Annotated in this window: 59 protein-coding genes (2 of these 59 running past the window's edge); 22 read left to right on the top strand and 37 right to left on the bottom strand. The window is 73.3% G+C overall.

Annotated features, from left to right (window positions below; translation table 11 throughout):
• The 4 genes from ACFVU3_RS12840 to ACFVU3_RS12825 form a co-directional block, all read right to left on the bottom strand.
• Positions 1 to 1,414: the 5' portion of an AI-2E family transporter gene (locus ACFVU3_RS12840; protein ID WP_390065909.1), read on the bottom strand. The gene continues 23 nt to the left of window position 1, outside the view; the window shows 1,414 of its 1,437 coding nt (coding positions 1–1,414); its start codon is at positions 1,412 to 1,414; the stop codon falls past the left edge of the window.
• 100 nt (positions 1,415 to 1,514) lie between these two features.
• Positions 1,515 to 2,237, bottom strand: a complete 723-nt coding sequence (locus ACFVU3_RS12835) for a transglycosylase SLT domain-containing protein (RefSeq protein WP_390065908.1) — start codon at positions 2,235 to 2,237, stop codon at positions 1,515 to 1,517.
• 400 nt (positions 2,238 to 2,637) lie between these two features.
• A complete protein-coding gene (locus tag ACFVU3_RS12830; protein WP_390065907.1) occupies positions 2,638 to 3,963 on the bottom strand; it encodes a PhoH family protein in 1,326 nt (441 codons plus the stop codon).
• A 307-nt stretch (positions 3,964 to 4,270) separates the two neighbouring features.
• Complete coding sequence (locus ACFVU3_RS12825) at positions 4,271 to 5,032, bottom strand: isoprenyl transferase (RefSeq protein ID WP_390065906.1); 762 nt, start codon at positions 5,030 to 5,032, stop codon at positions 4,271 to 4,273.
• 129 nt (positions 5,033 to 5,161) lie between these two features.
• Between ACFVU3_RS12825 and mgrA the strand changes: the two genes are divergently transcribed.
• Complete coding sequence (mgrA, locus tag ACFVU3_RS12820) at positions 5,162 to 6,199, top strand: L-glyceraldehyde 3-phosphate reductase (protein ID WP_390065905.1); 1,038 nt, start codon at positions 5,162 to 5,164, stop codon at positions 6,197 to 6,199.
• 350 nt (positions 6,200 to 6,549) lie between these two features.
• Here the strand turns inward: mgrA and ACFVU3_RS12815 are convergent, their stop codons facing one another.
• Positions 6,550 to 7,287 carry a prepilin peptidase gene (locus ACFVU3_RS12815; RefSeq protein ID WP_390065904.1) on the bottom strand — a complete coding sequence of 246 codons (738 nt, stop codon included), beginning with the start codon at positions 7,285 to 7,287 and terminating at the stop codon, positions 6,550 to 6,552.
• Between the two features lie 29 nt (positions 7,288 to 7,316).
• Between ACFVU3_RS12815 and ACFVU3_RS12810 the strand changes: the two genes are divergently transcribed.
• Entirely contained in the window at positions 7,317 to 7,724 is a 408-nt protein-coding gene (locus ACFVU3_RS12810; protein WP_390065903.1) for a DUF192 domain-containing protein, read from the top strand.
• On the opposite strand, the gene ACFVU3_RS12805 is transcribed toward ACFVU3_RS12810, so the two are convergent.
• From ACFVU3_RS12805 to ACFVU3_RS12790, 4 genes are all read right to left on the bottom strand, one after another.
• Complete coding sequence (locus ACFVU3_RS12805) at positions 7,685 to 8,785, bottom strand: mannosyltransferase family protein (RefSeq protein WP_390065902.1); 1,101 nt, start codon at positions 8,783 to 8,785, stop codon at positions 7,685 to 7,687. The two genes, ACFVU3_RS12810 and ACFVU3_RS12805, sit on opposite strands and share 40 nt — an antisense overlap.
• Positions 8,786 to 8,907: 122 nt before the next feature.
• A complete protein-coding gene (locus ACFVU3_RS12800; protein WP_390065901.1) occupies positions 8,908 to 9,366 on the bottom strand; it encodes a hypothetical protein in 459 nt (152 codons plus the stop codon).
• Between the two features lie 214 nt (positions 9,367 to 9,580).
• Entirely contained in the window at positions 9,581 to 9,979 is a 399-nt protein-coding gene (locus ACFVU3_RS12795; protein WP_390065900.1) for a hypothetical protein, read from the bottom strand.
• Positions 9,980 to 10,128: 149 nt separating this feature from the next.
• Positions 10,129 to 10,521, bottom strand: coding sequence for a hypothetical protein (locus tag ACFVU3_RS12790; RefSeq protein WP_390065899.1), 393 nt, complete (start codon positions 10,519 to 10,521; stop codon positions 10,129 to 10,131).
• Between the two features lie 154 nt (positions 10,522 to 10,675).
• On the opposite strand from ACFVU3_RS12790, the gene ACFVU3_RS12785 reads away from it, so the two are divergent.
• The 3 genes from ACFVU3_RS12785 to ACFVU3_RS12775 all read left to right on the top strand — a co-directional run bounded on the left by ACFVU3_RS12785 (position 10,676) and on the right by ACFVU3_RS12775 (position 12,631).
• The gene (locus tag ACFVU3_RS12785; protein ID WP_390065898.1) at positions 10,676 to 11,575 is read left to right on the top strand and encodes a hypothetical protein; all 900 of its coding nucleotides are present in this window, start codon (positions 10,676 to 10,678) and stop codon (positions 11,573 to 11,575) included.
• 172 nt (positions 11,576 to 11,747) lie between these two features.
• A complete protein-coding gene (locus ACFVU3_RS12780; RefSeq protein WP_390065897.1) occupies positions 11,748 to 12,284 on the top strand; it encodes a DUF6232 family protein in 537 nt (178 codons plus the stop codon).
• Between the two features lie 2 nt (positions 12,285 to 12,286).
• Positions 12,287 to 12,631, top strand: coding sequence for a hypothetical protein (locus tag ACFVU3_RS12775; RefSeq protein ID WP_390065896.1), 345 nt, complete (start codon positions 12,287 to 12,289; stop codon positions 12,629 to 12,631).
• 74 nt (positions 12,632 to 12,705) lie between these two features.
• Here the strand turns inward: ACFVU3_RS12775 and ACFVU3_RS12770 are convergent, their stop codons facing one another.
• From ACFVU3_RS12770 to ACFVU3_RS12715, 12 genes are all read right to left on the bottom strand, one after another.
• Positions 12,706 to 13,335: an OmpA family protein gene (locus ACFVU3_RS12770; RefSeq protein WP_390065895.1), complete on the bottom strand. Its 630-nt coding sequence runs from the start codon at positions 13,333 to 13,335 to the stop codon at positions 12,706 to 12,708.
• A gap of 9 nt (positions 13,336 to 13,344) precedes the next feature.
• Positions 13,345 to 13,917 carry a hypothetical protein gene (locus tag ACFVU3_RS12765; RefSeq protein ID WP_390065894.1) on the bottom strand — a complete coding sequence of 191 codons (573 nt, stop codon included), beginning with the start codon at positions 13,915 to 13,917 and terminating at the stop codon, positions 13,345 to 13,347.
• A 14-nt stretch (positions 13,918 to 13,931) separates the two neighbouring features.
• Positions 13,932 to 14,591: a pilus assembly protein TadG-related protein gene (locus ACFVU3_RS12760; protein ID WP_390065893.1), complete on the bottom strand. Its 660-nt coding sequence runs from the start codon at positions 14,589 to 14,591 to the stop codon at positions 13,932 to 13,934.
• Positions 14,592 to 14,593: 2 nt separating this feature from the next.
• Positions 14,594 to 14,791, bottom strand: coding sequence for a Flp family type IVb pilin (locus ACFVU3_RS12755; protein ID WP_390065892.1), 198 nt, complete (start codon positions 14,789 to 14,791; stop codon positions 14,594 to 14,596).
• A 183-nt stretch (positions 14,792 to 14,974) separates the two neighbouring features.
• Positions 14,975 to 15,865 (bottom strand): DUF5936 domain-containing protein, encoded by an 891-nt coding sequence (locus ACFVU3_RS12750; RefSeq protein ID WP_390065891.1) that lies wholly within the window; start codon positions 15,863 to 15,865, stop codon positions 14,975 to 14,977.
• Positions 15,866 to 15,880: 15 nt separating this feature from the next.
• Positions 15,881 to 16,840 carry a type II secretion system F family protein gene (locus ACFVU3_RS12745; RefSeq protein ID WP_390065890.1) on the bottom strand — a complete coding sequence of 320 codons (960 nt, stop codon included), beginning with the start codon at positions 16,838 to 16,840 and terminating at the stop codon, positions 15,881 to 15,883.
• A gap of 29 nt (positions 16,841 to 16,869) precedes the next feature.
• Positions 16,870 to 18,225 carry a CpaF family protein gene (locus ACFVU3_RS12740; protein WP_390065889.1) on the bottom strand — a complete coding sequence of 452 codons (1,356 nt, stop codon included), beginning with the start codon at positions 18,223 to 18,225 and terminating at the stop codon, positions 16,870 to 16,872.
• Entirely contained in the window at positions 18,222 to 18,695 is a 474-nt protein-coding gene (locus ACFVU3_RS12735; RefSeq protein ID WP_390065888.1) for a TadE/TadG family type IV pilus assembly protein, read from the bottom strand. Before ACFVU3_RS12735 ends, ACFVU3_RS12740 begins: the two co-directional genes overlap by 4 nt.
• Positions 18,692 to 19,033 (bottom strand): TadE/TadG family type IV pilus assembly protein, encoded by a 342-nt coding sequence (locus tag ACFVU3_RS12730; protein ID WP_390065887.1) that lies wholly within the window; start codon positions 19,031 to 19,033, stop codon positions 18,692 to 18,694. Before ACFVU3_RS12730 ends, ACFVU3_RS12735 begins: the two co-directional genes overlap by 4 nt.
• A gap of 39 nt (positions 19,034 to 19,072) precedes the next feature.
• Complete coding sequence (locus ACFVU3_RS12725; RefSeq protein WP_390065886.1) at positions 19,073 to 20,332, bottom strand: CpaE family protein; 1,260 nt, start codon at positions 20,330 to 20,332, stop codon at positions 19,073 to 19,075.
• A 9-nt stretch (positions 20,333 to 20,341) separates the two neighbouring features.
• Entirely contained in the window at positions 20,342 to 21,058 is a 717-nt protein-coding gene (gene cpaB / locus ACFVU3_RS12720) for a Flp pilus assembly protein CpaB (protein ID WP_390065885.1), read from the bottom strand.
• 45 nt (positions 21,059 to 21,103) lie between these two features.
• Positions 21,104 to 21,958 (bottom strand): hypothetical protein, encoded by an 855-nt coding sequence (locus tag ACFVU3_RS12715; RefSeq protein ID WP_390065884.1) that lies wholly within the window; start codon positions 21,956 to 21,958, stop codon positions 21,104 to 21,106.
• A 332-nt stretch (positions 21,959 to 22,290) separates the two neighbouring features.
• Here ACFVU3_RS12715 and ACFVU3_RS12710 point away from each other — a divergent pair, with 332 nt between their 5' ends.
• The gene (locus ACFVU3_RS12710) at positions 22,291 to 24,027 is read left to right on the top strand and encodes a chitinase (protein ID WP_390065883.1); all 1,737 of its coding nucleotides are present in this window, start codon (positions 22,291 to 22,293) and stop codon (positions 24,025 to 24,027) included.
• Positions 24,028 to 24,223: 196 nt separating this feature from the next.
• The gene (locus ACFVU3_RS12705) at positions 24,224 to 25,567 is read left to right on the top strand and encodes a M14 family metallopeptidase (protein ID WP_390065882.1); all 1,344 of its coding nucleotides are present in this window, start codon (positions 24,224 to 24,226) and stop codon (positions 25,565 to 25,567) included.
• 27 nt (positions 25,568 to 25,594) lie between these two features.
• Here ACFVU3_RS12705 and ACFVU3_RS12700 read toward each other — a convergent pair whose 3' ends face one another.
• Genes ACFVU3_RS12700 through ACFVU3_RS12685 form a run of 4 tightly spaced genes read right to left on the bottom strand, consistent with a single transcriptional unit; the run spans position 25,595 to position 28,431 of the window.
• Complete coding sequence (locus ACFVU3_RS12700; RefSeq protein WP_390065881.1) at positions 25,595 to 26,200, bottom strand: hypothetical protein; 606 nt, start codon at positions 26,198 to 26,200, stop codon at positions 25,595 to 25,597.
• A gap of 43 nt (positions 26,201 to 26,243) precedes the next feature.
• Positions 26,244 to 26,666: a RidA family protein gene (locus ACFVU3_RS12695; RefSeq protein ID WP_390065880.1), complete on the bottom strand. Its 423-nt coding sequence runs from the start codon at positions 26,664 to 26,666 to the stop codon at positions 26,244 to 26,246.
• A complete protein-coding gene (locus tag ACFVU3_RS12690) occupies positions 26,663 to 27,436 on the bottom strand; it encodes an IclR family transcriptional regulator (RefSeq protein WP_390065879.1) in 774 nt (257 codons plus the stop codon). Before ACFVU3_RS12690 ends, ACFVU3_RS12695 begins: the two co-directional genes overlap by 4 nt.
• Positions 27,433 to 28,431, bottom strand: a complete 999-nt coding sequence (locus ACFVU3_RS12685; RefSeq protein WP_390066008.1) for a sugar kinase — start codon at positions 28,429 to 28,431, stop codon at positions 27,433 to 27,435. The genes ACFVU3_RS12690 and ACFVU3_RS12685 overlap by 4 nt, the downstream gene beginning before the upstream one ends.
• A gap of 194 nt (positions 28,432 to 28,625) precedes the next feature.
• Between ACFVU3_RS12685 and ACFVU3_RS12680 the strand changes: the two genes are divergently transcribed.
• Positions 28,626 to 29,894, top strand: coding sequence for an amino acid deaminase (locus ACFVU3_RS12680; RefSeq protein ID WP_390065878.1), 1,269 nt, complete (start codon positions 28,626 to 28,628; stop codon positions 29,892 to 29,894).
• 13 nt (positions 29,895 to 29,907) lie between these two features.
• Entirely contained in the window at positions 29,908 to 31,506 is a 1,599-nt protein-coding gene (locus tag ACFVU3_RS12675) for an amidohydrolase family protein (protein WP_390065877.1), read from the top strand.
• On the opposite strand, the gene mptB is transcribed toward ACFVU3_RS12675, so the two are convergent.
• Both mptB and ACFVU3_RS12665 read right to left on the bottom strand, forming a co-directional pair.
• On the bottom strand, positions 31,503 to 32,966 hold the full coding sequence (mptB, locus tag ACFVU3_RS12670) for a polyprenol phosphomannose-dependent alpha 1,6 mannosyltransferase MptB (RefSeq protein ID WP_390065876.1): 1,464 nt from the start codon (positions 32,964 to 32,966) through the stop codon (positions 31,503 to 31,505). The genes ACFVU3_RS12675 and mptB overlap by 4 nt on opposite strands.
• 46 nt (positions 32,967 to 33,012) lie before the next feature.
• Complete coding sequence (locus tag ACFVU3_RS12665) at positions 33,013 to 33,447, bottom strand: hypothetical protein (RefSeq protein WP_390065875.1); 435 nt, start codon at positions 33,445 to 33,447, stop codon at positions 33,013 to 33,015.
• A 110-nt stretch (positions 33,448 to 33,557) separates the two neighbouring features.
• On the opposite strand from ACFVU3_RS12665, the gene ACFVU3_RS12660 reads away from it, so the two are divergent.
• The 6 genes from ACFVU3_RS12660 (at position 33,558) to ACFVU3_RS12635 (ending at position 39,917) form a co-directional block, all read left to right on the top strand.
• A complete protein-coding gene (locus ACFVU3_RS12660) occupies positions 33,558 to 34,769 on the top strand; it encodes a pyridoxal phosphate-dependent aminotransferase (protein ID WP_390065874.1) in 1,212 nt (403 codons plus the stop codon).
• Positions 34,770 to 34,850: 81 nt separating this feature from the next.
• Complete coding sequence (locus ACFVU3_RS12655) at positions 34,851 to 35,240, top strand: hypothetical protein (protein ID WP_390065873.1); 390 nt, start codon at positions 34,851 to 34,853, stop codon at positions 35,238 to 35,240.
• Positions 35,241 to 35,370: 130 nt separating this feature from the next.
• A complete protein-coding gene (locus ACFVU3_RS12650) occupies positions 35,371 to 36,495 on the top strand; it encodes a hypothetical protein (protein ID WP_390065872.1) in 1,125 nt (374 codons plus the stop codon).
• Positions 36,492 to 37,745: a toxic anion resistance protein gene (locus ACFVU3_RS12645; protein ID WP_390065871.1), complete on the top strand. Its 1,254-nt coding sequence runs from the start codon at positions 36,492 to 36,494 to the stop codon at positions 37,743 to 37,745. The genes ACFVU3_RS12650 and ACFVU3_RS12645 overlap by 4 nt, the downstream gene beginning before the upstream one ends.
• Entirely contained in the window at positions 37,742 to 39,340 is a 1,599-nt protein-coding gene (locus tag ACFVU3_RS12640) for a substrate-binding domain-containing protein (RefSeq protein WP_390065870.1), read from the top strand. The genes ACFVU3_RS12645 and ACFVU3_RS12640 overlap by 4 nt, the downstream gene beginning before the upstream one ends.
• Complete coding sequence (locus ACFVU3_RS12635) at positions 39,327 to 39,917, top strand: hypothetical protein (protein ID WP_390065869.1); 591 nt, start codon at positions 39,327 to 39,329, stop codon at positions 39,915 to 39,917. The genes ACFVU3_RS12640 and ACFVU3_RS12635 overlap by 14 nt, the downstream gene beginning before the upstream one ends.
• 137 nt (positions 39,918 to 40,054) lie before the next feature.
• On the opposite strand, the gene ACFVU3_RS12630 is transcribed toward ACFVU3_RS12635, so the two are convergent.
• Positions 40,055 to 41,872 carry a phosphoenolpyruvate carboxykinase (GTP) gene (locus tag ACFVU3_RS12630; RefSeq protein ID WP_390065868.1) on the bottom strand — a complete coding sequence of 606 codons (1,818 nt, stop codon included), beginning with the start codon at positions 41,870 to 41,872 and terminating at the stop codon, positions 40,055 to 40,057.
• Between the two features lie 197 nt (positions 41,873 to 42,069).
• Between ACFVU3_RS12630 and ACFVU3_RS12625 the strand changes: the two genes are divergently transcribed.
• Together ACFVU3_RS12625 and ACFVU3_RS12620 are read left to right on the top strand one after the other, a co-directional pair.
• Positions 42,070 to 42,768 carry a hemolysin III family protein gene (locus ACFVU3_RS12625; RefSeq protein ID WP_390065867.1) on the top strand — a complete coding sequence of 233 codons (699 nt, stop codon included), beginning with the start codon at positions 42,070 to 42,072 and terminating at the stop codon, positions 42,766 to 42,768.
• Between the two features lie 17 nt (positions 42,769 to 42,785).
• A complete protein-coding gene (locus tag ACFVU3_RS12620) occupies positions 42,786 to 43,382 on the top strand; it encodes a TetR family transcriptional regulator (protein ID WP_390065866.1) in 597 nt (198 codons plus the stop codon).
• On the opposite strand, the gene ACFVU3_RS12615 is transcribed toward ACFVU3_RS12620, so the two are convergent.
• Genes ACFVU3_RS12615 through ACFVU3_RS12605 form a run of 3 tightly spaced genes read right to left on the bottom strand, consistent with a single transcriptional unit; the run spans position 43,348 to position 45,546 of the window.
• The gene (locus ACFVU3_RS12615; RefSeq protein WP_390065865.1) at positions 43,348 to 44,364 is read right to left on the bottom strand and encodes a glycoside hydrolase family 26 protein; all 1,017 of its coding nucleotides are present in this window, start codon (positions 44,362 to 44,364) and stop codon (positions 43,348 to 43,350) included. The two genes, ACFVU3_RS12620 and ACFVU3_RS12615, sit on opposite strands and share 35 nt — an antisense overlap.
• A 1-nt stretch (position 44,365) precedes the next feature.
• A complete protein-coding gene (locus ACFVU3_RS12610) occupies positions 44,366 to 45,025 on the bottom strand; it encodes a vitamin K epoxide reductase family protein (protein WP_390065864.1) in 660 nt (219 codons plus the stop codon).
• Between the two features lie 17 nt (positions 45,026 to 45,042).
• Positions 45,043 to 45,546, bottom strand: coding sequence for a DUF5949 family protein (locus tag ACFVU3_RS12605; RefSeq protein ID WP_390065863.1), 504 nt, complete (start codon positions 45,544 to 45,546; stop codon positions 45,043 to 45,045).
• Between the two features lie 150 nt (positions 45,547 to 45,696).
• On the opposite strand from ACFVU3_RS12605, the gene ACFVU3_RS12600 reads away from it, so the two are divergent.
• Complete coding sequence (locus ACFVU3_RS12600) at positions 45,697 to 46,098, top strand: tyrosinase family oxidase copper chaperone (protein ID WP_390065862.1); 402 nt, start codon at positions 45,697 to 45,699, stop codon at positions 46,096 to 46,098.
• Positions 46,082 to 46,948, top strand: coding sequence for a tyrosinase family protein (locus ACFVU3_RS12595; protein ID WP_390065861.1), 867 nt, complete (start codon positions 46,082 to 46,084; stop codon positions 46,946 to 46,948). The genes ACFVU3_RS12600 and ACFVU3_RS12595 overlap by 17 nt, the downstream gene beginning before the upstream one ends.
• 85 nt (positions 46,949 to 47,033) lie before the next feature.
• Here the strand turns inward: ACFVU3_RS12595 and ACFVU3_RS12590 are convergent, their stop codons facing one another.
• The 6 genes from ACFVU3_RS12590 to ACFVU3_RS12565 form a co-directional block, all read right to left on the bottom strand.
• Positions 47,034 to 47,312, bottom strand: coding sequence for a chaplin (locus ACFVU3_RS12590; RefSeq protein ID WP_376462743.1), 279 nt, complete (start codon positions 47,310 to 47,312; stop codon positions 47,034 to 47,036).
• Positions 47,313 to 47,645: 333 nt separating this feature from the next.
• On the bottom strand, positions 47,646 to 48,158 hold the full coding sequence (locus ACFVU3_RS12585) for a hypothetical protein (RefSeq protein WP_390065860.1): 513 nt from the start codon (positions 48,156 to 48,158) through the stop codon (positions 47,646 to 47,648).
• Between the two features lie 122 nt (positions 48,159 to 48,280).
• Positions 48,281 to 49,120, bottom strand: a complete 840-nt coding sequence (locus tag ACFVU3_RS12580) for a hypothetical protein (protein ID WP_390065859.1) — start codon at positions 49,118 to 49,120, stop codon at positions 48,281 to 48,283.
• A gap of 161 nt (positions 49,121 to 49,281) precedes the next feature.
• Complete coding sequence (locus tag ACFVU3_RS12575) at positions 49,282 to 49,554, bottom strand: hypothetical protein (protein WP_390065858.1); 273 nt, start codon at positions 49,552 to 49,554, stop codon at positions 49,282 to 49,284.
• Between the two features lie 242 nt (positions 49,555 to 49,796).
• Positions 49,797 to 50,537, bottom strand: a complete 741-nt coding sequence (locus ACFVU3_RS12570) for a hypothetical protein (RefSeq protein ID WP_390065857.1) — start codon at positions 50,535 to 50,537, stop codon at positions 49,797 to 49,799.
• 274 nt (positions 50,538 to 50,811) lie between these two features.
• A complete protein-coding gene (locus ACFVU3_RS12565) occupies positions 50,812 to 51,051 on the bottom strand; it encodes a chaplin (protein WP_390065856.1) in 240 nt (79 codons plus the stop codon).
• Between the two features lie 379 nt (positions 51,052 to 51,430).
• Between ACFVU3_RS12565 and ACFVU3_RS12560 the strand changes: the two genes are divergently transcribed.
• The 3 genes in view from ACFVU3_RS12560 to ACFVU3_RS12550 are tightly spaced (at most 1 nt apart) and all read left to right on the top strand, a layout consistent with a single transcriptional unit that may run on beyond the window.
• The gene (locus ACFVU3_RS12560) at positions 51,431 to 52,492 is read left to right on the top strand and encodes a DUF3344 domain-containing protein (protein WP_390065855.1); all 1,062 of its coding nucleotides are present in this window, start codon (positions 51,431 to 51,433) and stop codon (positions 52,490 to 52,492) included.
• A 1-nt stretch (position 52,493) separates the two neighbouring features.
• Positions 52,494 to 53,627: a glycosyltransferase gene (locus tag ACFVU3_RS12555; RefSeq protein WP_390065854.1), complete on the top strand. Its 1,134-nt coding sequence runs from the start codon at positions 52,494 to 52,496 to the stop codon at positions 53,625 to 53,627.
• Positions 53,624 to 54,324 carry the 5' end (the start) of a sugar transferase gene (locus tag ACFVU3_RS12550; protein WP_390065853.1) on the top strand. Its footprint extends 754 nt past the window's final position, so the window shows 701 of its 1,455 coding nt (coding positions 1–701); its start codon is at positions 53,624 to 53,626; its stop codon lies off the right edge, out of view. Before ACFVU3_RS12555 ends, ACFVU3_RS12550 begins: the two co-directional genes overlap by 4 nt.

Here is a 54,324-nt window from a genome sequence, read left to right as displayed (position 1 = left end):
GCGATCCGGGCGCCGGGGTCGGCGCCACCTCGTAGGCGGTCGCGCCCCGCGGCTCGGGGGAGGTGAGCAGCGCCGGTTCCTGGCTCCACGCCTTGAGGTAGCCGACGACGGTGTTGGAGACCGCGACGAGCGGGACGGCGACGACGGCGCCGCCGATGCCGGCGGTCAGACCGCCCGCGGCGACCGCGAGGACCACGGCGAGCGGGTGGACGCGGACGGCCCGGCCGAGGATGAACGGCTGGAGGACGTGGCCCTCGATCTGCTGCACGGCGAGGACCACGACGAGCACCATGAGCGCGGTGAAGACGCCGTTGGTGACGAGCGCGACCAGCACCGCGAGGGCGCCGGAGATGACGGCGCCGACGAGCGGGATGAAGGCGAAGAGGAAGATGAAGACGGCGAGCGGGACCGCCATCGGCACGTCGAGGAAGTACAGGCCGAGGCCGATGAAGACCGCGTCGATGAGGGCGACCAGGACGGTGCCGCGCACATAGGCGGTGAGGGTGCGCCAGGCGCGCGGACCCGCGCCGGCGACCCCGGGCCGGGCCTGCGCCGGGACGAGCTTGAGCGTCCACTCCCAGACCTTCTTCCCGTCGTAGAGCAGGAAGAGGGTGGAGAACATGGCGAGCAGGATGCCGGTCATGGTCTCGACGATGACCGTGACGCCCTGGAGGCCGGCGGAGGTGATCTGCTCGGCGTTGGCGCCGATGGTGTCGCTGAGGTTCTTGGCGATGTCGTTGATCTGGCGCTCGGTGACGTGGAAGGGGCTGTCCAGGAGCCAGCGCTTCAGCTCCTCGATGCCGTCCCTGACCCGGTCGGTGAGGTTGTCGATGTTGTCCATCACCTGCCACACCACGAACCAGCCGACCAGCCCCATCACGACGAAGCCGGAGATGGCGGTGATGGCGGTGGCGAGCCCGCGCGGCACGCCCATGGTCCGCAACCGGGCGACAGTCGGCTGGAGCAGCGCGGTCACCAGGAGCGCGGCGACGAAGGCGAGGACGACGAGCTGGACGGAGCTGATGACCCGCATCAGCACCCAGACGGTGCCGGCGAGGACGAGGAGACGCCAGCCGGCCTCGCCGGCGACCCGCAGGCCCCACGGGATGGCGGAGACCGGGTCGGGCCGGGCGGGGACGGCGGGGGCGTAGGCCGGCGGCGCGGGGACGGTACGGCCCTCGGCGACGGCGACCGCCCCGGCGTCGGACGCGGCGGCGGAGCCGTCGGACGGCTCGGCGGCCGGCACCCCGGCCCGCGGCGCCGCGTCCGGAGCGGGCGTCGCCCTCGGCCGCTCGTAGGGCGGTCCGGCCTCCTCCCCGGGCCGGTCGGCCTCGGCGCGCCGGGCGTCCAGTTCGCTTCCGATGCGGCTGATGCCCTCGCCCAGTCGGCGCAGCCATCCTGGCAGTCTCGACATCTCGTTCCTCTTCCCCCCGTTCGGTCCCTGGCAACCTACACGCAGGGAGCCCCGCACCGTAGGACGGTGCGGGGCTCCCCGGGGTTGAGCGAGTGCCGGTCTAGTACCAGCGGTTGGCCTGCCAGAACGACCAGGCGCCACAGGGGCTGCCGTAGCGGCCGTTCATGTAGCTGAGACCCCACTTGATCTGGGTGGCGGGGTTGGTCTGCCAGTCGGCGCCGGCCGAGGACATCTTGGTGCCCGGCAGCGCCTGGACGAGACCGTAGGCGCCCGAGGACGGGTTCTGCGCCCGGTAGTTCCAGCCGGACTCGTGGTCCACGATGTTGCTGAAGCACTGGAACTGCGAGGCCGGGATCATCTGGCGGGCGATCGCCTTGACCTCGGAGATGGAGTACGAGCCCTGCGCGGAGAAGCTGGACGCGTCGCGGACGGCCTCGCGGCTGGCGCGCTCGGCCTTCTCGCGGGCCTCCTGCTCCTCGCGCTCCTTCTTCTCCTGCTCGGCCTTCTCGTCGGCGGCCTTCTTCTTCGCCTCGGCGTCCTCGGCGGCCTTGAAGCGGGCGGCCTCCTCGGCGTTCTTGCGCACGGTGGCGTCCGCGGCGGCGGCCTGGACGTCGGCCTGCTCCGCGAGGGAGGCGACCTGTACCTGCGCCTGCGCGCCCGCGGGAATGTCCGCGAGCAGCGTGCTGTCGGCCGCGGCGGCCTCGAAGTTGTCGTCCGAAGTGGCCTGCGCGGCGTTGCCCGTGGCAACTCCGACGACGGCGCCGACGGTGGTGACCGCAGTGGCAGACGCCACCGCGAATCCCCGGACCGAGATCCGGCTCACACGGTTTCCTTCCAGCATCGCCCGCAGCGGTGACCACGCGGGCGAAATCGTGCCCCTGGCGCTGGTCTTCGTCGTACCGGGTCACAGAAGACACGGGCCCGTGGTGCTGTGGGCGGCATACGGCGACGGTTGTGGAGTTGTGCGGTGCTGTTGTGCGGGGCTTCGAACGGGCGAAGGTGCACGGGTGCCGTATGCGGGGCCTGACGGAAGCAAGACTTTGCCGGACGCGGACACCGCAAGGCAATTCCGTGTTGCGTGTGAAAGCTCACACCCCTGCGGGCGCAGGTGTTTTGACGGATGTTGCGGACATGGGGGCGCCGTCCGGCTAAGCTCCTGCGCTTCGCCGGACGGCGCCAACTCCCGTACGGGAGTCAATGGGTACGAATCGGGCACCCGTGTCCTACAGGTGGTTGTCCTCCAGCATCTCGGTGACCAGGGCCGCGATCTGGGACCGCTCCGAGCGGGTCAGGGTGACGTGCGCGAAGAGCGGATGCCCCTTCAGCTTCTCGACCACGGCGACGACTCCGTCGTACCGCCCCACCCGCAGGTTGTCCCGCTGGGCCACGTCGTGGGTGAGGACCACCCGCGAATTCGCGCCGATACGGGACAGAACGGTCAGCAGGACGTTCCGCTCCAGGGACTGGGCCTCGTCGACGATGACGAAGGCGTCATGGAGCGAGCGGCCCCGGATGTGGGTGAGCGGAAGGACCTCCAGCATCCCCCGGGACAGCACCTCCTCGATCACCTCGCGGCCCGCGACCGACGAGAGCGTGTCGAAGACCGCCTGCGCCCAGGGGCTCATCTTCTCCGACTCGCTGCCCGGCAGATAGCCGAGGTCCTGGCCGCCGACCGCGTACAGCGGACGGAAGACCATCACCTTCTGGTGCTGCCGGCGCTCCAGGACGGCCTCCAGACCCGCGCAGAGCGCGAGCGCCGACTTGCCCGTGCCGGCCCGGCCGCCCATCGAGATGATCCCGACCTCCGGGTCGAGGAGCAGGTCGAGTGCGATCCGCTGCTCGGCGCTGCGGCCCCGGATCCCGAACGCCTCCCGGTCGCCGCGGACCAGCCGCACGTTCCCGTCGGCGCCGACGCGGCCGAGCGCCTTGCCGCGCTCCGACTGGAGCACCAGGCCGGTGTGCACGGGCAGCTCGGACGCCTCCGGCACGTACAGCCGCTCCTGGTCGTACAGGAGGTCGATCTGCTCGGCGGAGAGGCTCAGCTCGGACATCCCGGTCCACCCGTTGGCGTCCGTGATGGCCAGTTCGGCCCGGTACTCCTCGGCGAGCAGGCCCACCGAGGACGCCTTGATGCGCAGCGGCAGGTCCTTGGAGACGACCGTGACGTCGTACCCCTCGGCCTGGAGGTTGCGCGCCACGGCGAGGATCCGGGAATCGTTGTCGCCCAGCCGGTAGCCGGCCGGCAGGACGCCGGGGTCGGAGTGGTTGAGCTCGACCCGCAGCGTGCCGCCGAGATCCCCGATGGGCAGGGGGGCGTCCAGGCGTCCGTACCGGACCCGGAAGTCGTCCAGCAGGCGCAGGGCCTGGCGGGCGAAGTAGCCGAGTTCGGGGTGGTGCCTCTTCGCCTCCAGCTCGGTCACCACCACGATGGGGAGCACGACCTCGTGCTCCTCGAAGCGGGACATCGCCTTGGGATCGGCGAGCAGGACGCTGGTGTCGAGAACATAGGTGCGCCGATCGGAAAGGCGGCGCTTCGTGCTGGTCACCACGGAAGGACAGACCCCCTCTGAAGACCCGAATGAGGCCGGGGTGCGACGGAATCACCGTTGTCGCGGCGGAATGGGACCGGGATCGGACCGCCCAGCGCGGGCCGAACACCGGCCCTCCGCTTCTCCCGTACGTGTCCCGCACGGTCGTCCTGGTGCAAGGGGCCTCCCGGGTGGCGGTCTCCGTGCCGCTCACTTCACCAGGCTTATGCCCTCGAACACTCCCCGCCATGCCAGGGCATATGACGGCGTGTTCATGAACGTCCGGTGACTCCCCCGGGCTCGCCCGTCGAGAGGGGTGGAAGGGGGCTCAGGAGCCGTAGCGCCGGTGCCGGGCGGCGTAGTCGCGCAGCGCCCGCAGGAAGTCGACCTTGCGGAAGGCCGGCCAGTGGACCTCGCAGAAGTAGTACTCGGAGTGGGCGCTCTGCCACAGCATGAATCCGGACAGGCGCTGCTCCCCGCTGGTGCGGATCACCAGGTCCGGGTCGGGCTGCCCGCGCGTGTACAGGTGCTCCGAGATGAGGTCGATGGAGACGGTCTCCGCCAGCTCCTCGAAGCTGGTGCCGCGCTCGGCGTGGTCCAGGAGGAGGGAGCGGACCGCGTCCGCGATCTCCTGCCGGCCGCCGTAGCCGACGGCGACGTTCACCAGTATCCCGGCGTTGCCCCGGGTGGACTCCTCGGCCTCCTTGAGGACCGTCTGGGTCCGGGCCGGCAGCAGATCCATGGTGCCGACGTGGTGCACCCGCCAGCGCCCGTCGGAGGCGAGCGCCTTCACCGCGTCCTCGATGATCCCGAGCAGCGGGACGAGCTGCTCCTCGGGGCGGTTCAGGTTGTCCGTGGAGAGCATCCAGAGGGTGACGACCTCGACGTCGGTCTCGGCGCACCAGCCGAGGAGCTCCCGGATCTTGTCCGCGCCCGCCTTGTGTCCCTGCTCGGGGGTGCCGCCGGACGCCTTGGCCCAGCGCCGGTTGCCGTCGAGGATGACCCCGATGTGCTTGGGCACCTGAGCGTGGTCGAGACGGCCTTCCACCCGGCGCGCGTAGAGCCCGTACACCAGGTCGCGCAGGTTCACTGTTCTTTACCCCTCCATGGGCGGGCGGTTCGCAAGCCGCCACCCTACTGCGGTCGGATGAAGGGTCCCAGTCCGGGCGTGTCACAACTCCGTACGGGACTGTCACAAGTCCGTGATAAGCAGAGATACGTGACTGAATCCCCCCTCTACCGCGCCGCCGCGGAGCGCTACGACTCCATGGAGTACCGCCGCTCGGGCCGCAGCGGGCTCAAGCTCCCCGCCGTCTCCCTCGGCCTCTGGCACAACTTCGGCGACGACCGCACGCTGGACTCGCAGCGGGCGCTCCTCCGCCGCGCCTTCGACCTCGGCGTCACCCACTTCGACCTGGCGAACAACTACGGCCCGCCGCCCGGCTCGGCCGAGCTGAACTTCGGCAAGATCTTCGCGCAGGACTTCGCGCCCTACCGGGACGAGCTGATCGTCTCGACCAAGGCCGGGTACGAGATGCACCCCGGCCCGTACGGCGAGTGGGGCTCCCGCAAGTACCTGCTGTCGTCGCTCGACGCCTCCCTGAACCGGATGGGCCTCGACTACGTCGACATCTTCTACTCGCACCGCTTCGACCCGGAGACCCCGCTGGAGGAGACCATGGGGGCGCTCGCCTCCGCGGTCCAGCAGGGCAAGGCGCTGTACGTCGGCGTCTCCTCGTACAACGCGGAGCAGACCGCCGAGGCCGCGCGGCTGCTGAAGGAGATGGGCGTCCCGGCCCTGATCCACCAGCCCTCGTACTCGATGATCAACCGCTGGACCGAGGACGACCGGCTGCTCGACACCCTGGAGACCGCCGGCATGGGCTGCATCTCCTTCGTGCCGCTGGCCCAGGGCCTGCTCACCGGCAAGTACCTGAAGGGCGTCCCGGAGGGCTCCCGCGCCACCCAGGGCAAGTCCCTCGACCCGAACCTGCTCTCCGACGAGGTGCTGCGACGGCTGCGCGGCCTCGCGGAGATCGCCGGGCGGCGCGGGCAGTCGCTGGCCCAGCTGGCGCTGAAGTGGGTGCTGCGCGATCCGCGGATGACCTCGGCCCTGATCGGCGCGTCGAGCGTCGGGCAGCTGGAGGAGAACGTGGCGGCGCTGGCCTCCGCGCCGCTGACGGAGGCGGAGCTGAAGGAGATCGACCACTTCGCCGTCGACACCGAGGGCACCAACATCTGGGCCCGCCGGGGCTGACGCCCGCCGGGTCCGGGGACCCGGGAAAGAAAAAACGGGCCGGTCCGTGGGGGGGATACGGACCGGCCCGAGGGGGGGGTTCCACCATAACCCTTCGTTAGTCGGGCTGCGCGCCACCTGCGCCGAACGAAGCCGCCGGATTTCCCCGGATCCCAGGCGCCCCAAGGGGTCCGGGCCCCTGTGGCGGGTTTGCGCCCCGGCGTGGCGGCGGACTTCCGTCCCTCCGACGGGGGAACGCCCCGGCCCCGCGCCACGTTGACGCCCGGGCTGGTGGACGCGGGTGGAGTGGCGCTCCGCGACGGTCCGGTGGCGCTGCGGAGCCGCGCGGACGGCGGAGCGGACCCGGCCCCTCAGGGCACGCCGGTGAAGGCGCCGAGGGCCAGCCCCAGGAGGGCGCCGGAGAGCATGAACGGGCCGAACGGGATGGCGGAGGAACGGCCCGCCCGGCCGAGAAGGACGCGCCCGAAGCCGTATCCCGCGCCGAGCAGGAAGCCCAGGAAGGCGCCGGTGAAGAGCACGCCCCAGCCGTACCAGCCGAGGGCGGCGCCCAGCGGCAGGGCCAGTTTCACGTCGCCGAAGCCGAGGCCCTGCGGGCTGATCAGGTGCAGCGCCAGATAGCCGCCGCCGAGCGCGAGGGCGCCGAGCAGGGCGTGGGTCCAGGACCCGGCGTCGTACGGGAGGAGCTCGGCGGCCCCCAGCAGCAGCGGCACGGCCAGCGCGAGCGGCAGGGTCAGCCCGTCCGGCAGCCGCTGCACCCGGACGTCGACGCAGGCGAGCAGCACCCCGAAGGGCGCGGCGAGCAGCCAGACGGCGAGCTCCGGCCGGGGCCCGCCGGTGGCGGCGGCCAGCAGCGCGCAGACCGCCGCGGTCAGCACCGGCACCGCGAACGGCGCCGGCGTGGTCGCGCACCCGGCCCGGCCGGGCCCGCCGAGCCATCCGCGGCCCGGTCCGGCGAGCCGGTGCCCCGCCGGGCACAGCTCCCGCCAGGGCTCCTCGGGCTCCACGGACAGCCGGTACGCGGCCCGGGGCACGAGCAGCCCCACGGCGGCACCCCAGAGGGCGGCGAGAACGATCAGCGAGGCGTACACGGCCCGACCTTAGGTCTAAGGTCGGGCGCATGGGGCGGAGTTGGCGGGACGGGACGGCGGCGCTGACGGTGCCGGGGGGCGCGGTGGTCCCGCTGGAGATCGCCGCCTCGTACCGGGCGCGGCGGCGCGGGCTGCTCGGGCGGGACGGCGTCGCCGGGGCGATGCTCCTCACCCCGGCGAGCAGCGTCCACACCTTCGGCATGCGCTTCCCGATCGACGTCGCCCACCTCGACCGGGACCTGCGGGTCCTCGCGGTCGTCACCATGCCCCCGGGCCGGCTCGGGGCGCTCCGGCTCCGCGCCCGGCACGTGGTGGAGGCGGAGGCGGGCGCGATGGCGGGATGGGGGCTGCGGCCGGGGGTGCGGGTGACGGTCGCGCCGGAGCCCGGCGGGGACGGTCAGGGCGGGCCCGGGCCGAGGAGGGTGAAGGCGCCGTAGACCGCGGAGGCCAGGGCGAGGACGGCGAGGACCGTGGCGGCGGTGCCGGTGCGCAGCCGGGCGAGCGCGGCGGCGGGCGGCAGCAGCAGGCCGAAGGCGGGCATCATCAGGCGCGGCCGGGAGCCGAAGTACGCGGCACCGACGAGCGACACCACGACGACGCCCACCGTGTAGACGAGCAGCGGCAGCGGCTGGCGCTGCCGGACGCAGAGCGCCACCAGCCACGCCAGGAGCGCGAGCGCCGCGCACAGGCCGAGCGCCGCGGGCCACGGCAGGGAGACGATGAAGCGGGCGAGGGCGACGCCGCCGTCGATGGAGTTCCCCCACGCGGCCTGCACGTCGAAGTAGGCGGTGGCGCTCGACTCGCGCACCCCGACGTACACGACGTACCCGAGCCAGCCGAGCGGCGCGAGCAGCACCCCGGCGACCGTCCGCCACGGCAGCCGCCGGTCGCTGACCAGCGCCACGAGCGCGGTGACGCCGAGGGCGGCGATCAGCGCGGCGGCCGTGGGACGGGTGAGTCCGGCGAGCGCGCAGAGCAGTCCGGCGAGGATCCAGCGGCCGCGCAGCACCGCGTACAGCGACCAGGCGGCACACGCGGTGAACAGCGTCTCGGTGTACGCCATCGACTGCACGAACGCGGTCGGGTACACCCCCCACAGCACGGCCAGCAGGACCCCGGCGCGCGCCGAGACGACGTGCTCGCCGCAGCGGAAGAGGCCCCAGGCGGCGGCGACCGACGCGGTCCAGGAGACCAGCAGCCCGGCGCCGGCGGCGTCGAGCGGCAGGACGGCGGCCAGGCCCCGTTCGAGGGCCGGGAGGAGCGGGAAGAACGCCAGGTCGGCGTGGACGTCCCCGTTCGGGAGCGTGACCTGGTACCCGTATCCGTGCTCGGCGATCCGCACGTACCAGACCGCGTCCCAGCGCCCGCTCAGCCGGTGGAACCCGTCCTTGCCGGTCGCGGCGGCGGCGACGGCGAGGACGGCGAGCCCGAGGATCCGGGTGGCGGCGTACCCGCCGAGGGCGAGCAGGATCGGGGAACGGCTGGTCGGCGGGGACATGCGCCCGATTATCCCGAGGCGCCCCGGGCCGCCCCGGGCCGCCCCGCGCGGGCCGCGGAGGGGTGCCCTCGGCCGGCGCGGAGGGGCACCCTCGGCCGGCGCGGAGGGGCGGCCTCGGCCGGCTACGCGAGGAGGCGGGAGACCGTGACGGCGGCCGCGGCAAGCAGCAGCGCGACGGCGACCAGTTGCCAGGTGCGGCGCCGGGAGCGCAGCCGGACGACCCGGGGCGCGGCGCGCCCCGGGATCACGACGTACACCCGGTGGGGGTGGGCGTCGTGCGTGACGCGGGCCAGCGACAGGTGGCGGACGCCGACGCGGCGGCCGACCTCGCCGTCGTGGACCCCGAGCCGGGGCTTCAGCCAGGCGGCGACCTCCTCGTCGGCGTCCTCGCCCGCCACCGGGACGACCTCCTCGCCGACGAGGTCCACGCGGCCCCAGGCGTCGAGCTCGTTCGTCCACCCGAACGCCCGGGCGGGCAGGGCCGAGGTCTCCTTGATCTCGTCCACGACCGGCTCGCGGGAGATGACCCCCTCGGTCCACTCCACGTATCTGCCGGTGCCGCCGCAGAACGTGTGGCTCACCGTGCCGGCCCCCTCGCAGTCGGGGCAGGAGCGGGACCCGGTCCCGCCGCACACCGCGCACTTCTTCCGCCCGGCTCCCCGGCACTTCGCGCACGCCGCGTCCTCGGCCCCGCACATCCGGCAGCGGACCCGGGCCGCCGTCTCCCCCTCCGGCCGGTCGGCCGGCACCCGGGCGCGCTTGCCGGTGCCTTCGCAGCCGAGGCAGCACGGGCCCTCACCGCACGCCCCGCAGGGCACGGAGGGGCGGGCACGTCACGTCCCCGGCGCCCCGGCAGCGCGCGCAGTGCTGCCGACCGTTGGTGCAGACGGCGCAGGCCCGGGGGTCCACCGAACCGCGCCGCACCAGCAGCAGGGTGGAGCGGGCGCCGGGGTCGGCGGGGGCGGGCAGCGGGTACCGGTCGATGTCGTCGTACTCGGGCCGGCCGGACAGGTCCTTGCCGCCCCGGTGGAAGCCGGGCCGCTCCTCGCGGGTCTCGACGCAGCGGACTATCTCCCCGTCGACGAGCAGGTGCCGGGTGATGCGGGCGCCCTGCGCGGGGAAGGCCGCGCCGTCTCCCGCCGCGGCCCCGAGGCTGCGCCGCACCGCCGCCAGGACGTCGTCTTCGCTCAGCACGCCTCGACCTCCCGGGGACCCTCGCACGACCCCGGGACGCTACCCCGCCGGCGGGCGTCCGAAGCGCTTCCCGGAGCGGTTCCCGGAGTCCCGCCCGGAGCGGTTCCCGGAGTCCCGCCCGGAGCGGTTCCCGGAGTCCCGCCCGGACCTCAGCCGCGGGGGCGCATGCGCACGAACCGGGCCGCCATGACGGGACCGAGCTGCCGGACGATGCCGTGGCCGGGCTCGTGCGGGGACGGCAGGTCGCCGAGGAAGGAGGTCACGATCACCTCGTCGACGACGGTGTCGCCGCGACCGCACTGCTCCTCCAGGAAGTCGAGGGTGCGGCGCCAGTCGGGCTCCGGCTCCCCCGCGTCGGCGAGCGCGAGGAAGGAGCGGACGGTCCCCTGGACGACGTCCCAGAAGAAGACGTGCGGCAGGACCCCGCCCTGCCGGAAGACATGACTCTCGTACGCGCCGCGGAAGGCGGGCACGCGCACGACGAGATCGTGGACGAGCTGCACGCCGGTCGTGCCGGCGGTCTGAGGACTGGAGTGCGGCATCGGCGGCCCTGCCCCGGAACGTTGTGGTGTTTCGGTCCAGAATGCTCCTGCCCCGAGGTCCTGTCCCGACACTTTTGCGTTTTCCTGGGGACAACTTTCAGCGGGTTTTCCACAGGGGGTGCGAAGTGTCGCCCTTCCGTGGAACCTTGCGCGTATGTACGAGTTGGCGATCCTCGCCCGGGGCGGGGTGCTCCTCACGGTCTGGGCGCTCGCGGCGGGCTGGCCGCCGGGCCGCCTCGCCACGCGCCTGCGGCAGGACGGCTGGCAGCGGATCTGCCGGGGCGCGTGGGCGGCGCCCGGCAAGGAGACGGACTGGCACGTCCGGGAGACCGCCCTCCAGCTGCTCCGCCCGCGGCGGGTGTGCGGCCACGGGACGGCCGCGCGCCTCCACCGCATCGAGGTCCTGGCGCCCCCGCCGGCACCGCCCGGCACCCGGGCGTCGCTGCCGCCGGAGGACGTCTGCCTGCGCCGCGGCCTGCGGGCGACGACGGCCGCGCGGACGGTCGCGGACCTGATACGGGCGAGCGGCAGCAGGGAGCAGGCGGTCGCGACGGCGGACTCGGCCCTGTCCCGCCGGGTGGTCGAGGGCGTGCGGAGGGACCCGCCGGTCCGCTACGAGGAACTGGCCGCGCAGCTGTCCGTCCGCCGCCCCGGAGCCCCGCGCGCCCGCGCCTGGCTCCCGCTGGCCAACCCGGCCGCGGGCTCCCCGGCCGAGACCGTGGCCCGGCTGCGGATGGCCGACGCGTCCCTCCTCCCCGAGTGCCAGCCCGCGCTGCGGACGCCCCGGGGCCAGGTCCTCCACCCGGACTTCCTCTTCCGGGCGGCGGGCCTCGCGGTGGAGGTCGAGGGGTACGCGTACCACGGCACGCGCCGGGCGCACGAACGCGACATCGCCCGCTTCAACGCGCTCCAGTCCTGCCCGGAGGTCCGCCGCGTCCTCCGCTTCACCGCCCGGGAGGTCTTCACCCGCCCGGACCGGATGACGGCGACGGTACGAGCGGCGCTGACGGAACTCGGCGGGACGGACCTCCGCGGGACGGGCCTCCGCGGGTGAGGGGGCCGGGACCCGGAGGGGAGGCGCGCCCGGGAAACGCGCCCGCGCGCACGCCGGTGGGACGGATCCGACTACCCGTCAATCCCCGTTCTCCGGACCGCCTTTGAGCCACATGCGATCCGACGCTGCTCCGCTAGAGTGAAGCACTGGTTTCCTGGGGAAGGGGAAGCGCATGGCACGTCACAGCCCGGTCGAGGTGCAGATCCACACCGGGTCTTTATGGGTCGGCGGTGACGCCTATCCCCTGCGGAACATCTCCCACGTGGGACAGCGCCGCCTCGTACCCGTGAAGAAGAAGATCACCAAGGACCTGATCGTCGGCATCGCCCGGATCTGGTTCGTCGGCGTCTTCGGCATGGTCGCCGCGGGAGCCATCCAGAACGACGTCCTGTACCTGCTCGTCCTCGCCCTCATGGGCTTCATGATCTGGCGGCTCGTCGTCAAGGTGCGGCAGCCCGACCTCCCCGTGCTCTTCGGCCTGATCGTGAACACGGCCGGCACCCAGCGGGACACGGTGTGGAGCACCGAGAAGGGCGAGATCGACCACCTGGTCGTGGAGATCACCAAGGCGATCGGCAAGCCCGACGAGGCCCATCAGACCTTCTACGTCCAGCACGCCGTCCACCACGGCGACATCATCCAGCAGTACGGCGCCAACAGCATCGGACAGGCCAACCACTTCGGCCACGGCAACATCCAGGCAGGGTGACGATGAGCAGCGACCAGATCCACCAGTACGGCGCCGGCAGCATCGGCAAGGCGAGCCACACCGGTTCCGGCGACATCGTGGCCGGCGGCAAGACGGTGGGCGCCGCCGCCACCCCGTCGACGGCCCTCGACGACCTCCTCGCGGCCATCGAAGGACTCCGCACCCACCTGGACGAGACGCGCCGCGCGGAGCTCGACGCGGCCGCGGCGGACCTCGACGCCGACGCCACGCGCGCCGAACTGGAGGGACCGCTCACCCGCATCGCCGGCATCGCGGCGCTCGTGGGCGCGGTGGGCGGACCGGTCGTGGCCGCCGTCCAGGCCCTGCTGGCCGCACTCGGCGCCTGAGCGCTGCGCCCTCGCACCACGCCCGAAGGGCCGCCCGCCGTTCGCCGGCGGGCGGCCCTTCGGCCGTTTCGCGCTCAGGGAGCGGCGGCGGGCGGAACCGTGCGCGGGAACGAGATCTCCACGCGCCGGTTCTTCTTCCGGCCCTCCTCGGTGCGGTTGTCGGCGATCGGGTAGTCCTCGCTGTACCCGCGGATGTCGTACGCGGTCCCCGGCTCCAGCTCCCGCGCGAGCACCTGCTGCACGGCGACGGCCCGCTCCTTGGACAGCTTCAGCCCGTGCTCGTACGTCCCCAGGTTGTCCGTGAACCCGAACACCCGCACCCGCCCGGACCCCTGCGTCCGCACCTCCCCCGCGATGGCGCGGATCCGCGCGGTGGCGGCCGGGCTGAGCCTGGCGCTGTTCTTCGCGAACAGCACCTCGGCCTGGAGCGCGAACGTCACGTCCACGTTCGTGTCCTCGCGCCGCTGCTCGCCGCCCTCCTCCTCGACAATCTGCTTGATGTCGAGCACCTTGGCGGGCGCGAGCGTCGCACCGTCGGGCAGCATCAGCCCCGGCGAGCCGGAATCGATGGCGGGCGGCGGCGAGGAGCTCGTGCTCCCCGGCGGATCGTCCGCGAAAGCGGTCCCCCCGCCCACCGGCCACACCGTGATGACCACGACCGCGAGCGCGGCCAGTCTGCGTCGTCGTCCTGTCGTCGTTGTCATGACGTCGCCTCAGGAGAGCTTGAGCGTGGCGGGTTCGAAGGTGGGCAACTGGAACGAGACCTCGGTGGTGGACGCGGGGGGTGCAGGGAACTGCATGAACACATCAATAGACTTCCCTGCAGGAAGGATGCTCAGTCCCGTTGTGGCCAAGGGGCGGCCGTCCGTGTCGCGCAGAACGTAGTAGCGCTTCTTGGCCAAGCCGTCGACCAAAGTCGCACCGCCGAGCGACGTACCGTGCTTCAAGACCTCCGTCTCATTGCCTCTCACCGCATCAGGGACGGCACGCCCTTTCGCTGCAGTGTTCTTCAGAGTTCCCTTGATCGTGAGGAATCCACCCGCATCGCGCTCAGCGGAACCGATAGCCAGCTCGAATCCGTCCTGCCCCTTCGTAACAACCAGTGGCTCCGTCGGTTCCTCAGTCTCCTGCTCCGCCTGCGTAGGAGCAGGCTGCTGAGAAGACGAGGTTGCCGTGGCCGGCTTGCTTGATGCCTTGGGTTCGCCGTCGGTGCCGCAACCAGCAACGAGCAACGACGCTGAGACCGCGAGAGCGATGAACCCCCCTCTCGCGTGTGAGACATTCATGAAATGCGCTTCCTTTACTCGTCGTCACCGGCCAGTCGAACGCGATAGAGGACATCGACTCCAGGAAGCACAGGGTCCTCCGGGTCGACCTCCCAAGCCTCACCCCCACAGGTGAGCCCCGAGATCGGTTCAGGTTCTTCCTCCTCGGGCTCCGCTGGTGGCGTGTTGGACGGATCCGGCTCCATGCTCGGGTCCGGGCTCGGTTCAGAAGGATTGAACGTGCACAGTGGTTCGAGCACTGCAGAGGCCGACGCTTTGGCACGCCGCTCGGCAGTATCCGGAACTATCGACTCCCCGACGCTCTCCTTACTCTGCACGGCTACGGTGAATCCGAACTCCAGCGGCACGCAATCCTCGAACAGAAGCTCGGCACCATTGGCGGCGGCGAAACCGATCGCACGCTGACACGCCCGCTCCGGTTCATATCCCTCACCCTGGACGAACTGTTGCCACTGTGTCGGATCAGCGATCGCATCGAGCCAACCCTCCCGGAGCTGGTCCCGGGCGTCCTGAGCGGCCCCGAGGGCGGCCGCGTCGGCGGCGGTTTGAGCGCCGTTACGCAGGACTGCGGCCTGTCCGACGGCAAAGTAGACAAAGGCGAGAAAGAGCAATCCGGCGATCACCGCGACGTAAGCGGGAAATGCTTGACCCGACTCTCGCCCTCCGCACCGCACCGCTACCCGGTCAGATCCGCGATCTTGTTCTTGATGGCCGTCAGAATCGTCGTGCCGATGTCCGTACCCGTGATCGCGATGACGATCGCCACCACCACCACAATGATCCCCAGGTACTCCACCGCCGTCTGCCCCCGGTCGCCCCGGGACTGCAGGATGAGTCTGGTCCTGGTCAGGGCTTTCAGCAGCGCGTCGTTCATCGTGGTCCCCTCCGCGGTCTGACGCTTGCGCAGTCGCACGGTACGCCCGTGGTCCCTGTGGTGCACAGGGTCCCTGGCGTCGTTCGTCAGATCGGGTCATGGGCGGGACCTTGTACTCCGGCAGGTTATGGCCTGGGGTGGTGGGTCCGTGGGGAGTTGGGGGAAGTCGCATCGGGGGCCGCCTCATTCGCCGGCGATCGAGCCGAGGTCCGTGCCGGTGCCGAGGAAGAGGCCCGCGCCGAGGAGGATCATCGTGGCCGGGACCATCAGGGTCGTGATGACCATCGTCGCCTTGGGGACCGCCTTCGCGGCCTTGCGCCGCGCGTTCTGCGCGTCCGTGCGGCGCATGTCCTCGGCGATCTGGATCAGCGTGTCGACGATGGGCGCGCCCAGCTCCTCGCCCTGCTGGAGCGCGGTCACGAACTGGGCGACCTGCTCGGAGTCGTTGCGGCGGCGGAGTTCGTCGAACGCCTGGCGGCGGGTGACGCCCATGTCCATCTGGCGGAGGGTGATGCGGAGTTCGTCGGACCAGGGGCCGGAGTACTTGTCCGCGACCCGCTCCAGGGCCTGGCGGAAGCCGAGGCCGGCGGAGACGACGACCGCGAGGACGTCGAGGAAGTCGGGGAGGGTGCGTTCGATCTGGTCCTTGCGGATGCGGACCGCCGACCAGATGCCGACCTCCGTCCAGAAGGCGCCGAAGGCGAAGAGCAGGGCCGCGGTGACGTACGAGCCCTTGGTGAGCATGAGCAGGCCGCCGAGGCCGCCGAGGAAGCCGTAGACGGCCCGCCGCGCCCCGTACCGGTCGATGGTGAGGCCGCCGGGGTTGCCGGCGAGGTCGATGCGGCGGCGGACGGCGCCGACGCGCTTCGGGCCCATCCAGCGGAGGACCGTGGGGGACCAGCGCATGCCGAGGCGGTCGACGGCGGAGTCGACCGCGCCGGTGCGGGTGGCGCCGACCTCCAGGGCGAGGCGGAGGTCGTCGGGGAGCTTGGCGTCCGCGCGGTAGAGGCGCAGGCCGTAGGCGAAGCCGGCGACCGCGAGGCCGGCGAGGAGGGCGAGGGCGAGTTCGAGCATCGGTGGCACCGGCCCCTACACGTCGATCTTCGAGAAGCGGCGGATGACGGCGAAGCCGAGGACGTACAGCGCGCAGGCCACGACGACCGCGCCCTGGCCGAGGGGTGAGCCGGTCATGCGGTCGAGGGCGCCCGGCTGCATGTTGTCGATGAGGAGGAGCGAGCCGAAGCCGATGACCGGGACCGCGTACGCCGTCATGCTCACCTGGGAGAGCTGGGTGCGGACCTCGCGCCGGGTCTCCTTGCGCTGTTCCAGCGTCTCGGTGAGGTTGCGGAGGGAGGAGACGACGGTGCCGCCGGCCCGGTTGGCGAGGACGAGGGTGGTGACGAGGACGACGAGTTCGCGGGAGGGCAGCCGTTCGGCGAGTTCGGCGAGGGCGTCGTCGAGGGAGGTGCCGACGGCCAGCTGCTGGGCCACCTTCTCCAGTTCGTCGCCGGCCGGGGACTCCATCTCGTCCGCCGCGAGGCTGATCGCCATGCGGAGGGCGAGTCCGGCCTGGGTGGCGTTGGCCAGGATGCGGGAGAGTTCGGGGAGCTGGTTGATGAAGCGTTCGATGCGCTTCTGCCGCTGCCAGCCGAGGTAGCCGAGGGCGACCCATATCCCGAGCAGGCCGCAGATCGGGCCGAAGAACGGCGAGAGGGCCGCCTGGCCGATGGTCCAGAGGACGGTCACCGAGGCCGCCAGGGCGACCGTGAACTCGCCCGGGGTCATGTCCAGTCCGGTCGCGGCGATCCGGCGTTCCAGGTTGCGTCCGAGGGCCGTGGCGCGGACCCGCCGGTCCAGGGCGGCGAAGCGGCGCCGGCGGCGGCCGGTCGCCTCGGGGGCGGCGGTCTCGTCGAGGCGGGCGACGAGCGCCGCGTGGCGCCGCGCCCCGTTCGCGTACACCTGGACGCCGGCGACGCCGAGGACGCAGGCGAGCAGCGCCGCTCCGGTCGTCAGCCAGAACGGGTCGGTCAGCGGGGTCGGCGAGGTCATCGAGGCCCTCCCAGGTCCATCAGGGCCTCCTAGGTCGCTTCGCGGGTGGCGAGGTGGGTGTCGTCGGCGGCCACGCCGAACGCGGGCGGTATGGGCTGGCCGGCCATGTAGAGGCGTTCGGCGACGCGGCGCGGGAGCGGGTGGTGGACGTACCGGCCGTGCACGCGCCCGTCGGCGGAGAGCGGTTCGGCCCGGAAGTGGCAGACGGTGGCGAGGAGGAAGCGTTCGCGGCCGTGCGAGGCGAGGATCGCGATCTCGGTGACGCGCCGGGTGCCGTCGGGGTGCCGGGTGAGCTGCACGAGGACGTCGACGGCGCTGTTGATCTGGTCGCGCAGGGCCTCGAAGGGGACCTTGACCTCGGACATCGACGCCAGGGTCTGGAGGCGCATGAGGGCGTCCTCGGCCGCGTTGGCGTGGACGGTGGCGAGGGAGCCGTCGTGGCCGGTGGACATGGCCTGGAGCATGTCGAGGGTCTCTCCGCCGCGGACCTCGCCGACGATGATCCGGTCGGGGCGCATGCGGAGCGAGTTGCGGACGAGGTCGCGGATGGTGACCTGGCCGCGGCCCTCGATGTTCGGCGGGCGCGCTTCGAGGCGGATGACGTGGGACTGCTGGAGCTGGAGCTCGGCCGAGTCCTCGATGGTGATGATCCGCTCGCCCTCGGGGACCAGGCCGGAGAGGGCGTTGAGGAGGGTCGTCTTGCCGGTGCCGGTGGCGCCGGAGACGATGATGTTGAACTTCGCCTGGACGAGGCCGGAGAGGAGCAGCAGCATCTGCTCGTCGAGCGAGCCGAGGCCGATCATCTCGTGGAGGGTGTAGGCGCGGGGGAAGCGGCGGATGGTGAGCGTGGCGCCGGTGAGGGAGAGCGGCGGGATGATCACGTTGACGCGTTCGCCGGAGGGCAGGCGGGCGTCGACCATCGGATTCGACTCGTCCACGCGCCGGTTGACGGTGGAGACGATCCGCTCGATGGTCTGCATGAGCTGTTCGTGGGAGGCGAAGCGGAGCGGGAGGAGTTCCACCCGGCCGCCGCGCTCGATGTAGATCTGGTCGGGGCCGTTGACCATGATCTCGGTGATGGAGGCGTCTTCGAGGAGCGGTTCGAGGACGCCGAGCCCGAGGGCCTCGTCGACGACCCGGCGGATGAGCCGGGTGCGTTCGGCGGTGGAGAGGACGGGGCCCTCGCGGCTGATGATGTGCCCGAGGACGCGTTCGAGCCGGGCGCGGCGTTCGGTCGCCGCGAGCGCGGACATCTCGGTGAGGTCGATCTCCTCCAGGAGCTTGGCCCGGAAGGACGCGACGAGATGGCCGTCCTCCCGGCCCCCGCCGGGCCCGAGGGCGCGCGGGTCGTCGCCGGAGTGGTGGATGCGGGCGCGCAGGCTCATGGCAGGTCGTCCTCCTCCGGGGACTCGGACAGGGGCATGGTGGCGGTGCGGACGACCGGGTCGAAGGTCCAGAAGGGGACGACCTGGGGGATGCGGACGGTGACGGTCGCGGTGTACTCGCCGCCTCCGCCGCCGTGGGTGAGACGGGGATCGATCCAGCCGGACACGGCCGCGTCCGCCGCCGCCTGGGGGTCGATCGGGTCCTCCCCCGGCGGTACGTCCCTGGTCGCGGCCCTGGCGGCCGCCCGCGCCGCCGTCCCCGCCTGCTGCGCCGCGTACGCGGCCAGGCCGAGCTGGAGTCCGGCGAGGCCGACCAGCAGCAGGATGGGCAGGAAGCCGAGGTACTCGATGGCCGCCTGGCCCCGGTCCCGACGGCGAGGCCGCGATGCGGTACGGCTCCGAGGGGCGTCGCCCGGCAGGCCCGTCCCGCCCGGCCGGGCACCGCGCCGCCACACCCGCTTCCGGTTCACGGCGTCGTCACCGGCCCCTCGTGGACCGCGCCGGCCGTCGCCTCGACCCCGTCGAAGGAGCCCAGGCCGGGGAAGAGGAGGGGGACCGGGACCTTCACGGTCACGGTGACCATGCCGCCGGACGGGCCGCCCGGGCACGTCACCTCGGCCCCCGACCAGGCCCCGTCGAGGTGCCGGCGGGCGGCGCCGTCGCAGTCGCCGTCCACGGCGGCGGCCCGCGCCGCCTCGTCCGCCGCGTTCCCCGCCAGGGTGAAGGTGTACCCGACCAGCACCACCTGCCAGAGCAGGGCGAGGGTCAGCAGGACGACCGGGACCATGCCGGTGAACTCCACCGCCACCTGTCCCCTGTCGCCCCTCCCCCGCTGCCGGCCCATGGGTCAGCGCCCTCCGCCGCGCCGCCGCAGCCCCAGCGAGCCCCGGTCGCCGGCGCGGGCGAGCTGCTTGCCGGGGGCGGGGGTGGCCGGGGGGCCGGTGAGGCCGAGTTCGCCGGCGAGGGCCCACAGGGCCTGCTTGACGGTGGAGCGGGCGTCGAGTTCGTGGAGGCGGCCGGCGTCGACGACGGCCTGGAGCTCCTTGTAGGCGGCGGGGACGGTGACGCCGGCGATGCGGGTGCCGGTGATCTTCTGGACGAGCGCGGGCTGGATCTCGGTGGAGCGGGAGTGCCGGTTGACGACGGAGACGGTGGTCTCGGCCTTGCGGACCTGGAGCCGCTCCCACATGCGGACGGTCCGCTTGGCGGCGCGGACGGCGATGACGTCGGGGGTGGTGACGAGGAGGGCGGTGTCGGCCGTCTCGACGGCGGCGGCGTTGGCGCTGTCGAGGCGGGAGCCGCAGTCGACGACGACGACGTCGTGCCGGGCGCGCAGGGCGCTGACGATCTGGCGGGCGGCGCGGTCGGTGACCTCCTCGCCGCGTTCGCCCTCGGCGGGGGCGAGGAGGAGGGAGAGGCCGGTCTCGTGGACGTACACGGCGTCCTGGAGGACGCGGGGCGAGATGTCGGCGATGGCGGCGAGGTCGGCGGCGGAGCGGCGGAACTGCACGTCGAGGTAGGAGGCGATGTCGCCGCTCTGGAGGTCGAGGTCGACGAGGGCGACGGTGCGGCCGGCGGCGCGGGCGGCGAGGGCGAGCTGGACGGCGGTGAGGGTGGTGCCGACGCCGCCCTTGGCGCCGCTGACGGTGACGACGGTGCCGCCGGGTCCGGCGACGAGTTCGGCGGCGCCGCCGCCGAGGTGGCGGCGGAAGCCGGCGGACCACTGGGCGGCGGCCTGGACGCGGCCGGCCAGTTCGTCGTAGCCGAGCGGGAGGGTGACGAGGCCGCGGGCTCCGGCGTCCATGGCGGCGGAGAGCAGGCCGGGGCCGGTGTCGGCGGTGATGAGGACGACGCCGACGGCGGGGAAGCGGAGGGCGACCTCGCGGACGAGGTCGAGGGCGGGGACGGGGCCGATCCGCTCGTGGACGAGGACGACCTCGGGGAGGGCGTCGAGGGATTCGGCGGCGAGCCGGGCGAGGGCGTCGACGAGCTGGGTGGAGTCGGGGACGGGCGGGGCGGGCTCGGCGTCGGGGAGCTGGCCGAGGAGGGTGGCGACGGCCCGGGCCGCGTCGGGGTCTCCGACGGCCGGCAGGATCCTGGTGGGCATGGCCGGGCCTCACTTGTCCTTGTCGAGCGTGTAGGTGCGGTCGCCGGGGGCGGGCCGGCCGGGCGCGCCGTCGGCGGAGGGGGCGACGAGGGCGAGGCGTACGTGCTCCGCGAAGGACTCGGCGTAGGCGACGCGCTGGGTGTCCTGGGCGGAGAGGGCGAAGGTGATGGGGACGGCCTCGGTGGCGCGGGTGGCGCGGGAGGCCCCGGTCGCGTCGATGGCGGTCAGCCTGCCGACGTCGATGACGCGGGCGGCGGCGACGAGGAGCCGGGACTGGCTGGGCTCGCCCTTCTTGTCGCCGGCGAAGGTGGCGTAGATGTTGACGGTGGCGCCGGGGTCGATCTTGCCGGCGACGCCGGTGGCGGCGTCGATCATGATCGCGATCTCCTGCTCGCCGGGGCGGAGTTCGGGCCGGGGGACGATCATGTCCCGCTGGAGGAGCGAGCCCTTCCTGAGGGTGGTGACGGCGATCTTTCCGTCGATCTGGGCGAGGTCGGTGACGGCGGTGCCGGAGAGCCAGCGCTCCGGCATGGTGATCTTCTCGAAGTCGCTCGCCCTGAGCCGCTCGTAGGGCTTGATGTCGCCCTTCACCCGGTACGCGGTGGTCTCCGGCCCGACCTTCGCGTTCACGTCGCTGATGACCGCGAGGACGCCGGCGAAGGCACCGAGGGCGCAGAGGACGGAGAGCAGCAGCAGGATGACGCCGCGGCGCTGGCGGGAGTTCATGGCCGGTCTTCCTGGGTCGGGGGCGTGGGCGGGTTCATCGGGTCGTCACCGGGCCGGTCCGGCCTGGGCCGGGAGGGCGGCGTCGAGGGGGGCGGCGCAGAAGCCGCAGCGGTCGCCGATGAGCTCCATGCCGCACCAGCGGCAGGTCTCGCGGCGCACCGAGGCGACGAGCTGGTGGAGGACGGGCAGGTCGGGGAGGTACGCGGCGAACTCGACGAGCTTGGGGGTGCCCCACCAGGCGGGTGATCCGGCGGGCAGGGCGGTCTCCTCGACGGGGCCAGCGACGGACCAGCGGGGGGCGAGGGCGGTGGTGGGCCACTCGGTGGCGAGCTGGCCGCGGGCGATCAGCAGCCGGGTGGTGAACTCGGGTCCGGCGAAGTCGGATTCGTCGGCGCCGACGCGGACGATCCGGGGGGTGGGTCCGGCGAGGACGGCGAAGTTGGCGCCGGGGAGCCAGCTCTTGAGGTGGGAGCCGAGGGTGACGGGGACGCGGTCGAGGCGGGAGACGGAGCCGAGGACGGCGCCGGCGTAGATGTAGTGGGCGAGGAGCCGGGCGGCGGAGGCGAGGACGCCGGGGCTGAAGTCGCAGGCGGAGAGCTGGCGGAGCTGGCGGACGAGGACGGCGGTGCCGAGCGGCGGGAGGTCGGTCCTGACCAGGGCGATCCGGTCGCTCTCCAGGAGGCCGCGGACGGTGTGGAGGCGGTGGGCGACGGCGGGCGGCGCGCCGGAGGGGCAGACGACGAGGACGTGGCCGAAGCGGTCGACGAGGCGCCGGAGTTCGGTGACGGAGTCGTCGAGGGTGCGGGCCGCGGGGTCGGCGAGGACGGCGGCGTTGGGGGTCCCGGGGTCGGTGGGCGGCAGCACGAGGTCGGCGCCGGTGACCGCGATCGCTGTCGGCACGTGAGCCCCCCGCCTTCCCGTCCCCCTCCGGCTTCCCGGCCTCCGTCGGCCTCCTGGCCTCGGGAGCCCCGGGGGCCGCACATCACGACTGTTCTGCACCTTATCCACGCGGACCGGGGTGGTGAACACACAATCCGTCAACTCCCGCCCCCTTTCCTGTCACCGGATTCCGGGGCTCCGCCCGGTGGCGGTCTTCGTCAGAGGTCTTGACAACCCAATTGGTCTGGACCAACTTGGTGCGACGACGGCGGTGGCCACCTCCCGATCCCCTGACCGCAGTTCCCCGTACGACGACGTACGGCACCTCCAGCCCCCGACTCCCCCACCGGAGGATGCACGTGGACCGCACCACCTCCCGCCCCGCCGGCCGCCCGGCCGCGCGCCGGCTGCTCGGCAGCGCCCTCGCGCTCGCCGTCGGATCCGGCCTCGCCCTGGTCGGCGGCGCCGGCACCGCGCTGGCCGCCGACGTCAACAACGCCCGGAACGCGGGCTTCGAGAACGGCCTCGCCAACTGGTCCTGCTCGGCCGGCAGCGGCACCGCCGTCGCCACCCCGGCCCGCACCGGGGCCGGCGCCCTCAAGGCGCTCCCCGCCGGCCTCGACAACGCCAAGTGCGTGCAGACCGTCACCGTGAAGCCCAACTCCACCTACACGCTGAGCGCCTGGGTCCAGGGCGGGTACGCCTACCTCGGCGCGAGCGGCACCGGGACCGGCACCGGCACGGTCTCCACCTGGACGCCCGACTCCCCGTCCTGGAAGCAGCTCACCACCACCTTCACCACCGGCGCCTCGACCACCTCGGTCGAGATCTTCACCCACGGGTGGTACGGCACCGCCGCCTACTTCGTGGACGACGTGAGCGTCTTCGGGCCCGACGGGGGCGGCGGCCAGGACCCCGACCCGGTCGTCCCCGCCACCCCGGCCGGCCTCGCCGCCGGCACGCCCACCACCAGCGCGGTCCCGCTGAGCTGGGGCGCGGTCTCCGGCGCCACCGGCTACAAGGTGTACAGGGACGGCGCGCTCGCGGCGACCGTGAGCGGCACCTCGACCACGGTCACCGGCCTCGCCGCCGACACCGCGTACTCCTTCCAGGTCGCGGCCACCAACACGGCGGGCGAGTCCGCCAAGTCGGCCGCGGTGAGCGCCCGTACGGCGAAGACCGGCGGTGGCGGCGGGGACAATCCGGCCGTCCCGAAGCACGCGGTGACCGGCTACTGGCAGAACTTCGACAACGGCGCCACGAAGCAGAAGCTGCGCGACGTCCAGGCGGCGTACGACATCATCGCCGTCTCCTTCGCGGACTCGACGACCACGCCCGGCCAGATCGTCTTCAACCTCGACCCGGCCGTCGGCTACACCTCGGTCGCCGACTTCAAGGCCGACATCGCGGCCAAGAAGGCGGCCGGCAAGTCGGTGATCATCTCGGTCGGCGGCGAGAAGGGCAACGTCACGATCAACAGTGACGCCAGCGCCACCGCCTTCGCGAACAGCGCCTACGCCCTGTTCCAGGAGTACGGCTTCAACGGGATCGACATCGACCTCGAACACGGCATCAACTCCACGTACCTGACCAAGGCGCTGCGCCAGCTGTCCGCCCTGGCGGGTCCGAAGATGGTCCTGACGATGGCCCCGCAGACCATCGACATGCAGTCCACGGGCACGGAGTACTTCAAGACCGCGCTCGCCGTGAAGGACATCCTCACGGTCGTCAACACCCAGTACTACAACAGCGGTTCGATGCTGGGCTGCGACGGCAAGGTGTACAGCCAGGGCTCGGTGGACTTCCTCACCGCGCTCGCCTGCATCCAGATCCAGGGCGGTCTCGACCCGTCCCAGGTCGGCCTGGGCGTCCCCGCCTCCACCCGGGGCGCGGGCAGCGGCTACGTCGCCCCGTCGGTCGTGAACAGCGCGATCGACTGCCTGACGAAGCTGACCGGCTGCGGCACCTTCAAGCCCGCCCAGGCGTGGCCGACCCTGCGGGGCGCGATGACCTGGTCGACCAACTGGGACGCGACGGCCGGCAACGCCTGGTCGAACGCGGTCGGCCCGCACGTCCACGGCCTGCCGTAACCCTTCCGGACCCTTCCCGCGAGGCGCCGCCGGTCTTCCGGCGGCGCCTCGCCGCGTCCGCGGGGCCCGTCGCCTAGCGTGAGCCGATCATGGCCGAACCCCCTCTCTTGACCCGTCCATGACATGGGCTCACCATGTGCCCCGGACACCCGCACCTGTTGTCGCACTCCCCCACACTCCCCACCCAGGAGACACCATGCGACGTCCCCGACGCGGCAGAAGGTCCGCCACCCTCGCGGCCCTCGTGGCGCTCGCCCTCGCGGCGCCCCTCTCCGCCCTCTCCTCACCCGCCGGCGCCGACGCGCCGACCGTCACCCGCGGCGGCGAGGAGGTGATCCGGCAGTACGAGATCGCCGGACCCTCCACCCCCGCCGCCCGCACCGCGCTCACCGCCACCGGAGTCTCGATCGACGAGGTGGACGCCCGCTCGGTCGTGGTCAGCGCCGACGGACGGCAGCTGGAGCGGCTCAAGGCCCTCGGCTACGAGGCGGTCGCCCTCCCGGCCCCGCCGGACCGGGGCGAGCCCGCCCGCTCCGCCCTCGGCCCGCTCGACTTCCCCTCGGCCGACGCCAAGTACCACAACCACGCCGAGATGACCGCGGAGATCGACCAGCGGCTCGCCGCGTACCCGTCGATCATGAGCAAGCGGGTCATCGGCAAGAGCTACCAGGGCCGCGACATCGTCGCCATCAAGATCAGCGACAACGTGGCCGTGGACGAGAACGAGCCGGAAGTCCTCTTCACCCACCACCAGCACGCCCGCGAGCACCTCACCGTCGAGATGGCGCTCTACCTGCTGCGCGAGCTGGGCGCCGGATACGGCTCCGACTCCCGGGTCACCAACGCGGTGAACGGCCGCGAGATCTGGATCGTGCCGGACCTCAACCCGGACGGCGGCGAGTACGACATCGCCTCCGGCTCCTACCGCAGCTGGCGCAAGAACCGCCAGCCCAACTCAGGCTCCTCGTACATCGGCACCGACATGAACCGGAACTGGGACTACAAGTGGGGCTGCTGCGGCGGCTCCTCCGGCACGAAGAGCTCGGAGACCTACCGGGGCACCGCCCCCGAGTCGGCCCCCGAGGTGAAGGTCGTCGCCGACTTCGTCCGCTCCCGGGTCGTGGGCGGCAAGCAGCAGATCAGGGCCGGCGTCGACTTCCACACGTACAGCGAGCTGGTGCTGTGGCCGTTCGGCTGGACCAGCGCGGACACCGCCCCCGGCATGACCCAGGACGACCGGGACGCCTTCGCCGCGGTCGGCAGGAGCATGGCGGCGAGCAACGGCTACACCCCCGAGCAGTCCAGCGACCTCTACATCACGGACGGGTCGATCGACGACTACCTCTGGGGCGCGCACAAGATCTTCGGGTACACCTTCGAGATGTACCCGACATCGTCCTGGAACGGCGGTTTCTACCCGCCCGACGAGGTGATCGAGCGCGAGACGAGCCGCAACCGCGACGCCGTGCTCCAGCTCCTGGAGAACGCGGACTGCATGTACCGCTCGATCGGCAAGCAGGCGCAGTACTGCACGAGCTGACCGGGCGTCACGCGGCGCGGCCGGGCGTCAGGACGTCTCGTCGAAGTAGGCGTCCAGCACCTCGTCCAGCTCCGCCTCCCAGGCGGAGACACGGCCCCTGTCCGGCGCCAGGATCTCGATCGGGTACCAGCGCCGGTCGGGGGTGTGCACGGTGACGGTGAACCGCTTGCCGAAGCGTCCCTTCGCGCTCTCGACGGCGGCGAGCTCGTCCCAGCGGAACTCGCACGCCTCCTCGTCGTAGCTCAGCCGCACGCCCTCGGCGTCGGCGACGATCCGCCCCCGCCGGTCGGCGGCCTCGAAGACGGGGCCGTCGCCCGGCTCCGGCCGGGACGCCGTCTCCTCTCCGGGCGCGTCCTCGGAGGCGCCGGCGGCGTCCTCGGAGGCGTCCTCCGAGGCGCCGTCGGAGACGTCCCCCGAGACGTCCTCGGAGGCGTCGTCAGGGGCGTCCTTCACCGCGTCCTGGACGGCGTCCCCGGGGACCGCGTCCTGGACGGCGTCCCCGGGGACGCCCTTGAAGGCGCCCTTGGGCACGTCCTTGGGCGGGGCCACCACTCCCGTGAGACCGGGGACGAATCCCGGGTCGGCCGAAGCGGCGCGCAGGGGCTGCTGTATGGGTCCGTTGCTCTGCTCCACGGCGGCAGTATGGCCGACGCCCCTGTGAGCGGGGCAAGCGGGCTCAGCCGAGGACGGCGAGCGCGTCGATCTCGATGAGGAGTCCCGCGGGCAGGCCGACGTAGACGGTGGTGCGGGCGGCGGGGGGCGCCGTGAGCTCCTGCTCCTCGAAGTACTGGTTGTAGAGCGCGTTCATCTCGGCGAAGTGGTCCACGTCCGTGAGGTAGACGCGCATCATCATCACGTCGTCCCAGCTCGCGCCGCCCTCCTCCAGGATCGCCTTGACGTTGGCGAAGGTCTGGAGGGTCTGCTCGCGCAGCGTCGGGCCGGCCGGCGTCGGCGACTGCCCCTCGACGGCCGGCAGGAAGCCGACCTGGCCGGCGACCTGGAGGATGTTGCCCTTGCGGACGCCGTGCGAGAACTTCGCGGGCGGGGCGGTGTGGGTGGCCGGGGTGATCGCGGTCTTCTCGGTCGTACGGTCGCTCATGCGGGGTTTTCCTCGGTTTCCTTCGGTGGGGTGGTGCCGGAGTAGTCGTGGCTGATCGCCTCCGCCGTGCGGCGCACCAGCGGCAGCAGGGCGAGCAGTTCGTCGGCGGTGACGACGACGTTGGGCGCCGAGACGGACATGGCCGCGACGACCCGGCCGTCGGCGCCGCGGATCGGCGCGGCGACGCAGTTGATGGACTCCTCGTGGCCGCCGAGGTCGGTGGCCCAGCCCTGCTCGCGCACGGCCGCCAGCTCCTGGAGGAAGGCGGCGGCGTCGGGGGTCGAACGGGGCGTGTAGCGGGGGTAGTCGAGCTTGGCGGCGAGCGCGCGCCGCTCGGGCTCGGGCAGGTCGGCGAGGAGGAGCTTGGCGACGGCGGCGACGGTGAGGGCGACGGGCTTGCCGATCCGCGAGTACATGCGGACGGGGTAGCGGCTCTCGACCTTGTCGATGTACAGGACCTCGCCGTCCTCGTGGACCGCGAGGTGGACGGTGTGGCCGGTGCGCTCGTTGAGGGCCGCGAGGTGGGGGTGGGCGATCTCGCGGACGTCGAGGTTCTCGACGGCCTCCTGGGCGAGGGCGAAGAGGCGGGCGCCGAGGCGGTAGCGCTGGTCCTGCTGCCGGTAGACGAGGCCGTGCTCGTGGAGGGTGCGCAGCAGCCGCAGGGCGGTGGACTTGTGCACGCCGAGGCGGTCGGCGACCTGGCCCAGGTCGGCGGGGCCCTGCGCGAGCAGCGGCAGGATGCTGAGCGCCCGGTCGACGGTCTGGCTCATCGGGTACGTACCTCCTCGTCGGCCTCCGTGCCGGCGGACGTCCACCCGGGGCCGAGGTGCAGTCCCCCCCAGGCGCCGGCGTCGAGCGCGGCGAGGCGGTCGGCGTGGTCGCGCCGGGGCGGTGCGGCGAGGTCGCCGGGGACGGTGAGGGCGGCCGCGGCGGCGAGGTGGCCGTGGCGGAGGCGGTCGCGCGCGGCGAGTCCGCGGAGAGTGGCGGAGAGGTACCCGGCGGCGAAGCCGTCGCCGGCCCCGACGGAGGCCAGGACGTCGACGCGGGGCGCCGGGACGGCGGTGACGACGTCGCCGCCGCCGTCCCGGGGCCGTTCGAAGGCGACCGCCGGGCCCTCGCCGCCCTTGACGACCAGGACCGCCGGCTCCGGCAGGAGGGCGCGGATCGCGGCGGGGTCGGCGGTGCCCCAGAGCCGGTCGGCCTCGTCGGCGCCGACGAGGACGAGGTCGGCGCGGGCGGCGAGCCGCCGCAGGACCTCGGGGGCGGCGCCGTCGCGCCAGAGCGCGGGCCGGTGGTTGACGTCGAAGGAGACGAGCGGGCGGCCCGGGCGGGGCTCGGTCAGCTCGTGCAGCAGCGCCCGGCAGCCGGGCGAGAGCGCGGCGGTGATGCCGGTGAGGTGGAGGACGCGGCCGTCGGCGACGGTGTCGTAGGGGACGACGGCCGGGTCCATCGCGGAGGCGGCGGAGCCGGACCGGTAGTAGACGACCTCGTGGGCGTCGGTGGCGCGGTCGGCGTCGGTGCGGAAGTAGACGCCGGTGGGGCGGTGCGGGTCGCGGCGGACGGAGCCGACGTCGACTCCGTACGCTGCGATGGTGTCGAGCAGGTGGTCGCCGAAGCCGTCGGTGCCGACCCGGCCGACCCAGCGGGTGCGGTGGCCGGCGGCGGCGAGGGCGCAGGCGACGTTGGACTCGGCGCCGCCGATGGCGCGGGTGAAGGCGGGGACGTCGGCGAGACGGCCGGGTCGGGTGGGCAGGAAGGTCACCATGGACTCGCCCACGCAGACGACCTCGGGGGGTGGTCCGGCCACGGTCACGGCCACGGTCACGCTCCTGCGGGTCTGCGGGCTGCGGTTCATCGGGCTCCGGGTCCATTGACCCGGCCTCGGCCCGGATGTTAGACAGCGGTGAGCGATATACGCAATGGGCGTTGCACACAATGCAACACCCTGGAGGAGGGATCATGCCGACCGACCTGTCGGACGAGCGCGTCGACCACCGCTTCAAGGGCCTGCCGCCGGACGCGGACGGTCTGACCGTCGGCGAGCTGGCCGCCCAGCGCCGCTCCCTCTTCACCGGCGGCTTCACCACCCCGGTCCTCGCGCTCTCCGCGGAGTCCGTCGAGCACAACCTGCGCGCCCTGGAGGAGTACGCCGAGCGCCACGGCCTCGCCTTCGCCCCGCACGGCAAGACCTCGATGGCGCCGGTCCTCTTCCACCGCCAGATCGAGCACGGCGCCTGGGGCATCACCGCCGCCGTGCCCCACCAGGTCCGGGTCTACCGCGCCCACGGCATCGACCGGATCTTCCTCGCGAACGAGGTCGTCGACCCGGTGGCGCTGCGCTGGCTCTCCGCCGAGCTGGACGCGCACCCGGACTTCCGGCTCGTCTGCTACGCCGACTCGGTGCGCGGCGTCGAGCTGATGGACGAGGCGCTGCGCGCGGCCGGGGCCCGCCGGCCGCTGGACGTGGTGGTCGAGCTGGGCGCCGGCGAGGGGGCCCGTACCGGCGCCCGGACGGAGGCGGAGTGCACGGCCGTCGCCGACGCGATCGGCGCGGCCGGCACCCTCCGGCTGGTCGGCGTCGCCGGCTACGAGGCCGAGGTGCCGGGCGCCGACGCGGAGTCGGTCCGCGGCTGGCTGCGCCGGCTCACCGGGCTGGCCGCCGCCTTCGACAAGGACGGCCGGTTCGCGCCGGAGCTGGGCGAGATCGTGGTGAGCGCGGGCGGCAGCTCCTGGTTCGACGCGGTCGCCGACGTCTTCGCGGAGATCCCCGCCCTCTCCCTGCCGGTCCTGAAGCTGCTCCGCTCGGGCGCGTACGTCTCGCACGACGACGGCCAGTACCGGGAGAAGACCCCGTTCAACCGGATCCCGGAGGAGGGCGCCCTCCAGCCGGCGTTCCGCCTCTGGTCGCAGGTGGTGTCGCGGCCGTCCGCCGGGCAGGCGTTCACCAACGCGGGCAAGCGGGACGCGGCGTACGACCTCCACCTGCCGGAGGCGCAGGTGGTGCGGGACGCCCGGAGCGGCGAGATCCGCCCGGCCGACGGGATCACCGTCACCGGCCTGTCCGACCAGCACGCCTGGCTGCGCACCGAGGACGGTGCCGGTGTGGAGGTCGGCGACTGGGTGGGGATGGGCCTGTCCCACCCGTGCACCTCCTTCGACAAGTGGCAGCTGATCCCGCTGGTCGAGGCGGACGGCACGGTCGTCGACTACGTCCGCACCTTCTTCTGACAGGGGGCCGGGGATGTGGGATCTCGTCCTGCGGGACGCCGAGGTGGTCGACGGTTCCGGCGCCCCCTCCTACCGGGCCGACGTGGCCCTGGCCGGGGGCCGGATCGTCTCGATCGTGAAGGAGGCCGCGGCGGCGGGCTGCCAGCGGCCCTCCGCCCGCCGCTCCGTGGACGCGGAGGGCCTGGTCCTCTCCCCCGGCTTCGTCGACATGCACGCCCACAGCGACCTCGCGCTGCTCCGCGACCCGGACCACAGCGCGAAGGCCGCGCAGGGCGTGACCCTGGAGGTGCTGGGCCAGGACGGCCTGTCGTACGCGCCGGTGGACGACCGCACCCGGGAGGAGGTCCGGCGGGCGATCACCGGCTGGAACGGCGACGGCTCCGACCTGGACCTGGACTGGCGGACGGTCGGCGGCTACCTGGACCGGCTCGACACCGCGCACGGCGGCGAGGGCATCGCGGTGAACGCCGCCTACCTGGTCCCGCAGGGCACCGTCCGGATGTACGCGATGGGCTGGGCCGACCGGCCCGCGACCCCCGCCGAGCTCGACCGGATGCGCCGGCTCGTCGCCGAGGGCCTGGAGCAGGGCGCGGTCGGCATGTCCTCCGGCCTGACCTACACCCCCGGCATGTACGCCCCCGACGCCGAGCTCACCGAGCTGTGCCGGGTGGTGGCGGAGTACGGCGGCTACTACTGCCCGCACCACCGCAGTTACGGGGCGGGGGCGCTGCGCGCGTACGAGGAGATGATCGAGCTGACCCGGGAGGCGGGCTGCGCGCTCCACCTCGCCCACGCCACCCTGAACTTCGGGGAGAACGAGGGCCGGGCGCCGGAGCTGCTGGCGCTGCTGGACCGGGCGCTGGACGCGGGCCGCGACATCAGCCTCGACACGTACCCGTACACCCCCGGCTGCACGACGCTGCTCGCCCTGCTGCCGTCCTGGGCGCAGGAGGGCGGCCCCGGGGCGGTCCTGGGGCGGCTCGCGGACGCGACGGCGGCGGAGCGGATCCGGCACGACCTGGAGGTGACCGGCTCGGACGGCTGCCACGGGGTCCCGGCCGACTGGGCGACGATCGAGATCTCCGGCGTCGCGGACCCGTCCCTCGCGCCCTGGGTGGGCCGCCGGCTCGCCTCCTGGGCGGAGGCGCGCGAGCTGCTCCTCGCCGACCGTCTCGGCTCGACGATCCTCCAGCACGTCGGCCACGAGGAGAACGTCCGGGCGATCATGCGCCACCGGGTGCACACCGGCGGCTCGGACGGCATCCTCCAGGGCGCCAAGCCGCATCCGCGCGCCTACGGCACCTTCCCCGAGTACCTGGGCCGCTACGTGCGCGAGGAGGGCGTGCTCTCCCTGGAGGAGTGCGTGGCCCATCTGACCTCGCGCCCGGCGGCCCGGCTGCGCCTGCCCGACCGGGGCCTGGTGCGGGAGGGGTACGTGGCGGACCTGGTGCTCTTCGATCCGGCGACGGTCGCGGCGGGCGCCACGTACGACGCCCCGCGCACGCTCCCCACCGGCATCCCGCACGTGCTCGTCGACGGCCGCTTCGTCATCGAGGACGGGCGCCGCACGGACGTCCTGGCGGGCCGGGCGATCCGGCGGACGCCGGTCTAGGCATCTTCCTCCGGAGCCCGGCGAGGTCCGGAAGGGGCGGCCTCGGCCGCCTCTGCCGGGCCGGGCACGGGGGCGGACGTGGAGGCGGACGGCCAACGGTCTCGCCGGAGCCACAGGAGGCCGAGGGCGAGGACGAGGCCGCCGGCGACGAAGCCGTACCAGGGGGTGTGGCCGGCGGGCTGGGTCTCGTACACGAGCGCCGCCGAGACCACGGCGAGCACCTGCCCGGCCCGGCTGTGCCAGGCGACGGCCGCGACGACGACGGTGCCCCAGAGCAGGTACCAGGGCTGCACCATCGGCGAGAGCGCGACCAGCGCGAGGAGCCCGTACCCGAGTCCGAGGACGGGGTCGAGGTGTCCCCGGTACGCGCGCCACGCGAGGACGGCGATGAGCGCGACGGCGGCGAGCAGCCCCAGCTGCTGCACCGCGGTCTTGACCGGCGCGGGGTCGTCCGCGACCAGCGTGCCGAGCGCGAGGCCGAGGTCGCTGGTGAGCGAGAGCGGGGTGTGGATGGCCCCGGCGACGGACTGCGTCCCCAGCCAGCCGAAACCGGTGCCGGAGACCAGGCTCGCCCCGGCGGCCACCGCCCCGGCGACGGCCCCCGGCAGCACGAGCCCCTTGGCGATGCCCCGGGCCCCGCCGCCGGCCCGGCGGGCGACCAGCACCCCGATGAAGAGGAGCGCGACCGCCGCCGGCGACTTCACCATCACGGCGCAGCCGACGAGCACGCTGCCCAGCACCCATCGTCCGCGCACGGCGAGCAGCACCCCGGCGAGCATCAGGCCGATCATGAGCCCGTCGTTGTGCGCGCCGCCGACGACGTGGAGGAGGAGCAGCGGGTTGAGCGCGGCGAGCCACAGGGCCCCGTCGCCGCGCCCGAAGCCGCGCACGGCCAGGACGATCAGGGCGAGGGAGCCGACGGCGACCAGGCGCAGCAGCAGGGCGGCCGGGACGACGGCCCCGCCGGTGAGCCCGACGACCGCCTCGGCGAGCAGCAGGAAGACGGGGCCGTAGGGGGCGGGGGTGTCGGTCCAGTTCCCGCCGACGCTCGCCGCCGCGTCCGCGCCGAGCTGGTCGGGGCCGAGCACCGAGGGTCCGGCGCCGTAGACGTCGTGTCCCTCCAGGACCATGGCGCCCTGCGCGATGTAGCTGTACACGTCGGCGCTGTGCAGCGGCGGCGCGAGCAGCAGCGGTGCGGCCCAGGCGGCGAGCGTGCCGAGGACGCCGCCGGCGGCCCCGCGCGCGAGCAGCACGCCGTACCGCCACCAGGCGGCGGCGAGCAGGGTCAGCCCGAGGGCCGCCAGGACGGCGCCGGCGGTCTCCGTCCCGGTGGCGCGCGGCGCCCACAGCGGGGCCCCGCCGACCACGGGCAGCGCCCCGGCCGCGTACCCCCCGACGGCCACGGCGAGCGATCCGCCCGCCCCCAGCCACCGGCATCCGGAAGCACTCACAACCCACATGACCAGCCAACCTACCCCGGGCGCCGGTGCGGCCCGGGGCCCGGTCTCAGCGGGGGCCCTTGCCGTTGCCGCGTCCCCGGCCGGGTTTGTCGGCCGGGGTGCCGCCGGAGGTGGCGGGCGCGGCGGTGGGGGCGGTCGCCTCGGGCGGGGCCGGGGCGGAGGAGGTCGGCGCGGGGGTGCCGGGCCGGGTCGTGCGGGCCGCGGAGGGGGCGGGGGCGGCGGGGCGGCTCGTGCCGCGGCTCGGGTCCGGCGGGGTCGTGCCGCTCTCCGTGGGGTCCGCCTGGATGAGCGCGGGCAGGCCGCCGCCGTCGGCCTCGCGCTCGGCGGGCCGCTTCGACCCGCCGCCGGTCAGCGCCACCGCGCCGAGTCCCAGCACCGCCGCCCCGCCGACGGCGACCAGCCACACCGCCCCGCGTCCGCGCCGGGCGGAGGCGTGCCGGCGGCGCCCGCGCGCCCGTCTGTCAGGGTCCTCGAAGCTCATGTCCCCGCATTGTAGGGATCCCGGCGGAACCCCCGTCCGGGCCCCGCCCCGACACCCGACGTGTCCCAGAACACGAGGCGTCCGGCCGCCCTCCGCCGTAAGCTCTCGTCATGCAGGTGATCCAGTCCACGAAGCTCGCCAACGTCTGTTACGAGATCCGGGGCCCGGTGCTCGAAGAGGCGATGAGGCTCGAAGCAGCGGGTCATCGCATCCTCAAGCTGAACACCGGCAACCCGGCCGCGTTCGGCTTCGAGTGTCCGCCCGCGATTCTGGAGGACGTCCTCCGGAACCTCTCCGAGGCGCACGGCTACGGCGACGCGAAGGGGCTGCTCGCGGCCCGCCGGGCGGTGATGAGCCACTACGAGACCAAGGGCATCCACCTCTCCGTCGAGGACATCTATCTGGGCAACGGCGTCTCCGAGCTCATCCAGATGTCGATGCAGGCGCTGCTCGACGACGGCGACGAGGTCCTCGTCCCGGCCCCCGACTACCCGCTGTGGACGGCCTCGGTCTCCCTCGCGGGCGGTACGGCGGTGCACTACCGCTGCGACGAGCAGTCGGACTGGATGCCGGACCTCGCGGACATCGAGCGGAAGATCACCGACCGCACCAAGGCGATCGTGATCATCAACCCGAACAACCCGACCGGGGCCGTCTACGACGACGAGATGCTCCGCTCGCTCACCGACATCGCCCGCCGGCACGACCTGGTGGTCTGCTCGGACGAGATCTACGACAAGATCCTCTACGACGGCGCCACCCACACCCCGACCGCGGCGATCGCCCCGGACCTGCTCTGCCTCACCTTCAACGGGATGAGCAAGAACTACCGGGTGGCCGGTTTCCGCTCCGGCTGGCTCGCGGTCTGCGGCCCGAAGCACCACGCCTCCTCGTACATCGAGGGGCTGACGATCCTCGCCAACATGCGCCTCTGCGCGAACATGCCGGCCCAGCACGCGGTGGCCGCCGCGCTCCAGGGCCGCCAGTCGATCGAGGACCTGGTCCTGCCGGGCGGGCGGCTCCTGGAGCAGCGGAACACGGCGTACGAGCTGCTGACCTCGATCCCGGGCGTGACCTGCGTGAAGCCGAAGGGCGCGCTGTACCTCTTCCCGCGCCTGGACCCGAACGTCTACAAGGTCAAGGACGACCGGCAGATGGTCCTGGACCTGCTGCGGGCCGAGAAGATCATGGTGGTGCACGGGACGGGCTTCAACTGGCACGAGCCGGACCACTTCCGGATCGTGACGCTGCCGTCGGTCGCGGACCTCACGGACGCGGTGACGCGGATCGGGCGCTTCCTGGACGGCTACAGCCAGCCTTGACCGGCCCTTGAACCGGACCCTCATCAACTTTAGACAGAATCTAAGCTAGGATGGCCTTCGAGCAGTCAGGAGGTCGTCCCCATGTACGAACCGATCCGCACCAAGTCGGTCCACACGACGACCGGCGACCCCGGCGCGTACCCGCACCGCTCCCGCGAGGAGGAGCTGGACATCCAGCTCGCCGGCCACCTCGCCGCCCTGCTCGCCGTGACCGACGAGCTCGGCGACGGCGAGGGCGGCGAGCGGATCGCCCGGCAGGTGGCGCGGCTGCGCGGCGCACCGCCCGCCCGCCACGCCGGGCTCAGCGGCGCCTCCCCCGAGGCCCTGCACCGCAAGGCGCACGCCCTGGCCGGCCGCGCCCTCGTCGTGGCCGCCTCCCGCGCGGACACCTCCGCCGCGATCCTCGCGGCCGAGCGGATGGACGCGCACACCGCGGCCCTGACCGGGGACTCCCTGGTCGCCGCCCCCTGACGGCCCCGGGCCGCGCGGCACGAACCGCGCGGCCCGGGCGCCCTCCACCCGCCGTCTTCCGGCGGGCCCCCCTCCGGTTCCCTACCGGGATCGGTCCTTCACCGCCCGTCCACCCAACTCCCCCTGGAATGTGGGTTTCCGCGAGCACTCTGCCCGCGTGAGACGCATTCTCGGAATCGTCCTGGCCGTCCTGCTCCTCGGCGGCGTGGCCGCCGTCCTCGTGACGGGCGGCGATCAGGACAAGGGCACGGCGACGAAGACCGTGCGAGGAGTCATCGGCTCGGAGAAGAGCGAGTTCTTCGCCGACCCCGACGTCGTGAAGGCCCTGCAGGCCAAGGGCCTCACCGTGCGCACCGAGACCTCCGGGTCCTGGGACATGGAGCAGCTCCCCCTGAAGGGGTACGACTTCGCGTTCCCGTCCTCGAAGGGACCGGCCGACGAGCTGCGCGCCAAGGCACCCGACAAGGCCACCGCCGCACCCCTGCGCCCCTTCTACTCGCCGCTGGTGGTGGTGGCGCACAGCAACGCCGCCCGGGTCCTCGCCGGCAACGGCCTGGCCACCCTCGGCGCCCGCGGCACCAGCGGCATCCTGAAGATGGACGCCTATCTGGCCGCCGTCCGCGCCGACCGCAGCTGGCAGCAGCTCAAGGGGGCCGCCGGCCACGCCGAGCTGAGCGGCACCCTCTTCATCACCTCCACCGACCCGGTGGCCTCCAACTCCGGCGCGCTCTACCTCGCCGCCGCGAGCTACGTCGCCGACGGCGGCCGGGTCGCCGACGGCAAGGAGGCCGTCGGCCGCACCGCCCCGCTGCTCCGCAAGCTGACCCAGGTCCAGGGCGCCCAGCAGACCGGCTCCGACGCCCCCTTCCGGGACTTCGTGAGCGGCGTCGGCAACCCCCTGGTCCTCGTGTACGAGTCCCAGGTCGCCTCGCAGCTCCTCGCCGACCGGCCCATGGGCGACCTCGTCGTGCTCTACCCGGACACCACGGTCAACAGCGACCACACCCTCGTCCCGCTCACCGAGGGCGGCAAGGAGCTGGGCCGGCTGCTCTCCGAGGACCCGGAGCTGCGCCGGCTCGCCGTCCGGCACGGCTTCCGGCCACAGGGCGCCGCACCCGAGTTCACCGAGGCCACCGGCAAGCACGGCGAATACCTCAACCAGACACTGACCGGGGTCCGCCAGGCGCCCGTGCCCACCGGCGCGGTGCTGCGCGACATGGCGCGGCGGGCCCGTGACCAGGGGGGCACCGCATGACCGAGCACACCGACCCGCGCGCCGGCGGGCAGCCCCGGAACCCGTACGCGGGACCGCCGGAGAGCACCTTCGTCCTGACCCCGCCCGAGCACGACACCCCGCTCGTCCTCACCCCGCCCGCCCCGGCCCCCGTGGTCCGCGCCGAGCAGGCGTCCGGCCTCGTGCCGCTGGACGACGCGGCGCGCACCGAGATGTCCCGCCGGGCCGCGGAGTACGTCGGCTCGCTCGCCGGACTCGACCCGCGCTCCCCGGAGTTCGCCGGCCGCATCGGCGAGATCGCCTCGCTCGGCACCGGTGAGATGCGGGCCGCCGCCCAGCAGTCCAACCGGATGCTGGACCGCACCGTCCGCTCCCTCGGCCAGGGCGGCGGCGACGCCTCGGCCCGCGTCGGCTCCTCCCTGGTGGAGCTGCGCCGGACCGTCGAGGACCTCGACCCGCGCAACGCCCCCGCCAGGGGCGCCCGGCGCCTCCTGGCCAAGCTGCCCGGCGGCAACCGGTTCCGCGACCACGTGGCCGCGTACGCGTCCTCGCAGGCCACCCTCAACCGGATCGTCGGCTCGCTCCGCGGCGGCCAGGACGAACTCCGCCGCGACAACGCCGCGTTGCAGACCGAGCGGGCCCGCCTCTGGGAGACCATGGGCAAGCTCCAGGAGTTCGCCGTCCTCACCGAGGCCCTCGACGCGGCCGTGGAGCAGCGGATCGCCGGCACCCACGACCCTGCGCAGGCGGACGCGCTCCGCGCCGACGTCCTCTTCCCGGTCCGCCAGAAGCACCAGGACCTGCTCACCCAGCTCGCCGTCTGCGCCCAGGGGTACCTGGCGATGGACGTGGTCCGGCGGAACAACGACGAACTGGTCAAGGGCGTGGACCGGGCCGCGACGACGACCCTGTCGGCGCTGCGGATCGCGGTCATGCTCGCCTCCGCCCTGGAGAACCAGCGCAAGGTCACCGAGCAGGTCGATGTCCTGCGCGCGACCACCGAGGACCTGATCCGGGGCAACGCCGAGATGCTCTCCACCCAGGCCGGCGAGATCCAGCGGATCGCCGCCGACCCGGCGGTCGGCGCCGAGACCCTGCGCACCGCCTTCCAGCAGATCTACCGCACGCTCGACGCCATCGACACGTACAAGGTCCGGGCGACCGAGGCGATGGCGGCGACCGTCTCCTCCCTCACGAGCGACCTCCGGGAAGCGAGCGCCCACGTGGACCGCAGCCGCCGCAGCGCGCTGGAGGGTGGTTCCCCCGCATGAGAGGCCGCACCCTCCACCGCCTGCTGGCGGGACTCGCGCTCACCCTCCTCCTCACCTCCACCGCCGGCTCCTGCGGCACGACCGACAACTCGGCCGGCGGCACCGGCGAGCGGTTCGACAAGAGGGACGGCACGCCCGCCGCGCCCGGCACCCTCCGGGTCCTCGCCTCCTCCGAACTCGCCGACATGGCACCGGTCCTGGAGGACGCCCGCAAGGCCACCGGCGTCACCGTCCGCGCCACCTACGCGGGCACCCTCGACGCCGTCGAGCAGATCGCCTCCGGCCGGGCCGAGAAGGAGTACGACGCCGTCTGGCTCTCCTCCAACGACTACCTCAGGCTCCGCCCCGACACCGCCGGCCGGATCACCAACGAGACGCCGGTGATGACCTCCCCGGTGGCGCTCGGCGTCCGCCCGGAGGTCGTCGCCCGGCTCGGCTGGGACCCGCGGAAGGTCACCTGGTCGCAGCTCCACCAGGCGGTCGCCGCCGGGGAGCTGACGTACGGCATGACCGACCCGAAGCGCTCCAACTCCGGTTTCTCCGCGCTGATCTCCGTCGCCTCGGGCCTCTCCGGCGCCCAGTCCGCGCTCCGCGACCAGGACGTCGCCCGGGCCACGCCGAAGCTCCGCGAGTTCTTCACCGGCCAGAAGCTCACCTCCGGCTCCTCCGGCTGGCTCGCCACCGCCTACGGGCGCCGCACCGACGTCGACGCGCTCGTCAACTACGAGTCGGTGCTGCTCTCCACGCCCGGCGCGCTCACCGTGATCCGCCCCTCCGACGGCGTGGTCACCGCCGACTACCCGCTCACCCTCCTCACCGCCGCCCCCGCCGGGGCCAAGGAGTCCGCGCAGCGGCTCACCGCCTACCTCCGCACCCCGGAGGCGCAGCGCCGCATCACCGCGACCACGCTGCGCCGCCCGGTCGTCGCCGGCGTGGACCCGTCGCCCCGGCTCGACCGGGGGCTGCGGCGCGAGCTGCCCTTCCCGGGCAGCCGGTCCGTCGCCGACGGCCTGCTCGACGCGTACGACAACACGCTCCGCCGGCCCTCCCGCACGGTCTACGTCCTGGACACCTCCGGGTCGATGGGCGGCGAGCGGCTGGCCCGGCTGAAGGAGGCGCTGGCCGAGCTGACCGGGGACTTCCGGGACCGCGAGGAGGTCACCCTGATGCCCTTCGGCACCTCCGTGAAGACCCGCGAGGTCCGCACGTACACGGTGGACCCGGCGGACCCGGCGAAGGCCAGGGACGCGATCCGCGCCGACGCCGGGCGGCTCACCGCCTCCGGCGGCACCGCGATCTACTCCAGCCTCACCGAGGCGTACCGCAGCCTGGGCGCCTCCCCCCGCGACACCTTCACCTCGATCGTGCTGATGACCGACGGCGAGAACACCGACGGCGCGGGCGGCGGCGACTTCGACACCTTCTTCCGTGCCCTCCCCGCCGCACAGCAGCGCACGCCCGTCTTCCCGATCCTCTTCGGCGACTCCGACCGGGCCGAGCTGGAGCACATCGCGGACCTGACCGGCGGCAAGCTCTTCGAGGCGGCGGAGGGCTCCCTGAACGGCGCCTTCGAGGAGATCCGTGGCTACCAGTAACCCGGTGCTCCGCTACGCGGAGTCCCGCAAGAACCTCACCGGCTGCGCCTGCGGCCTCGCCGGTCTGGGGCTCACCCTGACCGGCGCGGCCGGCGCGCTCTGGCCGCTGGTGGTGCTCGGCCTGTACGCGGCGGGCGCGCTGATCGCCCCGCCCGAGCGGCCCGGCGCCCCGGACTTCCCGAGCGCCGGCGAGCAGCTGGAGTCGCTGCGCGCGGACCACGCCACACTGCGCGAGTACCTGGCGGAGGTGGAGCTGCCGGAGGCCGCCCGGGAGCGGCTCGACGAGCTGGACGCGCTCTTCGAGGCGCTGCTCGAACCGGGCTGGGTCAGCGACCCCGAGCACCTCCACGTGCTGGCCCGCGCGGTGCGGCAGGACGTGCCGGAGGCGGTCGACGCCTTCGTGCGGACCCGCTGGTGGTCCCGGGTGAATCCGGGCTCCGAGCCGCCCGAGCGGCATCTGGAGCGGCAGCTGGCCGCCCTGCGCGAGGAGGCCGGGCAGATCGCTGCGGCCCTCCAGGAGGCGGAGGAGCTCCGCCAGCGGGCGCACACCCGCTACCTGGAGGACCGGGGCGCCTGAGCCGTACGGGGACGTGCGCCGGCCCCGGAGCCTGAGGGGGCTCCGGGGCCGGCTGCGTCGTGGTGAACCGTCGTGACCCCACTGGTCAGGGCGGAATGTCGGGGCAGCCCACCACGAGTCTCGATACCGCTACGGGATCAGCCCAGGCGCTCGACCAGCGCCTTGTACTCGTCCCACAGCTCCTTCGGGGTGTGCTCGCCGAAGGTCTCCAGGTGCGCGGGGACCAGACCGGCCTCCTCGCGCCACACGTCCTTGTCGACGGTGAGCAGGAACTCCAGGTCCTCGTCGGCCAGGTCCAGGCCGTCGGTGTCCAGGGAGTCCTTCGTCGGCAGGACGCCGATCGGGGTCTCGACGCCCTCGGCCTTGCCGTCGAGGCGCTCGACGATCCACTTGAGGACGCGGCTGTTCTCGCCGAAGCCGGGCCAGACGAACTTGCCGGCGTCGTTCTTGCGGAACCAGTTGACGTAGTAGATCTTCGGCAGCTTGGCGGCGTCCGCGGAGGCGCCGACCTTGACCCAGTGGGCCATGTAGTCGCCCATGTTGTAGCCGCAGAACGGCAGCATGGCGAAGGGGTCGCGGCGCAGCTCGCCGACCTTGCCCTCGGCGGCGGCGGTCTTCTCGGAGGCCACGTTGGCGCCGAGGAAGACGCCGTGGTTCCAGTCGAAGGACTCGGTGACCAGCGGCACGGCGGAGGCGCGGCGGCCGCCGAAGAGGATCGCGGAGATCGGGACGCCCTTGGGGTCCTCCCACTCGGGGGCGATCGTCGGGCACTGGGCGGCCGGGACGGTGAAGCGGGCGTTCGGGTGGGCGGCCGGGGTCCCGGACTCCGGCGTCCAGTCGTTGCCCTTCCAGTCCGTGAGGTGCTTGGGCTGGTCCTCGGTCATGCCCTCCCACCAGACGTCGCCGTCGTCGGTGAGCGCGACGTTGGTGAAGACGGAGTTGCCCCAGAGGGTCTTCATGGCGTTGGCGTTGGTGTGCTCGCCGGTGCCGGGGGCGACGCCGAAGAAGCCGGCCTCGGGGTTGATGGCGTAGAGGCGGCCGTCCTCGCCGAAGCGCATCCAGGCGATGTCGTCGCCGATGGTCTCGACCGTCCAGCCGGGGACGGTCGGCTCCAGCATGGCGAGGTTGGTCTTGCCGCAGGCCGACGGGAAGGCGGCGGCGACGTACTTCGCCTCGCCCTGCGGCGGGGTCAGCTTGAGGATGAGCATGTGCTCGGCGAGCCAGCCCTCGTCACGGGCCATGACGGAGGCGATGCGCAGGGCGTAGCACTTCTTGCCGAGGAGCGCGTTGCCGCCGTAGCCGGAGCCGTACGACCAGATCTCGCGGGTCTCCGGGAAGTGCGAGATGTACTTCGTGGAGTTGCACGGCCACGGCACGTCCTCCTGGCCCTCCGCGAGGGGGGCGCCGAGGGTGTGGACGGCCTTGACGAAGAAGCCGTCGGTGCCGAGCTCGTCGAGGACGGCCTGGCCCATGCGGGTCATGGTGCGCATGGAGACCGCGACGTACGCGGAGTCGGTGATCTCGACGCCGATGGCGGAGAGCGGGGAGCCGACCGGGCCCATGCAGAAGGGGACCACGTACATGGTCCGGCCCTTCATCGAGCCGCGGAAGATGCCCTCGGAGCCCGCGAAGAGCTCCTTCATCTCGGCCGGGGCCTTCCAGTGGTTGGTCGGGCCCGCGTCCTCCTCCTTCTCGGAGCAGATGAAGGTCCGGTCCTCGACGCGCGCGACGTCGGTCGGGTCGGAGGCGGCGTAGTACGAGTTCGGGCGCTTCACCGCGTCGAGCTTCGTGAACGTTCCCTTGGCGACGAGCTCCTCGCAGAGGCGCTCGTACTCGGCCTCGGAGCCGTCGCACCAGACGATGTTGTCCGGCTGGGTGATCTCGGCGATCTCGTTCACCCAGGAGACGAGCTCCTGGTGCTGGGTGGGAAGGGGAGCCGCGTTGTCGCGCGCCACGATTGCTCCTTGTTGAGGGGTGTATTCGCTGTATGCCCCGTGGGGGCTGCGACCCGGATGCGTCGTAGCTGCTCATCCGGTGCCGACCGCACTCATTTGATCATCCGATGGAAACGCCCATATGTCCAGGGGGGTGCACACGTGAGCATCGCCACTCATATCGAGGACCTACGGGGGCGTAGGTACGATTCGGTGTCATGACTGCAGCCACGCCGGAAGTGACCCCGGTCGAGCCCGTTCCGACCGCCCTGGCCCCGTCGCTCCCGATCAAGCCACGCCTCAGGGGCTGGCTGCACGCGGGCATGTTCCCCGCCGTGATCGTCGCGGGACTGGTCCTGGTGGCCCTCGCGGACACCCCCCGCGCCCGCATCGCCTGCGGGATCTACGTGCTCACCGCCTGCCTGCTCTTCGGCATCAGCGCGCTGTACCACCGCGGCAACTGGGGCCCGCGCGGCGAGGCCGTCCTGCGCCGCCTCGACCACGCCAACATCTTCCTGATCATCGCGGGCACCTACACCCCGCTCACCCTGCTGCTGCTCCCGGACTCCACCGCGAAGCCGCTCATGTGGGCGGTCTGGGCCGCCGCGCTCGCCGGCATCGCCTTCCGCGTCTTCTGGGTCGGCGCCCCCCGCTGGCTCTACACCCCCTGCTACATCGCGATGGGCTGGGCGGCCGTCTTCTTCCTCCCCGACTTCATGCGGACCGGCGGCATCGCCGTCCTGGTCCTCGTCGTCGTCGGCGGCCTGCTCTACAGCGCCGGCGGGATCATCTACGGCATCAAGCGCCCCAACCCGTCCCCGCGCTGGTTCGGCTTCCACGAGGTCTTCCACTCCCTCACCCTCGCCGCGTTCATCGTCCACTACGTCGGCATCTCCCTGGTCGCCTACCAGTCCTGACCAGGCAGAATGACCCCATGTCCAAGGGCCTGAGGGAACGGAAGAAGGAGCGGACCCGGGCGGCGATCCGCCGGGCCGCACGCGCCATCGCCGCCTCCCACGGCTGGGAGGCGGCCACCATCGAGCGCATCGCAGCCGAGGCCGAGGTCTCCCCCTCCACCGTCGTCCGCTACTTCCCCGTCCGCGAGGACATCGTCCTCACGGACGATGCCGACGACCACCTCGAAGCCCTGCTGCGCGCCCGCCCCGCCGGCGAGGAGCCCCTCGAATCGCTCCGCGCCGTCCTCACCGAGGCCATCGGCACCGCCCTGGAGGCCGACCCGGAGGAGATCCGGCTCCGCGCCCGCCTCATGGCCGGCACCCCCGCCGTCCGCGCCCGGCTCACCGACACCACCGCCGAGACCGGCCGCCGGCTCGCCCGCGCCCTCGCCGACCGCACCGGCCGCGCCCCCGACGACCTGGAGGTACGGGTCTTCACGGCGGCCGTCCTCGGCGCGCTCCGCGAGGCCACCCTCTACTGGGCCGAGCGCGGCCTCGCCGAGGACCTGATGGCCCTGCTGCACCGCACGGTCGACACCCTCAAGGCCGGGCCGGGGCTCCCAGCGCGCCCCTGACCACCTCGGCCGAGCGCGGATTGTCCGCGCACCCCCACACCCCGTGCGGGCAGTAGTCGGTCACCGTCTGGTAGACGGGCCGGTAGGCGGCGAACCAGTCGAGCATCCCCCGTACGTACGCCGGGTTGTCCCCGTTCCGGAAGAGCCCCCACTCCGGGTACGAGACGGGCTTGCCGTGCGCCCGGGCGAAGGCCACGTGGTGCGCGAGCCCGTACTCCTCGCTCACCTGCTCCTCGAAGGAGACGCCCTCGGGCTGGTCGTAGGCGTCCATCCCGATGATGTCGACCACGTCGTCGCCCGGGTAGCACTCCGGCCACGGCACCGCGTCCCGCCCGCGGCTCGGCGTGAAGTCGAAGCGGAACCGCTGCCCCCCGACCCCGCGGAGCGCGCCGACCGCCGACCGCCAGTACGCCTTCCAGGCCGTCGGGTCCGGCCCGCAGCGGTGCCCGTAGGTGGTGCCGTTCATCTCCCAGCCGAGCACCAGCACCGCGTCCCCGAGGCCGTGCTCCACCAGCCGTTCGCCGAGGGTCCTGAAGTGCGCGTCGAAGGCGCCGGCCGCGCCGCGCCGCAGCCCGTCACGGACCTCCGCGTCGGTCAGCCCGGCCTCGTTGCGGTCCATCATCGGCACGTTCAGCACGAAGAGCCGCCCGGGCCGCCCGGCCTTCCACCGCGCCCAGGGCGCGAAGAGCGCCGGATGCCCCTCGATGTTGGCCCACCGGTCGCCCGGGAGATAGGTGTGCCCGACCCGCAGCTCGCCGCCGCCCAGCCAGTCCTGCACCCCGGAGATCCGCCGCACCCCCTCCTCGTCGGAGCCGGTGAAGAACCCGGAGGGCACCTGGGCGAGTGGTACGGGGGCGGGCGTGGCCCGGGCCCCGGTGGGCCGCTCGCCGGGCGCGAGCCGCCCGGGCAGCAGCAGGAGCGCGAGAACGGCCGCGAGCAGCACCAGGAGTGCGGCCCGCGGCCACGCGGAGGGACGGCTCACCTCAGCCGGTCCAGAAGTCCCACCAGCGGGTCAGGATCAGCATCCCGATGATCCCGATGTGCAGGACGGGCAGGGCGAAGGCGAAGTCGCCGAGGAAGCCGCGCACCGCCGCCGGGGCGGGCAGCACCCCGGTGCGCACGTTGTGCGCCGTGACGTACCAGAACATGGTGACGGTGGCCGCCCAGGCGAGGCAGCACCACAGGCAGAGCGCGTTGATCTCGTACAGCGACTGCTGCATCAGCCAGGTGCAGAAGCCGACGCCGAACAGCATCCCGCCGTTGAGCCCGAGCCAGAACCAGCCCCGGTGGCGGGCCCCCGAGAGGAGTCCGGCACCGACGGCGACCACGACGCCGTACGTGACGAGGCCGAGCATCGGGTTGGGGAAGCCGAAGACCGCCGCCTGCTCGCTCTTCATGATGTTCCCGCAGGACACGACCGGGTTCAGGCTGCACCCCGGCTGGAAGCCCGGGTCCTCCAGGAGCTTGAACTTGTCGATCGTGATCACCCACGCGGCCAGGATCCCGGCCGCCCCCGTGACGATCAGCAGCCAGCCGAGCCCCCGGCTCGCGCCGACCGTCCCGTCCGGCCGCCCGCCGGCCTCCGCCGGGCGGTCCTCCTGCCGCGGACCGGGCAGACCGTCCCGTACCCCGAGCGTCGTCATCGCGCCGCCCCTTCCGCTCAGCCCTGCACGCGCCGGACGGGCAGCAGCACGTGGGCGCAGTCCGCGAGCGTCTCCTCGTCGGAGACGAAGGCACGCAGCTTGTCCTCGTCCACCGGCCGGCCGGGGACGCCCTCGGCCCAGGGACGCACCGAGCAGAGGAAGTAGACCTTGCCGGCCTCGCGGGCGGCGGCCTGCCACTCGTCGGGCACCGGGCACTGCACCTTCAGGAAGGGGAGGGTCAGCACCGCGGTGCCGGCCTCGACGAGCAGCGTGGCGCTGATCCCGGCGTCCTTCTCCAGGTCGAAGAGCCGGTCGCCGACGGAGAGGCTCATGGACTCCAGGGCCGCGCGCATCGCCTGTTGACCGGCCTCCGGCCCGTCGCGGCCGTCGCCGAGGGAATACGCCATGAGGAAAGGCGTGCCGGCGGAGTCTTCGGTGACTTCGCTGGACCACGGAATCACCGTGAGCGTGCCCAGCGGAGAGACGCTGCGCGCCTCGGAAAGGACGTGGGGAGTGGTCATGGAACGGGATGCTAGTGGGGCAACCACCCTTTCCCCGTACCGAATTCACTCATCCGGCCGACATTCGCCCGCTCGAACTCCCGGCCGCAACGAACACGGGTTTTCATCGTTGTGCCCTGAGGCCACCTTGTCGACGCCAGGAGATCGCCGATGCCTTTCCCGCGCCGTGTCGCCCTCCGGTCCCTGTTCGCCCTGGCCGTCACCGCCGCCACCGGCGGTGTCCTCGGCCGGATCGCCGCCCGCTCCCCCGAGACGGCGGCGGCCGACCCGTACGCCTTCGACGAGATGTACGCGGGCCGCCGGATCCGCGGTCTCACCGGTCCGGGGGGCGAGCCGGTGGCCCTGGTGGACGGCCGTCCGCTGCACCTGATGCGGTGCGCGGGCGGCGGCTGGGTGACCCCGCTCGACCACTACGCGTCCTGTCCGACCCCGCTCACGGCCACGCGCGCGGCCGTGGACGCCGCGGGGCCGGCCCCGCTCTCCCGGTACGCGGCGGGGCACGGCCTCCACTCCGACCCGACGGGAGGGAACCCGCGTGGTGTACACGCGTAAGAACCAGCGCGATCTGACGGCGTCCGAGCGCCGCCGGTTCGTGGCCGCGGTGCTCGAACTGAAGCGCCGGGGCACGTACGACGAGTTCGTCCGCCTGCACATCGACCACTACACGGCCGACGGCGCCGGCCGGCTGCGGACCGCCCACATGGCGCCGAGCTTCCTGCCCTGGCACCGGAAGTTCCTGCTGGAGTTCGAGCGGGCGCTGCGCCGGATCGACGCGACGGTGTCCGTCCCGTACTGGGACTGGACCCGGGACGCCTCGCCGGCCTCGTCGATCTGGGCGGAGGACTTCATGGGCGGCAACGGCCGCCGCTCGGACCTCCAGGTGACCACCGGCCCCTTCGCCTACGCCAGGGGGAAGTGGACGGTACGGCACGCGATGACCGAGATCTCTTATCTGACCAGGGACTTCGGGCGTCCGCGCGATCCGATCGCACTGCCGACGACGGCCCAGCTGGACGAGGTGATGCGGGAGCGGACGTACGACACGGCCCCCTGGAACTCGACCAGCCCGTCGGGTTTCCGCAACCGTCTGGAGGGGTGGGCGTCCGGTACGGGCAACGAGCGCTTCCGGATCCACAACCGGGTGCACCGCTGGGTGGGCGGTCTGATGCTGGGCGGCGGATCGGTGAACGATCCGGTGTTCTGGCTGCACCACTCCTACGTGGACCTGCTGTGGTCGCGGTGGCAGCAGCGCAATCCGGGGGCGGCGTACCTGCCGGCGGAGCCGCCGCCGCTGGGCGACGCCCAGTACCGGAAGGTGGTCGCGCGCCACCAGCCGATGGCGCCGTGGGGCGTGACGCCGGCGGAGATGTTCGACCACGCGCAGATCTACCGGTACGCCTGACGGGGTGGTGGTACGGCCCCGGACGCGGGCGTCCCCCCGGCCCTGGTGGGGTCGGGGGGACGTCCGGGGAGACGCGGGGGCCGGTTCAGCCGCCGTAGCCGCCGTGGCCGTTGTCGTGCGGGGCGTCGATGTTGGCGCAGCTGTTGCCGAAGGCCGGGTTCAGCAGGCCGATGACGTTGACGGTGTTGCCGCAGAGGTTCACCGGGACGTGGACCGGGACCTGGACGACGTTGCCGGAGGCGACACCGGGCGAGTGGGCGGCGACGGCCTCGGCGCCCGAGTCGGCGACGGCCAGGCCGGCTCCGGTGAGGGCGACGGCACCGGTGCCGGCCAGAACGGCGGCAGCCTTGGCGATGCGAGACATCAGAACTCCTTGAATGGGTCGAGCGACCGCAGGGATCACGGCCGTCACTTCCGTTCAACGCCGCACCACGGGCCGGGTCACGGCCTTTGGGCCGAACGGGAGGGGGAAATCGGAAAAGCCCCGAGAAGCGGGCGGGGAAGTGGCCCGCGGTCCGGTCGCCGCCCGTCGTCGGATACGACGGGCGGCGCCCCGGACCGCGGGCCGCGGCCATGCGACAAGCCTTCCGGTGCAACGACGGAAGACCCTTGCGGTAGCGGGGAAGAATCGTGTCTTCACCCGCGCGGACCGCATCCGTACAGAATTCCGAAAAGGAGGGGTGGAGGGGGAATGGGGTCAGCCGCGGCCGGGGGCGAGGCCGAGCTGGGAGTCGAGGGCGCCGCTGAGCGTGGGGGCGACGACGCCGAGCTGCGGCGGGGCGAGATCGGGCAGGCCGGCCAGGCCGTCGCCGCGGGGGGCCTCGACGGGGTTGCCCAGGACGGCGCCGGGGGTGGCGGCCTGCATCTCGGAGTGCGGGGAGGCGAGGAGCGCGCGGCCGGGCTCGCTGCCCTCCAGGAGCTCGGGGAGCGGGGCGTCCACGACGGTCTCGGGCAGGGTGCCGGTGAGCGGGACGCTGGGCAGGGCGACGTCGGGCAGCGCGCCGAGGCCCTTCTGGAAGCCGGTGGGGGCGCCGGGCACCGGCACGGGGACGCCGGTCGCGACGGTGGGGGCGTCCATCGGCAGAACCGGTTCGAGGCCCTGGAGGGGGACGACCAGCGGGGCCTCGACGGCGGCGGCCGGGACAGCCATGGCGGCGGAGGCGAGCGCGGTCACGAGGAGGCCCAAGCCGGCCTGGGAGCGCAGAGTCATGCCGGGTGAACGAGCCTCTCGGCCGAAACGTCGCGCGGGGTTCCCCCATGTGCAGCAATGCCGGAGGCCCCCACCGGTGAGGGCGGGGGCCTCTGTTGACGTCACGTCAGGGGTGGTGGACGTCAGTGGCGACGGTTGCGGACCAGGCGTCCGCCGCGGAGCTGGACGACGGTGCCGCCGATGATGAGGGCGGCGCTGACGGCGGCCGCTCCCCACAGGGCGGGATCGCTGCCCGTGTCGGGGAGTTCGGGCCTGCCGGGACCGCCGTGCGGCGGCTTGGTGGGCGGCGTCGTCGGCTCACAGCCCGGCTTCGGCTCCTCGCACTCCCCCGGCGGGGTGGTGGGCGGAGACGTGGTGGGCGGCTTCGTGGGCGGGTGCGTCGGCGGAGTCGTCGGCGGCTTCGTCGGAGGCTTGGTCGGCGGGTGCGTCGGCGGCTTCGTCGGAGGCTTGGTCGGAGGCTTGGTCGGCGGAGTCGTCGGCGGCTTCGTGGGCGGAGTCGTCGGCGGCTTGGTCGGCGGGTGCGTGGGGGGCTTGGTGGGCGGAGTCGTCGGCGGCTTGGTCGGCGGAGTCGTCGGCGGCTTGGTGGGCGGAGTCGTCGGCGGCTTGGTCGGCGGAGTCGTCGGCGGCTTCGTGGGCGGAGTCGTCGGCGGCTTCGTCGGCGGGTGCGTGGGGGGCTTGGTGGGCGGGTGGGTCGGAGTGGGCTCCTCGCCGTAGCCGCCGTCGGGGTCCTCCGCCGCGTGGGCACAGAGGTCTCCGACGGCCGACGCCACATGACCGCCCAGGTCCATGCTCGCGCCGCAGAGTTCCGGCGGGAGCGGGGCGTGGACATGGCCGTTGCCGGGTCCCGGCGTGTCGCCCGTGCCGGGGTGCGCGTTCGCGGCCAGCGCGAAGCCGCCGGTCAGCGACAGCAGTCCGGTCGCTGCCGCCGCGGTGAGTACTTTCCTGCTGATGATGGACCGCATACCGCTCTTCCTCGGGAGAAAGGGAGAGACCGGCAAGGATCCCCCCTCGCTCCGACCGGCCGCGTCCCCCGCTGACGTTGGCGTGGGACGGTCCAGAGAGTAGGGAGCGGCGCGACGTGTGCGGTCGAGGCCACACGGCGACCGGTCAGAAAATCATTCGATCAGCCGCCGAGCGGGTTCGCCGGGAGGCCACCGATCAGCGGCAGGCCCTTGCCGGTCTGGTTGAGCTGAGTGGCGGTGTCGGTGACGGTCTTGACCGGGGAGCCCTCGGTGGTGCTGCTGAGCACGTCCGACTTCAGCCCGTTGGCGGCGATCGCCTCCAGGCCGCCGTTGAGGCTGGTCGGGGTCAGCGCCTCGGCCGCCATGGCGGGGGCGGCGGCGCCGAGGGCCATGAGCGAACCGGCGACGACGGCGGCGACCTTGGTGGGCTTCATGGGGAGAATCCTTCCTCTGCACTTTCAACTCTCGTTCCGCACAGGCTTCTTGGGGAATTCCTGTACGTCGTTCTTCTTCTGTAACGAGAGGTGCGCTCCCCGGAAACTCCAGGAGGAAGGATTTCTCGACACTGCACCCGATCGAAGGGGGCCGGTGCTATTTCCGGACGACCGGGCGCACACGTGCCCGTACCGGCCCGGCGGGAGGCCGGACCGGTACGGGGCGGGGGTGCGGTCGCGGGTCAGCGCACCGGCGGCGCCGGCTGCGCCGGCAGCTCGGGCACGGCGGCCGGCGGGACCGGCGGGGCGGCGACGGGGAGCTCCGGCGCCGCGACCGGCGGGTCCACGGGCAGCTGCGGGGCCTCCACCGGGAGCGGGGGCAGCGCGGGCAGACCGGCCAGGTCCGGGGCGGGCAGGCCGCTGCCGAGCACCGTGGCGACGGCGAGGTTGACCAGGGAGGTCAGCGACGCCGTGACCTGCGGGACGACTCCGGCGGCGTCTCCGGAGGTGACGGCGGCGAGCAGTCCGGCGACGGCCTTCTCGACGGTCGCGAGGGCGTCGTCCACAAGGTCGGCGGGCACGGCCTGCGCGGCCCTGGCCCCGGCCGCGGCGGGCAGGGTGCCGGCCGGCTCCGCGGCGGCCGGGGTCTCCGGCAGCGGGGCGGGGGCGGTCTCCCTGGCCCGGTCGACGGCGGCCCGGATCCTGGCCCCGAGGGCCTCGGCGTCGGCCGCGGGGACCTGACCGCCGTCGGCCTCCAGGGCCGCCGTGACGAGTTCGGTGACGGGGGTCGTGACCCCGCCGGCGTCGCCGAGGGCCTCGGTCTGCGCCAGCAGGGCGGCCGCGCCGGGAAGCGGGGCGCGGGCGGCCCGGTCGGCCGCGGGGGACGGATGGAGCTCGTCGGCGACGGCGGGTCCCGCCATGCCGAGGGTGAGGGCGGCGGATATCGCCAGGGCGGTGAGACGGCGTGAAGCCAGGGGACGCATATGTGTTCCTTTTCCTTATGCGTCGGACAACTGCTCTCCCACCGTGCCTGCGGGTATAGCCCTCCGCAACCGCAGAACTACTGAGCGCCACGTACTCGTTCGAGTGAATCCCTCCGTCGGCCTGCCCCTCGAAGGGGCGTACGCCGTTGCACCGGGCGGCGCACGGGGGTGCGTCCGAACGAGTGCCGGCCCGGTGGCCGCAAGGGAAAAGCCGGTGCGCCCACCCCGAGGGGTGGGCGCGCCGGCTTCGGAAGGACCGATCCGACGTGCGAGATCAGGCGTTGACGCAGGCGTTGCCGAAGGTCGGGTTCAGCGCGCCGATGACGCTCACGGTGTTGCCGCAGACGTTGACCGGGATGTGGACCGGGACCTGCACGACGTTGCCGGAGCCGACACCGGGGGACTTCACGGCAGCGCCCTCGGCGATGGAGTCGGCGGCGGCAGCACCGGCGGCGCCGGCGACCGCGGCGGCGGCACCCACGGTCAGGACAACGGCCTTCGCGATACGGGACATGGAGAAGTTCTCCTCGATCGATTTCCAACTCGGACTGCGCGGACTGTTCGGCCCGGCTCCCTCAACAACGCTCCGGATTTTCATCGGTTGCTCTCCCGAACGGGTGACGTTCAACCGATCTTTGGGTCGGCGGAGGGCCATTCGAGCGACGGGCCGGGGAATGGCGCAACACGCTCAACGAGGAACCTGCCGCACAGATACGGGAGTTAGCGTTTCCGAGCATCTAATGCTTACTATCGCTCCGCGCCGGGGTTATAACGTTCCCGAACGTTGCTTCCGGGCCCGCCGCGCGTTCACCCATTTCGTGCGGACGACACCTTCCCCTCCCCCGGTCTTCGCGGGTCTTCCCTTCCTCCTCTCATCAAAGCGGAGAACCTGTATGCGGAATTCAGCGGTTCTTGCCGTGCGTCGCGGCGTGTCGTGCGCCCTGTCGTGCGCGGTGCTGGCCGCCGCGCCGGCGCTCGCCTCCGCCGCCGCGCCGCCCGCGCCCGGGGAGGCGGCACGCGTGCCCTTCGCCGCGCGCTATCAGGCCGAACTGCACGGCGGGATCGTGCGCGCCGCCAACGCCTCGGCGAAGGGCCGGCAGGGCACCGAGACGGCCAACGACGGGGCCGCGATCGGCTACGTCGACGTGGACGACGACCCCCTCACGTACAACTCCAGCCGTGCCGAGCTGCGGGTGCCGGACGGCGCCCGGGTCGCCTGGGCCCGGCTGTACTGGGGCGGAAACCTGCGGGTCGGCGAGCAGAAGCCGCCGAAGGACAACGGGCGGGTGCTGATCGCGGAGCCCGGCGGGCGGTACAAGGAGGTGCTCGCCGACACCCTGGTGGGCCACCGCACCGCCGACGGGGCCGACGCCTTCCAGGCGTCCGCCGACGTCACCGAGCTGGTCCGGTGGACCACGCCCGGGCAGTGGACGGTCGCGCAGGTGAACGTCGCCATGGGCCGCAGCGCGGTGGGCGGCTGGGGCGGCTGGACGCTGGTCGCCGCGTACGAGAAGGCGGACGAGCCGCTGCGCCGGCTGAGCGTCTGGGACGGCTTCGAGACGGTCGGCCCGCGCTCCGGCGAGCTGCGCGTCGCACTCGACCGGCACCGTTATCCGAAGGGCACCGAAGGACGGCTCGGAGTGGTCGCCTATGACGGCGACCGGGGAACTTCCGGGGATTACCTGGAGGTACGGACGGGCCACCGGAAGTCCACCCCGATCGGTGATTCCGCCAATTCCGTGAACGATGTGCTGAACTCCAGCATCACCGAATTCGGCAAGGCCGGGAGCACGCGCTTCCCCGCCTCCGGGAACACCCTGGGGTACGACTCCGACGTCTTCGATCTGCGGGGGGCTCTGCGCCAGGGCGCCGACCGTGTCCACGTCCGGCTCGGCAGCCGCGAGGACACCGTCTGGCTCGGCGCGCTCTTCCTGCAGGCGGACGTACGGCGCTGACGTGGCCCCGATCGAGGCGGACCCCGGGTCCGTCACCGTTCTGCACGCGGTCCAGCCCGGCGACGGCGGGGTCGCCCGGGTCGTCGTCGACCTGGTGCGCGCCCAGCGCGCGGCCGGGCTGCGCCCCGTGGTCGCCTGCCCGCCCGGCACCGCGCTCGCCGCGGAGCTGCGCGCCGAGGGCGCCGGCGTCCACGACTGGCGGGCCGGCCGCGACCCCGGTCCCGCGCTGGTCCGGGAGACCCGTGACCTGGCCCGGGTGGTCCGTGCCGTACGGCCCGGACTCGTCCACGCGCATTCGGCGAAGGCGGGCCTGTGCGCCCGGCTCGCGGTGCGCGGCCGCATCCCGACCGTGTACCAGCCGCACGCCTGGTCCTTCGAGGCCGTCACCGGCACCACCGCCGAACTGGCCCGCCGCTGGGAGCGGTTCGGGGCCCGCTGGACCGACCGGATCCTGTGCGTGAGCGGGGCGGAGCGGCGTACCGGCGAGGAGGCCGGGGTCGAGGCGGCCTGGTCGGTGGTGCACAACGGCGTGGACGTGGCGCGGTTCGCGACCGACGGTCCCGCCGGGAACCCGGCGCCCACCGTGGTGTGTGTGGGCCGGCTCTGCCGGCAGAAGGGCCAGGACGTGCTGCTCGCCGCCTGGCCCGCGGTCCTCGCCGAGGTGCCGGCGGCGCGGCTCGTGCTGGTCGGCGACGGTCCGGACGGGGAGCGGCTGCGGGCCGCCGCCGGTCCTTCGGTGCGGTTCACCGGCGCCGTCGGCGACACCGTGCCCTGGTACCGGGCGGCGGACGTCGTCGTGCTGCCGTCCCGCTGGGAGGGCATGGCGCTGGCGCCGCTGGAGGCGATGGCGGCGGGCCGCCCGGTCGTCGTCACCGACGTCGACGGGGCGCGCGAGAGCCTGCCGCCCGGCCACGAAGCCCCGTGCCTGGTCCCGCCCGAGGACCCGGCCGCCCTCGCCGCCGCTCTCGGCCGCCTTCTCGGCCGGCCGGAGTTGCGGCACCGCCTGGGCCGTGAGGCCCACGAGCACGTCCTCAGCAGATTCGATGTGCGGCGCACCGGCGCGGCCGTCGCGGAGATCTACCGCGAGCTGGCCGGAGTGCGGGGCACCGATCACAGAGAGCCGATTGCGCAGTGACCACGGAAAGTACCAGCGTTCCTTCCTCACCCGGCCCGTGGCCGGTCGCGGGCCCGGCCTTCGGGTCCGCCTCGCTCGCCCCCCGGCGGCGGCTGTCCGGCCGGCTCGCGCTGCCGCGCCACCGGGCCGCAGCCCGCCCGCGGCCGGGTGCGGCGGTGCTGCGGGCCGTCGACTGCCTGGCCGTGCTCGCCGGTGCCGCGCTGCTCGGCCCCGCGCACCAGGACCCGCGGCTGCTGCTGCCGGTCGCGGCGCTGCTGCTCGTCCTCGACGGGCGCGGCGGGCTGTACCGGCCGGCGGCGCACGTCCGGCTGCTCGACGAACTGCCCGCGCTGGCCTCCCGGGCCGGGGTGGTGTGGTGCGTGGCGGCGGCCGGGGCCGCGGCCTGGTCGCCGGCGCTGACGATCGGGCCGCTGCGGCTGTGCGGGGCGTACGCCGTGCACGTCGGGTTCGCGGCCGTGGTGCGGGCGCTGCTGCTCGCGCGCGGGCGGCGGATCGCCCGGGAGCGGCCGCGGTCGGCGCTGGTGGTGGGCCCGCCGGCGGCGGCGCGCCGGTTCGCGGCGGCGGCCCTGCAGCACCCGGAGTACGGGATGCGGCCGGTCGGCGTCGTGGGGCTGCCGGACGGGACGGTCGGTGAGCAGCGGCCGCTGGAGCCGGGGCTGCCGGTGCTGACGACGGCGGAGGAGATCCGCCGGGCGGT

Origin of the sequence: Streptomyces sp. NPDC058052, assembly GCF_042885515.1 — a bacterium.
Lineage (GTDB): Bacteria > Actinomycetota > Actinomycetes > Streptomycetales > Streptomycetaceae > Streptomyces.
Note: the sequence above shows the minus strand (reverse complement) of the source record. Positions and strands in the feature narration are given on the sequence as shown.

Bases quoted from the DNA above. Each gene is read 5' to 3' on its own strand.
- ACFVU3_RS12625 (WP_390065867.1), top strand. From the start codon at position 42,070: ATGACTGCAGCCACGCCGGAAGTGACCCCGGTCGAGCCCGTTCCGACC.
- ACFVU3_RS12775 (WP_390065896.1), top strand. From the start codon at position 12,287: ATGAGCAGCGACCAGATCCACCAGTACGGCGCCGGCAGCATCGGCAAG.
- ACFVU3_RS12810 (WP_390065903.1), top strand. From the start codon at position 7,317: ATGGGGCGGAGTTGGCGGGACGGGACGGCGGCGCTGACGGTGCCGGGG.
- ACFVU3_RS12685 (WP_390066008.1), bottom strand. From the start codon at position 28,431: ATGGTGACCTTCCTGCCCACCCGACCCGGCCGTCTCGCCGACGTCCCC.
- ACFVU3_RS12695 (WP_390065880.1), bottom strand. From the start codon at position 26,666: ATGAGCGACCGTACGACCGAGAAGACCGCGATCACCCCGGCCACCCAC.
- ACFVU3_RS12560 (WP_390065855.1), top strand. From the start codon at position 51,431: ATGCGGAATTCAGCGGTTCTTGCCGTGCGTCGCGGCGTGTCGTGCGCC.
- ACFVU3_RS12705 (WP_390065882.1), top strand. From the start codon at position 24,224: ATGCGACGTCCCCGACGCGGCAGAAGGTCCGCCACCCTCGCGGCCCTC.
- ACFVU3_RS12740 (WP_390065889.1), bottom strand. From the start codon at position 18,225: ATGAGCCTGCGCGCCCGCATCCACCACTCCGGCGACGACCCGCGCGCC.
- ACFVU3_RS12765 (WP_390065894.1), bottom strand. From the start codon at position 13,917: ATGAATGTCTCACACGCGAGAGGGGGGTTCATCGCTCTCGCGGTCTCA.
- ACFVU3_RS12665 (WP_390065875.1), bottom strand. From the start codon at position 33,447: ATGAGCTTCGAGGACCCTGACAGACGGGCGCGCGGGCGCCGCCGGCAC.
- ACFVU3_RS12620 (WP_390065866.1), top strand. From the start codon at position 42,786: ATGTCCAAGGGCCTGAGGGAACGGAAGAAGGAGCGGACCCGGGCGGCG.
- ACFVU3_RS12600 (WP_390065862.1), top strand. From the start codon at position 45,697: ATGCCTTTCCCGCGCCGTGTCGCCCTCCGGTCCCTGTTCGCCCTGGCC.
- ACFVU3_RS12660 (WP_390065874.1), top strand. From the start codon at position 33,558: ATGCAGGTGATCCAGTCCACGAAGCTCGCCAACGTCTGTTACGAGATC.
- ACFVU3_RS12745 (WP_390065890.1), bottom strand. From the start codon at position 16,840: ATGACCTCGCCGACCCCGCTGACCGACCCGTTCTGGCTGACGACCGGA.
- ACFVU3_RS12710 (WP_390065883.1), top strand. From the start codon at position 22,291: ATGCACGTGGACCGCACCACCTCCCGCCCCGCCGGCCGCCCGGCCGCG.
- ACFVU3_RS12790 (WP_390065899.1), bottom strand. From the start codon at position 10,521: ATGCCGCACTCCAGTCCTCAGACCGCCGGCACGACCGGCGTGCAGCTC.
- ACFVU3_RS12655 (WP_390065873.1), top strand. From the start codon at position 34,851: ATGTACGAACCGATCCGCACCAAGTCGGTCCACACGACGACCGGCGAC.
- ACFVU3_RS12780 (WP_390065897.1), top strand. From the start codon at position 11,748: ATGGCACGTCACAGCCCGGTCGAGGTGCAGATCCACACCGGGTCTTTA.
- ACFVU3_RS12675 (WP_390065877.1), top strand. From the start codon at position 29,908: ATGTGGGATCTCGTCCTGCGGGACGCCGAGGTGGTCGACGGTTCCGGC.
- ACFVU3_RS12755 (WP_390065892.1), bottom strand. From the start codon at position 14,791: ATGAACGACGCGCTGCTGAAAGCCCTGACCAGGACCAGACTCATCCTG.
- cpaB (WP_390065885.1), bottom strand. From the start codon at position 21,058: ATGAACTCCCGCCAGCGCCGCGGCGTCATCCTGCTGCTGCTCTCCGTC.
- ACFVU3_RS12750 (WP_390065891.1), bottom strand. From the start codon at position 15,865: ATGCTCGAACTCGCCCTCGCCCTCCTCGCCGGCCTCGCGGTCGCCGGC.
- ACFVU3_RS12585 (WP_390065860.1), bottom strand. From the start codon at position 48,158: ATGACTCTGCGCTCCCAGGCCGGCTTGGGCCTCCTCGTGACCGCGCTC.
- ACFVU3_RS12725 (WP_390065886.1), bottom strand. From the start codon at position 20,332: ATGCCCACCAGGATCCTGCCGGCCGTCGGAGACCCCGACGCGGCCCGG.
- ACFVU3_RS12570 (WP_390065857.1), bottom strand. From the start codon at position 50,537: ATGCGTCCCCTGGCTTCACGCCGTCTCACCGCCCTGGCGATATCCGCC.
- ACFVU3_RS12770 (WP_390065895.1), bottom strand. From the start codon at position 13,335: ATGACAACGACGACAGGACGACGACGCAGACTGGCCGCGCTCGCGGTC.
- ACFVU3_RS12640 (WP_390065870.1), top strand. From the start codon at position 37,742: ATGAGAGGCCGCACCCTCCACCGCCTGCTGGCGGGACTCGCGCTCACC.
- ACFVU3_RS12580 (WP_390065859.1), bottom strand. From the start codon at position 49,120: ATGCGGTCCATCATCAGCAGGAAAGTACTCACCGCGGCGGCAGCGACC.
- ACFVU3_RS12565 (WP_390065856.1), bottom strand. From the start codon at position 51,051: ATGTCCCGTATCGCGAAGGCCGTTGTCCTGACCGTGGGTGCCGCCGCC.
- ACFVU3_RS12590 (WP_376462743.1), bottom strand. From the start codon at position 47,312: ATGTCTCGCATCGCCAAGGCTGCCGCCGTTCTGGCCGGCACCGGTGCC.
- ACFVU3_RS12645 (WP_390065871.1), top strand. From the start codon at position 36,492: ATGACCGAGCACACCGACCCGCGCGCCGGCGGGCAGCCCCGGAACCCG.
- ACFVU3_RS12680 (WP_390065878.1), top strand. From the start codon at position 28,626: ATGCCGACCGACCTGTCGGACGAGCGCGTCGACCACCGCTTCAAGGGC.
- ACFVU3_RS12610 (WP_390065864.1), bottom strand. From the start codon at position 45,025: ATGACGACGCTCGGGGTACGGGACGGTCTGCCCGGTCCGCGGCAGGAG.
- mptB (WP_390065876.1), bottom strand. From the start codon at position 32,966: ATGTGGGTTGTGAGTGCTTCCGGATGCCGGTGGCTGGGGGCGGGCGGA.
- ACFVU3_RS12805 (WP_390065902.1), bottom strand. From the start codon at position 8,785: ATGTCCCCGCCGACCAGCCGTTCCCCGATCCTGCTCGCCCTCGGCGGG.
- ACFVU3_RS12690 (WP_390065879.1), bottom strand. From the start codon at position 27,436: ATGAGCCAGACCGTCGACCGGGCGCTCAGCATCCTGCCGCTGCTCGCG.
- ACFVU3_RS12605 (WP_390065863.1), bottom strand. From the start codon at position 45,546: ATGACCACTCCCCACGTCCTTTCCGAGGCGCGCAGCGTCTCTCCGCTG.
- ACFVU3_RS12785 (WP_390065898.1), top strand. From the start codon at position 10,676: ATGTACGAGTTGGCGATCCTCGCCCGGGGCGGGGTGCTCCTCACGGTC.
- ACFVU3_RS12575 (WP_390065858.1), bottom strand. From the start codon at position 49,554: ATGAAGCCCACCAAGGTCGCCGCCGTCGTCGCCGGTTCGCTCATGGCC.